This window comes from Terriglobales bacterium (assembly GCA_035624475.1).
GTDB lineage: Bacteria > Acidobacteriota > Terriglobia > Terriglobales > Acidobacteriaceae > DASPRL01.
This window is the reverse complement of record DASPRL010000121.1, coordinates 1-43,623: the sequence shown is the minus strand read 5'-3', so window position 1 is coordinate 43,623 and position 43,623 is coordinate 1. Positions and strand designations below refer to the sequence as shown.

Here is a 43,623-nt window from a genome sequence, read left to right as displayed (position 1 = left end):
CGCTGGGAGCGGTGGTGGAGATCATTCACACGGCGACGCTGGTGCACGACGACATTATTGACGAAGCCCGGACCCGGCGAGGACGTCCGGCAGCCAATACGCAGTGGGGCAACTCGAAGTGCGTGCTGGCGGGCGACTGGCTGTACATGCAGGCCTTCAAGATCGCGGTGGAGGAGCGCAACTTCCGCATCCTGGACGTGCTCATCGAGCTGACCCAGAAGATGGTGGAGGGCGAGCTGCTGCAGGTGGAGAAGCTGGGACAGATCATCACCGCGGAGGAGCATTTCGACCTGATCTTCCGCAAGACCGCCTGCCTGTTCTCGGTGTGCATGCGGCTGGGAGCGATCCTGGGGCGGGCGACGGAAGAGCAGGAGAACCGCCTGGCGCAGTACGGGCGCGACCTGGGCATGGCCTTCCAGATCGTGGACGACGTGCTCGACCTCACCGCCTCCGAGCAGGTGCTGGGCAAGCCCGTGGGCAGCGACCTGCGCGAGGGCAAGGCCACGCTGGCAGTGATCCATGCGCTGGAGCGCAGCACGCCGGAAGAGCGCGAAGCCGTCGAGACGGTGCTCCGCGAGGGCGCCTTCCGCAGCGTCACCCACCCGCAGGTGCTGGAGATCCTGAACCGCTACGAATCGGTGGAGGCGGCGCTGGCGCGCGCCAGCGAGTACGCCGAGGCGGCGCGCCTGGGGCTCTACGGCTTCCCCGAGTCGGAGATCAAGCGGGCGCTGCTGCTGATCCCGGATTACGTGGTGGCCAGGGAGAAGTAGCTCAAGCCGCGCTCTTTCCGAGCGGGCGGAATCGCGCCGGGCACCTCGCCGCAGAGCTGACCCCCGGTATAATCTCGGGCTTGCTGCGACACGTCCTCATCCCGCTGCTGCTGCTGGCCGCGCTCTGCCCTGCCCTGGGACAGACGCAGCAGGACGTCAGCAACGTGCCCACCAAGACCTGGGTGATCCACCGCATCGACAACCCCCACATCAAGGTGGACGGCAAGCTGGACGAGCCGGTGTGGCAGCAGGTCCAGCCTTTCGGCGACCTGGTGCAGACCGATCCCAACCTGGGCGCCCCGGTCAGCGAGAAGACCGAGGTGCGCATCTTCTTCGACGCCAACAACATTTACTTCGGCATCAAGTGCTACGACTCCGGGGCCAAGGGGATCATCCACCGGCTGGGGCCGCACGACGGGCGCACCGGCTCCGACAGCATCGACATCATGCTCGACACCTTCCACGACCGGCGCACCGCTTTCTACTTCAGCATCAACGACCTGGGCGTCCAGTTCGACGGACTGGAAGACGAGAGCCGGGGCGGGAGCGGCTTCGGCATCATCGACCCGAGCTGGGACGGCATCTGGTACAGCGCCGGCAAGGTGGAGGACTGGGGCTGGTCGATCGAGGTGGTCATTCCCTTCAAGTCCATCCGGGTGTCGCACGCGGGCACGCAGGTGTGGGGCTTCAACATCAACCGCACCATCCCGCGCAAGAACGAGAGCGCTTCCTGGCAGCCGGTGAGCCGCTACGACGGCATCATGAAGCCCTCCAAGGCGGGGCTGCTGGTGGGGCTGGAGGACGTGCACGTGGGCCGCAACCTGGAACTGATCCCCTACGGCAGCACCACCTACCGGCGGGTGAACTGGGCGCCACAGCTCAACGGCGTTTCCGGGGCCGGAGGCCTGGACGCGCGCTACGGTCTGGCCGGCAACCTCACCGCCAGCCTCGCCCTCAACCCCGACTTCGCCGAGACCGAGGCCGACGAGTTCACCAGCCAGATCTCCCGCTTCGAGATCTTCTTCCCGGAGAAGCGCAAGTTCTTCACCGAAGGCGCCAACTACTTCCAGACCCCGATGGACCTGTTCTTCTCGCGGCGGGTGGGAGCGCGGCTCCCCGACGGCGAGCCGCAGCGCATCTACGAAGGACTGAAGCTCACCGGACAGGCGCGCGGCTGGACCATCGGGGCGCTGGAGGCGTTGACCCAGCGCACCGAGTTCACCGATCCCAACACGGGCGCGGTCGAGACCGAGCCGGGAGCGTTCTTCGGAGTGCTGCGGCTGCAGCACGGCATCCTGCAAAAGTCGGCCCTCGGGTTCATCTCCGTGAACCGGCTGCAGCAAGACCCCATCGCGCGCGACGCCGCCGGCAACGTGCTCAGCGAGAGCGAGAGCACGCAGGCGGTGGACCTCAGCATCCGGCACGGCCAGCACGTCACCTGGGCCTCGCAGTTCATGATGAACTTCAACGCCCTGAACCCCGGCTTCGACGCCCAGCACCTGGGCTGGCAGTCCACGTTCACCTACGACTCGGAACAGTACTTTTTCCAGAGCGCGGGCAAGTTCCTGGGCAACAAGGTGAACGTCAGCAGCACCGGCTTCGAGCCGGAGGTGGACCGCTGGAGCGGAGAGATGACGGCGGAGTACAAGCCCTTCATCAACCGTTACGGTATCCGCCAGATCTTCGCCACCCTGGACTACGGCGAGGGCAACGGCACCCAGGGAGAGCTGGAGAGCTCCGGGGCCAGCGGCAACCTGGAGGTGCAGTTCAAGAACTTCTGGGACTTCGCGGCCGGCTACAGCTACGACCGCACCCGTTTCTTTTTTTTCACCCCGGACTTTGGGCGGGTGTGCACGGTCAACCTGGCCTGCACCCGGCTGTACCTGGACCCCAATTGGGCGCTGCAGCTCTCCACCAACCGGACGCGGCGGTGGTACCTCCTCTTCCAGTACGCGCACGGCAAGATGACCCAGTTCAACGAGAACTTCCACGGCTTCTTCCACCAGTACACCGCCGGCCTGACGGCGTTGGTGGGCAGCCATCTGAACTGGGACGCCACCGCCATCTACATCAGCGAGTACCAGGACGGCGGCCGGCCCTTCCAGGACCGGCGCTTCCTGATCTCGCGCACCACCTACCAGTTCACCCCCAAGCTGCGGGCGCGGGTGCTGGCCCAGTACGAGAGCGACATCCACGGCCACAACCTGAGCGTGAATTCGCTGGTGGCCTACGACTTCACGGCGCGCAGCGCGCTCTTCCTCGGCTACAACCACCAGCGGCACGTGCCCCTGCAGCCCTCCGACCTGGGAAACGAGGTGTTTGTGAAGCTGTCGTACCTGTTCTCGTTCTAGGGGAGCCGTCGGCCGTCGGCCCTCGGCTGTCGGTCAAGAACAAAGCTCACCCCAAAGGGCACAAAGGGCACACGAAGGACACAGAGCGGGGTCCTGTCGTTGGTCGTTGGCTTTGGCCGTCGGCGGCTAGCGCTGCAGGCGGGAGCGCATCTGCTCGGCGGCCTCGGCGAGGGAGCGCAGTTTAACCTCGAGGGCCGGGGGCAAGGAGGGCGTGGCCAGGGCGAGCTGCGAGGAGAGCAGGATGCCGGTGACCGAGCTGTTGAGTTCGTTGCGCAGCATGGTGGCGGCGGCCTTCATGGCCAGGCGCTGCTCGCGCTCGCGGCGGTAGAGGGCGGCGCGCACGCTGCGCACCACGCGCTCGCGCCCGCTGATGGCCAGGTTCACGATCACCGGGATGGCGGTCCCGGCGCGCTGCAGCAGCAGCTCGCCGCCGGCGGGATCCAGGTCCCAGAAGGACTGGTCCACCACCACGGCCGAGAAATCGCCGGCGCGCAGGGCGGCGGTGGCGCGGCGGAAGTCGGCGGCCACGCGCACGCGCTCCCCGGTGGCGCGCTGCATGGCGGCGGCGCATTCGTTGGCGGACTTGTTGTTGGCGATGAGCAGGATCATGGCCGCCCTCCCGCCTCGCCCGGCTCCTCCCGCGCGGCGTATTCCTTCAGCTTGCGATAGAGCGTGGTTTTGCCGATGCCCAGCAGCCGGGCGGCCAGCAGCTTGTCGCCGTGCACCTGCTCGATGGTCGAGAGGATGGCCTGTTTTTCCAATTCGGCGATGGGAACCACGCGCGGGGTCCCGGGCCCGGCGAGCGGACGCACCCGCGAGTCCTGCAGGTTGGTGGGCAGGTCGGCCAGGTGGATGAGAGGGCCGGAACTCATAGCACTGGCGCGCTCCAGGCAGTTCTCCAATTCGCGCACGTTGCCCGGCCAGTCGTAGTTCATGAACACCTTGAGGGCGTCGTCGCTGAGGGTGCGCTCCACGCCGTCCACCCGCGTCAGCCGCTCCAGGAAGTGCCCCACCAGCAAGGGGATGTCCGGCTTGCGCTCGCGCAGGGGCGGAATGCGCAGAGCCAGCACGTTGAGGCGGAAGTAAAGGTCCTTGCGGAAGGAGCCCTGCTCCACCAGGGTATCGAGTTCGCGGTTGGTGGCGGCCAGGATGCGTACCTGGATGGGGACGCGGCGGGTGCTGCCCACCGGCCGGATCTCCTTCTCCTGGATGGCGCGCAGCAGCTTGGCCTGCAAGTCCACGGGGAGTTCGGCGACCTCGTCCAGGAAGACGGTGCCGCCGTTGGCGATGGCCAGCAGACCTTCCTTGGAGCGGGCGGCGCCGGTGAAGGCGCCACGCACGTAGCCGAAGAGCTCGCTCTCGATCAGGGTGGGGACCAGGGAGCCGCAGTCCACCGGGATGAAAGGGCGGTCGCGGTTGGGTCCGGAGAAGTGGATGGAGCGGGCCACCAGCTCCTTGCCGGTGCCGCTCTCTCCCAGGATGAGCACGGGGTGGGAGCTGGAGGCAGCCTTGGCGATGATGCGGTAGATCTTCTCCATCTCCGGGGAGCGGCCGATGAGGTTGCCGAAGCCCTGCTTGGAGCGCACCTTCTCGCGCAGCAGGCGGTTCTCGCCGGCCAGCTTGATATGGCGGGCGGCGCGCTCCAGCAGGGCGCGCAACTCCTCCACGTTGAAAGGCTTGGTGACGTAGTCGCAGGCGCCGTTCTTCATGGCCGTGACCGCCGACTGCACGGTGGCGAAGCCGGTGATGACGATGACCTCAGCCTGGGGACGGCGGCGGCGCACCTGCTGCAAGACCTCGAGGCCGTGAGCGCCGGGGAGCTTCAGGTCGAGCAGCACCACGTCGATGCTGCGCGCGTCCAGAAGGCGATAGGCGTGGGCGGCGTCCTCGGCGACGCAGGTCTGGAAGCCCAGCGCCTGCCCAACCTCGCGGCAACCTTCGCGGACGGCGCGGTCGTCGTCGACGATCAGCAGGTTCAGCAGATCGGTACGCAAAACCTCGGCGGTGGCGGGCATGGTCGCTACCAATCCCATTGTAGCCCTCCCTTCGGGGGAGTCCACCCCTCAAGCGCTTTTCTTGCCGGGCCGGCGCCGGCCCGCGAGCAGGCGGCGCACCTGGCGCGCCAGGCGGGCCGCGTCGAAGGGCTTGGCGAAGGTGAGCGGGCGCGCCAGCGGGCACCCCGCCACGACCTCGCCGTAGCCGGAGATGTAGAGCACGGGGGTGCCGGCGTGGCTGGAGTCCATCCGCCAGGCCAGCTCCCGCCCGTTCAGGCCGGGCAAGACTACGTCGGTGAGCACCAGGTCGATGGCGCCGGGGTGCTGCGCGGCCAGGCGCAGCGCCTGGGGGCCGTCGGCGGCTTCCAGCACGCGATAGCCGTAGGCCGCCAGGCCGGCCGCCAGGGCGCGCCGCACCACCTCCGCATCCTCCACCAGCAAGATGGTCTCAGAGCCGCCCGCGACCGCGGCCTCTTCCGCTTCCGGCTCCGCCCGGGCGGAGGACGAAGCCGGGGCCACCGGCAGCAGCAGGTAGACGGTGGTTCCCTGCCCGGGCTCGCTCTCCAGCCAGACGCTACCGCGGTTCTGCTGCACCAGGCCGTAGACGGCGGGCAGGCCCAGGCCGCTGCCCCGCCCCGGCGGCTTGGTGGTGAAGTAAGGCTCGAACAGGTGGCGGCGGGCGAGTGCGTCCACCCCCGAACCGGTGTCGGCGACCGCCAGGCGCACGCAGGGACCGGGCTCCAGGCCGGGATGCCGGAGGGCCTGCTCGGCGGCGATTTCGTGGTGCGAGGTGGCCAGGGTCAGGCAGCCGCCCGAGGGCATGGCGTCGCGGGCGTTCAGCACCAGGTTGAGGATGACCTGGCGCAACTGCGCGGGATCGACGCGCACCCGGGCGGGCCGGGAGGCGGGCTGGTGACGCAACCGGATGTGCTCCCCGATCAGGTGCTGCAGCATCTCCGCCAGGCCGGCGATCATCCGGTCCAGGTCCACCACCTGCGGCTGCGCAGGCTGGCGGCGGGAGAGCCGGGAGAGTTGCTCCACCAGCAACGCCCCCTGCTCGGCGGCCAGGCGGATCTCCTGGGCCGAGGGGCGCGCCGGATGTTCGGGGGGAAGCCGCTCCAGGAGCAGCCCGGCATGGATCTGGATGGCGGTCAGCAGGTTGTTGAACTCGTGGGCTACGCCGCCGGCCAGGCGTCCCAAGTCCGCCAGTTGAGACCGGGTGGGACCACCGGGCGGCGCGGCGCGCGCTGGGCTGGGAGCGGGCATGGCCGTGGATGCAACCTCCGCTGTTTCCAGAGCAATCCGGCTTCCGCGCGTGGGAATCCTTCCAACTGCTTCCCGGAGCGGGAGTTGCACAGAACGAGGTTGGGAAAGTTCTGGGCCAGTGTTCCCATAATGGAACGACCGGGGCTCGCAACCAGAGCCGCGGCTGGCGTAATGGGCTGGACGGTCAAGGCGTTAGACGAGATTCCTTGGTTTTCCCAATGTGGGAAGGACCGGGAATGCGGAGGCCAACCCGCAGGAAGCTCTAGCGCGGCTGCGCCATCCGTTGGCGCACGGCGGCGACCAGTTCCTGGGTGGCCGTAGCGGCGAGGCCGTGGGCCTGGGCGCCGCGCAGGATGGGACCCGCGATGGCGTCCAGCTCGGGCGTCCGGCCCGCCTCCACGTCCTTCTGCATGGAAGCGCGCATGCCGGGCGGCAGCCCGGCGATGCCGGCGATCACGGCGGCGGCATCCACCGAGGCGCCCGCGGCGGCGGCCACCGCGCAGGCCTCGCGCACGCTGGCCTCCAGCCGCGCCCGGGCGGCAGGATCGGCCACCACCAGGTCGATGGGAAGGGCGGTCGCGGTGCAGGAGAGGGCGATGGGCGCCAGGAACACGAGCTTGCTCCACAGCAGCGTGCTCTCGCTCTCCACGAACCTGCACTCGAAGCCGAAGCGGCGGAGGTGCTCGAGCGAGGCCTCCAGGCGAGGACGCCCGCTCGCCGCCACGTTCAGGCGCGCGAAGGGAGAGCGGTGGACGATCCTCCCGGGGGCGACGCGCTCGCTCTCGACGGCGATGGTGGCGGGCACGACGCGTTCATCCCCGAAGCGGCGGCGCAGGCGCGCCACGTGCTCCACACCGTTGAGCAGTGGCACCACGGAGCCGATCTGGGCTTGCCCAGGAACGCTCTCCAGGGCGGCCTCGAGCTGGGTCGCCTTCACGGCGATCCACAGAAGATCGAGCGGGCGGGTGACGGCGGCACTTACGGAGACCGGGACGGAGAAATCCCCCCAGCGGCTCTCCAGGGAGAGCACGCGCGGATAGACGTCCACCGCCTGGGGGCGGACGATGAGGGTGACCGAATCGCCGGCCCGGGCCAGCACCGCGGCGATCAGGCCGCCCACGCCGCCCGCGCCCAGAATGCCATGCTGCATGCGCGACAAGGTATCACGGGGCCGCGTGAGGGAGCGAGCCGCGGGGTCGCCAGGCCTTCCCGGACTCCGGCGCCACCCGTGGGCAGCCGCTTACTGCGGCCGGCGGTTGCCGGCGCCGGCAGGGGCAGAGGCGGTGGATTCCGCCTCTCCTCCCAGGGGTTCGGCGACGATGCCGTCGAAGGTGGTGGTGGCGAAGAGGCGCCCGCCGGCCGAGGTCAGACCGCGCAGGGGCAAGCCGGAGGCGGCCAGCCGCCAACTGCGCCCGGCGTCGTTGCTCTCGTAAAGGCCGACACTGGCGGTGGCGAGCAGGCGCTTGCCATCGTCCTGGCTGAAGATCGAGGTGACGTGGCGGGCGGGGAGGCCGTTCATCACGTGCTCCCAGGTCTCACCGTTGTCGCGGCTGACCAGGGCGCCTTCGCGGGTGGCCGCCCACAGCATCCCGCCGGCATCCAGGCTCACGCCATAGACCGCGGTGACGTAGGCGGGCAGGGCGGCGGGAAACCACTGCGTGCCCCCATCCAGGGAGACGACCACGGACTTGGGGGTGGCGGCCGCGACCATCGGCCCGCGGGCGCGCAGGGAGACGAAGTCGAGATTGCCCAGCACGGGGCCGCCGCGCCAGGTGCGCCCGGCGTCGGTGGAAACGAAGACGCCGGCGGAGGTGGCGGCCAGCCAGCGGCCGGGGGTGACCGTCAGTTGGGCCACGCGAGCGCGCAGCTCCGAGGTCTCGGTGACGCGTCGCGGGGGCGCGGGCTTGGCGCCCTTGCGGGTCCAGCGCGCCGGCACCAGCTTCTCCGTGATCAGGGTGTTGGCGGGCCGCCACTGCGGGTCGCGCCGGCCGCGCACGAAGACGCCGTGGTTGGTGCCGGCCAGCAGGGTGCCGTCTTCGGCCTGCTGCAGGCTGAAGACGTCGCTGCCGTCCAGCCCGGCGCTCATCTGCGTCCAGTGCCGCCCGGTGTCGCGGGAGACGAAGACCCCGCCGAACTCCTTGTCGTTGACCAGCCCGGCATAGAGGGTGCTGACATCCTCGCGGTCCACCAGCACCGCGCTCACCTGGCGGTGGGCGAAGCCGCGGTTGGAGGCGGCGAAGCTGAGGCTGGCGTCGTTGGAGACCATCACCCCGCTGCGGTCGGTGGCCACCAGCACATGGTCGGAGTTGCGCGGGTCCACCAGCACGTCGTTCAGGATGATGTTGGGCGGGGTCATGCGCTTCCAGGTCTTGCCCGCGTCGCCCGTCTTCCACAGGCCTTCGGTGGTGCCGGCATAGACGACCTCGGGATGGTTGGGGTCCTGCTTGAGCATGCGGGTGCGGCGGGCGGAGAAGGGCATGCCCTGGATCTTGTGGAAGAGTTCGGCGGCGCTCTCGCTCTTGTAGATGCCGGAGCAGGCGCTCAGGTAGACGACGCTGGGATCGTGCGGATCGACGATGATGGAGAAGACGTCGGAGTCGTCGATGAGGCCCTTCTTGATGCTGTGCCAGGTCTTGCCCGCGTCCTCGGTCTTCCAGGGCAGGTGCCAGGTGCCGGCATAGACGATGTCGGGGTTCCTGGGATCGATGGCCACCGACTCGATGTTCTTGATCTCGGCGTGGTGCTCGGGGGAGATGCGCTCCCAGGTATCGCCGGCGTCGCGGCTGCGGAAGACGCCGTCGAGCGCGCCCGCCACCAGGGTGCGGGGGTCGGAGGCGGCCAGGGCCAGGGCGCGCACCGACTTGCCGTGCAGGCCGGGCAGGGTCTCCCAGGTCTTGCCGCCGTCGCGGCTGCGGAAGACGTCGCCGCCCGCGTTCTCCACGCTCCAGGCGGAGACGTAGAGGGTGCTGGAGTCGGCGGGATCGATCAGGATGTGGTCGAGAACGTAGTCGAAGCGCTCGCCCAGGTGGGTGAAGCGCGACCAGGAGGCGCCGCCGTCGGTGGAGAGGAACATCTGCCCGGCGCTGGTGCCCAGGTAGATGCGGTCGGGGTTCTGAGGGTCGTAGGCGAGACTGCGGACGTCGCCGCCGTCGGGACCCAGCGGGACCCAGGGAGTGGCGGCGTAGAGGGCCGCGGGCAGCAGGAAGAGCAGCACCGCCAGCAGGAGCTTACCGCCGCGGAAGTCGGAGTTCGCCGGAAACGACATAAATCCCCTTCGAGCTCGGCCGGATGCGATCGTGTCGCCACAGAATGCCTGACACCAGGTTCCCGCGGCAAGTTACTGAAGACTCAAAAAGTATAGGCCGGTCGGGCTGGTCCCGACCGGCCAGAGTTTACTTTCTTGACTCCCCAAGGGTTACTGGGTCTTCTTCGGGGCCTTCTTCTTGCCCATGCCGTAGGCGCCGGGGGTGGCCTTCTGGGTCACCACCTCAGTGCCTTCCTGGGTGAAGCTGGCGCCCGCGGGAACGATCCAATTCTCAACCATGCGACCGCTGGCCCCATCCACACGGGTCTCCAGCCGTCCGGGATCGATCCCCTTCTCCTTGACCAGGTACTCCTTGGTGTTGGCAGCGCGCTGGGCGGCCAGGTTGCGCGCCGCCTTCGCGTTCTTGCCTTCCTTCTCGTCGTAAGAGCCCACGATCACTCCCTTGGCCTCGGCGTCGCGCTGCAGGGCCAGAGCGTAGTCGTCGAGCTTGGCCTTGCACTCGTTGTCCACGCGCGCCGGCTTGGCCTTGGGCTTGAACTCGCAGTCATTCACCTTGGAGGCCTGGGGCGGCGCCGGCGCGACCTCGACGTTCACCGTCGCCGAACCCGGCGAGGACAGGCCGCGGTTGTCGGTGCAGGTGGCGCTCACGGTCACCGGTCCTGCTCCCACTCCCGCCGTATCCAGGGTGGCGCTGCCGTCGCTGCCGCTCACGCGGCCTGCGCTGGCGGACCAGTTGCCGATACTGGTGGTGACCGCCGGCTGGTACTCCGGCCCGCTGTCCGGCGTCGAGCACGAGCAGGTGATGGTGGAGGGAGTGCCCGATTGCACCGTCGCCGGATTGGCCGAGCAGGAGATCTCGGGCGGGTGCTTGGGGCGCTCCTTGATGGCGAAGGTGGCGTCGCAATCGGCGGTAGCCTTGGAACTCTTGGGATCGCTGACGTGCACGTGGGTGGTGTAGCTGCCCGGATTCAGGCCCTTGGTGTCCACGTTGGCAGTGGCCCCGGTGCCGCTGATCGCGCCCCCGGTCGAGGTCCAGTTGTAGTTCAGGGTGTGGTTAGGATTGAAGCCGCTGGGGCTGGCGCTGGCCTGCACCGGCTCGCCCGCGTATACCTCGGTGGGCGACACCGAGCAGGAGGCGCTGGTGGGCACTGACGGCCCACCCCCGAAGCGGTAGAAGACGCCGGCGGTGATGGCCACCTGGTGCATGGCCCCGGAGCCGGAGAAGGTGCGGAAGTTGGTGAAGGGGAAGGCCGACAGGGTGGAGACGCCGACCGCGGGGTTATTGCAGTCCTGGATGTCAGGGGTCACGCCAAAAGCGGCGCAAAACCCACCCGCCCCTACCTGCACTTCCGAGCCGTTGGCGTCCAGCAGGGTGCTGATGCTGTTGGGACTGATGTAATCGCGCAGGTCCGCGCGGATGCCCCAGCGCGGCGTCACGTAGTACTTGAGCCCCGCGCCGATGATGCCCACGAAGGAACGATCGTCGACGGTGGTGTGCACCCGCACCAGGTCGATGGCATTGTAGGTCTGGCCGCCGAAGGTGTACTGGTAATCGCCCGCCAGGGTGATGAAGGGAGTGTCTCCCGTGTTCCCTAGCAGGCCCACGCCCACCGTGAAGTAGGGGATCCACTTGCCCGAGGTCAGGGCGTTGATGTTCACGGCCCCGGTCAGCATGTAGTTGTGGCCCACATCGGTGTGAACGCCGACCGTCGAGCTGGACGATTCAGCGGTGCAGCCCGGGCCGCAGATGAGTGGAGAGTTGGCCGCCAGGAAGAAGGTCTGCCAACTGTCGCTGGTGGCCTGGACATTCAACAGGGCTCCGGGGGTGTAGCCCAGCGAACCCAGGCTGTAGTCGAAGGTGCCTTCCAGGTTGACCCGCGGACTGAACTCATAGCTGAGGCGGCCGCCGAAGATGCCGCCATTGCGCCGCTTCACCACCGAGTTGGTGAGCACGGGGTCGAGGGGGGTGACGCCCGTGGTCAGGTTCGGATTACCCAGCGCGGTCACGAACTGGTTGGTGAGCAGCGCGCCATCGCCAAAGTAGAACGAAGGAACCTGACGCGTGTCCGAGAACCCGAGAAAGGTGGTAAAGGTCAGCCCCGGGTTGGGCAGGTTGGAGCTGCCGGAGGTGGGGGTGTTGGCTAACATCCCTCCGCCGTGGAACTCCACCTCCCAGCGCTTGTCCCAGTCAGGACCTTCGTCGGAAGCGCCCGCCGGCGCCGGCTTGGGCTTGGGAGTGGCAAAGGCGGGAGCGGCCGGATGGTAGGGCGGCGGCGCCTGGCTGGACGAAGACGACGTGGCGGCCGTAGCCGAGGGCGCGGCCGGGGGCGTGTCCTGGGCCAGCGCCGGCAGGCTCACCAGCGCCACCAGGACCACCATCACGCTCAAAAAAAAGAACAAGGCTCGGGGACTCAGAGAAGGCTTCATTCTGTCCTCCTGGGATGTGGCGGCCCATTCTCCAGCACGGGCCAAGGGAAGTCCAGAGGCTTTTGCTGCCGAAACCTGCGCACCACGTGACATCCAGCCTCCAGGGCTATCAGTACGGATAAAGGATGTGGAATGCGGGGCCGGGAAAGGCAGCCGGGGGGCTGAAAAGGGCCGCTCCGGCCGACCCGAGATTGTACCCTAAGCCGGCCGGAGCGCAAGGGAATTACTTAGATCTACTGGCTGACCACGCGCAACACCATCTGGGTACCACTGTCGAGGTGGACGTTCTTGCCGCTCGAGGCCACTACCGCCCCCTGGGTGGCACTGGAGGCGGCCGATTGCAGGGTCAGGCCGGGAAGCCCCACGACCCCGCTGCTGGAGGCCAGCAGATGCCCGGAGACGTCGGTGGCCGCCATAGCGCCGGAACGACCGACGTTGCCGGCAACGTTACCCGCGGCGCCCGCGGTGGCGCCCACCGTGGACCCCGCCGCATTGCCCGCCACCCCGGTGGTGGTGCCCACCGTCTGGCCCACGCCGCCCGCGACGCCACCAATGGTCGTGGTGGCGGCGGGGTCGCAGAGTGGCGGTGAAAAAGCACTATGACCGCCTGGCGGGAGACAGATGCAAGGCTGCACCCAGGGGCTTGCGGCAGCACCTAGCTCGCCTGGAAGCGGTTGATTACTAAAGTCTTACGACCATTTCCGTTTGAGCGTAGGTCCTGATTTTGAGGAGACGGGCGCATGCCAAGCATGTAAGAATTGCACAGGTACCTGGGAGGTTTCCTCCCGGGGCAGCGGCAGCGAGGGAGTCATGACACCGGAAAGAGTACTGATCGTGGAGGACGAGGAGAACGAGCGCAGCGGGCTGGCCGAGCTGGTGTCGGCGTGGGGCTATCGCGCCGAAACCGCGAAGGACGGCGTCGAAGGCCTGGAGAAGGTGGCGGGCTGGTCGCCGGGCATCGTGATCACCGATCTGAAGATGCCGCGCATGGACGGGCTGGAGCTGCTGGAACGCATCTCCGCCCAGCCGCAGGCCGTGGCGGTGATCCTGCTCACCGCGCAAGGCACCATCGACGTGGCCGTGGAGGCCATGAAGAGCGGCGCCTATGACTTCATCCAGAAGCCCATCGACCCGACCCGGCTGCGCACCATCTTGAACAATGCGGCGCGCCAGCGCGGCACGGAGCGGGAGCTGGAAGTCACGCGGCGCAAGCTGCGCGACACCGGCGTGCTGGGCTCGCTGGTGGGCTCCTCCAAGAAGATGCAGGAGACCTTCCGGCTGGTGGAGCAGGTGGCGCCTTCCACGGCGTCGGTGCTGATCACGGGCGAGAGCGGCACGGGCAAGGAGCTGGTGGCGCGCACCATCCACGAGATGAGCCCGCGCAAGGGGCGGCCGTTCGTGGCCATCAACTGCTCCGCCATTCCCGAAACCCTGATCGAGAGCGAGATCTTCGGACACGAGAAGGGCGCCTTCACGGGGGCCCTGGAGCGGCGCGCCGGCTGCTTCGAGCTGGCCGAGGAAGGGACGCTGCTGTTGGACGAAATCGGGGAGATGCCGGTGGCCACCCAGGCCAAGCTGCTGCGCGTGCTCGAGGACCACAAGCTGCGGCGCCTGGGCAGCAAGCTGGAGACCCCGGTGGACGTGCGCGTGCTCGCCGCCACCAACAAGGTGGCGGAAGAGGCGGTGGCCCGGGGCGAGCTGCGCCAGGACCTCTACTACCGGCTCAACGTCTTTCACATCGCCATGCCGCCGCTGCGCGAGCACAAAGAGGACCTGGCCGAACTGGTGCCGGCCCTGCTGGCCGAGGTCAACAGCAAGCACGGACGCAAGGTGGGCCTGGTGAGCGACGCGGTGATGTCGCTGTTCCAGGACTACTCCTGGCCGGGGAACGTGCGGGAATTGCGCAACACCCTGGAGCGGGCGGTGATCGTCTGCCAGTCTCCGGAGATCGAGCCCAAGCACCTGCCGCCGGGCTTCGGGCAGGGTCTGCCGCGCCCCGCGGTGGAAGAGCCCAACGCGGTGCGCCTGGGCGTGGGCACCACCGTGGACGAGGCGGAGAGGCTGCTCATCCTGAAGACGCTGGAGTTCACCAACAACAACAAGACCCGGGCCGCCGAGATCCTGGGCATCAGCCTGAAGACGCTGCACAACAAGCTGAAGGAGTACAACGCCAGCGCGGTGGCCGTCGACGCGCCTCAGTAGCCGGTCATGAAGGCCTTCGAAGAGATCGAGCACACGGCCGACCTGGCCTTCTGCGCCTACGGGCGCGATCCCGCCGAACTGTTCGCCAACGCCGCCCGCGGCATGTTCACGCTCCAGGGCGGCGGCCTGCCGCCCCCGCGGCAGGAACGCCGGGTCGAGGTCGAAGGAGTGGATCGCGAGACCCTGCTGGTGAACTGGCTCAACGAGCTTCTCTACCTGCAAGAACGCCATGGGGAGGTGTACAGTGAGTTCGAGATGGAGGAACTCTCCGCAACGCGCCTGAGCGCGCGCGTGCGCGGCGGAACCCAGGCGCAAGTGCGCCGGCGCATCAAGGCGGTCACCTTCCACGACCTGCGGGTGCAACCGGCGGCGGAGGGCTGGCAGGCCACCCTGGTGCTGGACGTGTGATGCAGAAGACCCAGACCATCGCGAGCAAGCATGACTTCCAGCAGGTGGCCCGCAACGTGTGGGAGCTGCCGCGCGAATTCCGCGAGGACATGCGGGTGCCGGCGCGCCTCTACGCCGACGAGTCGCTGCTGGAGGACGCGCTGGCCGACCGCTCCATCGAGCAACTGGTCAACACCGCCACCCTGCCCGGCATCGTCAAGTACGCCATCGCCATGCCCGACATCCACCAGGGCTATGGCTTTCCCATCGGAGGGGTGGTGGCCACCCGCGTCCCCGAGGGCGTGATCTCCCCCGGCGGCGTGGGCTACGACATCAACTGCGGGGTGCGGGTGCTGGCCTCCACGCTCTCCGTCGAAGAGGTGCGGCCGCACCTGGACGGCCTGCTCACCGTGCTCTACCGCAACTGTCCCAGCGGGGTGGGCGTGAGTGGCGGCTTCCGGCTGAGCCACGAAGATCTCGACCAGGTCTTGCGCGAGGGCGCGCGCTGGGCCCTGCGCCAGGGCTATGCACGCCCCCAGGACCTGGAGCGCACCGAGGAGGGTGGGTGCATGGCGGGCGCCGACCCGGAGCAGGTCTCGCCGCGCGCCAAAGAGCGGGGGCGGCCGCAAGTGGGGACCCTGGGTGCGGGCAACCATTTCATCGAGGTGGACCGCATCGCGGCCATCTACGACGGCGAGGCCGCCGAGCGCCTGGGGCTGTTTCCGGAGCAGGTGGTGGTGCAGATCCACTGCGGCTCGCGCGGGCTGGGCCACCAGGTCTGCGAGGATTACGTGAGCCGGCTGCAGGGCACGGTGCGGGAGCACGGCATCGAGCTGCCCGACCGCGAACTGGTGTGCGCGCCCCTGGACTCGCCGGAAGGCGAGCGCTACCTGGCGGCCATGGCCTGCGCCGCCAACTTCGCTTTCGCCAATCGCCAGGTGCTCACATTCCAGATCCGGCGCTCCATGGAAGAGGCGCTGGCCGGGCGGGTGGAGAGCTTCGACCTCCACCAGGTCTACGATATCGCCCACAACATGGCCAAGATGGAAGAGCACCAGGTGGGCGGCCAGAGCATGAAGGTGTGCGTGCACCGCAAGGGAGCGACGCGCGCCTTCGGGCCAGGCTCGCCGGTGCTACCCGACTCCCTGCGCGACCTGGGCCAGCCCGTGTTGGTGCCGGGCTCGATGGGGACGGCCTCCTACATCCTGCTGGGGACGGAGCGCTCGATGGAGCAAACCTTCGGCTCCACCTGCCACGGGGCGGGCCGGGTGATGAGCCGCGCCCGGGCCAAGAAGCAGGTGCGCGGGGAGCGCCTGCGCGAGGAGCTGGAGGCGCGCGGCATCGGGGTGCGGGCCGGCTCCCTGAGCGGGCTGGCGGAAGAGGCTCCCGTCGCCTACAAGGACGTGGCCCGGGTGGTCGAGGTGGTACACCGCGCGGGCATCGGCAAGAAGGTGGCGCGCCTGGAGCCCATCGGAGTCCTCAAAGGCTAGGAGAGGTCCGGATCTCACGCATGCACCCACGACTGCGCCTGAAGACGAAGCTGGTGCTGGCCATCAGCGGGATGGTGGTGGTGCTGGTGGCCGGGCTGGCCTCCGTCTACGTCTCGCAGATCGTGCGTCACGACGTGCACGATACCTACCAGGGCGCGGGCTTCCTGGCCAACGAGGTGCTGGATGCGGCCCAGGAAGCTCTGCAGGCCGATCTGGACAGCACCCGCGTGGACACCCGCGATCCCCAGCAGGTGCGCGCCGCCATCGAGGAAGTACTGCAGACCGACCCCGGGCTGAACACGCTGCTGCAGTCCATCGTCGGCTATTCGCCCACCATCTACGACGTCATGATCACCGACACGCGCGGGCGGGTGCTGCTGCACACCAATCGCGACCAGATCGGCAAGGTGCTGCCGGAGCGCGAGGATTTCGCGGAGGTGGAGCGGGGAAGCCTGCGACGGCAACTGGAGGCGGTCTTCGGCAAGCCCCGTGTCTACGAGCGCCGGCTGCCGGTGAAGCGCAACGGGGAGCCCTTCGGCAGCATCCGCGTGGGCATCTCCACCGTCTTCCTGAGGAGCCAGCTGCAGCCCAAGCTGAAGAGCGCGCTGCTGTTCTCGGGGGTGGCGGTGCTGCTCTCGCTGCTGCTGGCGGCGCTGCTCTCCAACGCGGCGTTGCGGCCGCTGGAGGACATCAGCCGGCGGCTGGATCTGGCCAGCGCCGGGCAGTTGCAGGCGGGCACGCCCGAGCCTGCGCGCGACGACGAAGTGGGCGCGGTCACCACCAAGATCGACCTGCTGGGACGGCAGATCCGCGACGCCCGCGAGGTCTTCTCCACCTTGAAGGAGAACCTCGACCAGATTATGGCCAACCTGCAGGACGGCATCCTGCTGTTCACCCGCGACGCGCGCGCCGTGCTGGTGAGCGCCTCGGTGGAGCGGTTCCTGGGTAAGCCGCGGGCAGAGATGCTGGGGGCGGAGATCTGGGAGATCTTCGCCCAGCACTCGCCGTTGGGCAGCCTGGTGCTCGACGCCTACAGCCTGCGCCAGCCTCTGGTACGCCACGAGGTGCAGGCGGAAGAGGGGCGGCGCCCGCAGGTCTCGCTGGATTTCATCGAGGAGCGCGGGGAGCGCATCGGGACGCTGCTCACCCTGCATGACGCCGAGTCCGTGCAGCGGATCGAGGACGAGATCGAACTCTCGCAGCGGCTCTCAGCCATCGGCCGCCTCACCTCGGGGGTGGCCCACGAGGTCAAGAACCCCATCAACGCCATCGTGCTGCACCTGGAGGTGCTGCGGCAGAAGCTGCAGCAGACCGACCCCGACACCCGCCGCCACATGGAGGTCATCGGCAAGGAGATCCAGCGCCTCGACCGCGTGGTGCAAACGCTGGTGGACTTCACCCGCCCGGTGGAGCTGCGCCTGGCCGAGACCGACCTGCGCCGCCTGGTGGAGGAAGTGGGAGTGCTGGCCGCTCCCGACGCCGAGCGCCAGGGCGTGCGCATCGTGCGCGAGCTGCCCCGCCAGCCCCTGCGCGTCAAGGTGGATGCCGACCTGGTGAAGCAGGCGCTGCTCAACGTGGTGCTCAACGGGGTGCAGGCCATGCCCCAGGGCGGCGCGCTCACCCTGGGCGCCACCCGCGTCGGGCCGGGCCTGGAGATCTACGTCTGCGACCAGGGCCCGGGCATCCCTCCCGACCTGCGCGACAAGGTCTTCAACCTGTACTTCACCACCAAGCCGGCGGGCAGCGGCATCGGCCTGGCCATGACCTACCGGGTGATGCAGTTGCACAACGGCTCGGTGGAGTTCGAGTCTTATTCCCGCCAGGGCACGGTCTTCCGCCTGCGCTTCCCTGCCCTGGAAGCGGAAGGACGGGCGCCGCAGGAGGTGGCGGCGCGCACCGGATGAGCATCCTGAGAGCCAGGCCGCGAGCGGGGATCCTGCTGCTGGCAGGGGTGGGAGTGCTGTGGCTGGCAGGATGCCACAAGAAGAAGGCATCCGCGGTGCCGCCGCAGGCGCAGGCGCCCACCCTCGCCCAGCCGGCGCCGGCGCCGCCCGCAGTCCCCACCAACAGCACTCATCCGGAGATCAAGCCGGCGACTCCACCGCCGACCCCGGCGACCCCGCCGCGGTCCAAGAACCATCATCCGGCACGAAAGCCCGCGGCCCCGGCACCGGCAACTCCTCCAGCGGCCGCGGACGTGCCTGCCAAGACGACGGTGCCGGAGGGCAGCGCTCCCTCCACCAGCAGCCAACTCACGCCCAGCCTCACCCCGGAAGAGGCGGAGCGCACCCGGCAGAGCACGGTGCAGTTGCTGGCGGCCACGGAGGCCAACCTGCAGAACCTGGCGCAGCCCCTCAGCCGCGAGGAGCAGGCCACGGTCGATGAGATCCGCAGCTACCTGGCGCAGGCGCGCGCCGCCTTGGCCGAGGGCGACCTGCTCCGCGCCTACAACCTGGCGGGCAAGGCGCACCTGCTCAGCAACGCTCTCCCTAAGAAGTAGGATTCCGCCCTCCTCCCTCCTGCGGTAACGTTCTCCCTGCCCCGCCCGAGGTGCCTGATGGAAGACGGCTACATCGCACAGCAGATCCGGCGCTGCAACCGCAACTCCCTGGCGTTCTTCGCGGTCACCATGGCGGTCCTGTTGCTGGCGACCGCCGCGAGCTGGCGCTATCTCTACAACTTCTTCCGCGGGCCGTTCCCCACCGATCCTTTCCAGTTGCTCACGGTGAACGATCCCGGCACCCTGAGGCAGTACTTCGTGACCATCCCGGCCGGCGAGCCCATCAACACCGGCGGCTCCGAAGAGGAGGACGGGCAGACGAAAGCCCGGTTTGTGGCGGTGGTGGTTGGGCATCGCTTCCTGCTGGTGAAGGCGCCGCTCAACGAACAGAAGAAGTTCACCGGCGAACTGACCACCATCCCGGAGGAGGTGCGCAGCAAGATCGTGGCGCCCAGCGAGGCCAGCCAGGAGGGCCTGCAAGGATCGTTCCTGCCGGTCATGCTCGATGCCAGCGACAGCTTCCGCACCGCCGGCTTTGTGGGCCTTGGCTTCGGCCTGCTGTTGGCCGTGATCGCGGCCATGATCCTGCGCACCGGCTATTCCTCGGACCCCGCCCGCCACCCCATAGCCCTTCGCCTGCAGACGCTGGGCCCCGGAATGGACCTGGCCGCCAACATCGACCAGGAGATGAACTCGGGACAAGCGCTGAAGTTCGGGTCGTCGGCCGTCCTCACGCCCTCCTGGCTGCTGGGTCCCGGCACCTTCTCGCTGAAGCTGCTGCGCCTGCAGGACCTGGTCTGGTTCTACAAGAAGGTCACGCAGCACCGGGTGAACTTCGTGCCCACCGGCAAGACCTACTCGGTCGTACTCTGGGACCGAAGCAAGACCACCTTCCTGATCGAGATGGGGCGCAACCAGACCGCCGGCGACGCCCTGCTGCAGGAGCTGGTACGGCGGGCGCCCTGGGCCATCGCCGGCTACGGCGCCGACCTGCAAAAGCTCTGGGTGAAGGACTACCGCCAAGTGGTGGCCGCGGTGGAGGAGCGCAAGGCGCGCGCCAAAGGAGTGGGCAGCCCTTCTTAGCTCCGGAGGCGGGGACGCGGTCCTACTTCCCCATCTTCTCCTTCACCTGCTCCAGCAGGACGCGCGCGGGCTGCTGCACCGGACCGGGAATGGCGGCAGCCTTGGTGAGCACGGCGCGCGCCTCGGCGTAGCGCCGCAGCATGGCGTAGGCGTTGCCCAGGCGGTAGAGCACGGGAGCGCAGGCGTCGGGGTTGCTCTCCAGCAGGTCGGCGGCCTTCTTCAGGTCCACGGCCGCCTGGGCGGTCTTGCGCTCCTTCATCAGGGCGTAGCCCATGGCGGAGTAGGCCAGGCCGGCGGAGAGCTTGTGCGGCTGATCGGCGGCGGGATCGTCGGGCTTGGCCAGCGTCACTGCTTTCTGGCCGTACTCCATCACCTTGTCCAGGTGCGCGTTCTTGGGGTCCTCGGAGTAGGCGCTGGCCAGCAGCGCCAGGGTGGTGAAGTTGTCCGGGTCGGAGGCCACCAACTTCTCCCCGAAGTCGTAGAGCTTGTCCCAGTTGCCCTCCTGCTGGAGGGCGTAGAGGGCCAACTGGGAGAGCGCCGGCTTGTAGGCCGACTTGGGGAAGGCGGCGTTGAAGCGCTCGATCTCGTCCAGGCGCAGCTTGGCGTCGCTCTCGGCGGAGATGGCGGCGTAGGCGGAGTTCTCCAGAAAGTCGTAGGAGTTCTTGTTGGCGGCGCGGGCTTCCTCGGAGTGGCGGGCGAAGTCCTCGTCGCTCATGCCCGCGGGTTTGGCCTCCTTGCCGATGCCCAGGTAGGCGGTGCCGCCTTGCACGGCGCTGTCCACCGCCTTGGCGTTCTGCTTGAGCTGCACGGCGGCCTGCACCCGCAGCACCAGCAGATCGAGGTTGTCGGGCTGGGCGGCCACCGCCTGGTCCAGGTAGGTGAGCGCCTGGGCGGCGTCACCGGCCGCCGTCGCCTGTTGCGCCAGCTGGGAACAGGCATAGGCCACGGCGTTGGGATTGGAGGCGAAGTCCTTGGCCATCTGTTGCAGCAGCGCGGTCTTTTTCTGCGCGTCGGCCTCCGCGGTGATGGCCTGGATGGCCTTGTCCTCGGGCGTTCCCGCCGGGATCAGGATGGAGGTGACCTGGGCGTGGAGCAGCGGCTGCAGGACAAGCAGCAGGAACAGCACGCAGCAGCGGATCCTCATAAGTGCCTCCGCAGAATGGGACGACGAGGGCATGCTAGCGCCGATGCGCGGCGGATGCAACGCGGGGAACTACTTGGGAGACGGCGTCGGGGTCGGAGGCGGTTCGGGCGAGACTGCCGTCGCGCGCACGGCGAAGCCGGCGCGTACCAGGATCAGGCGGGGCAGCGAGCCGTCGCGGCGGCGGTAGGGCGCCAGGTCCTCCAGGGTCTCGGCGTGGAGGAAGAGGCGCAGGAAGGCGGCGCCGGGAGCGTCGTCCAGTTCGTAGAGGTCGCCGGGCACGAAGCGCGATTGGGCGGCCAGCAGGAGCTGGCGCTCGCGCCGCAGATCCTCGCGCAGCGCCGGGTCGAGCACGATGGCGTAATAGACGTCCCACTCCCCGCTCTGGCCCTCCGGGGAAAGGGCGTTGACGACGAGGTTGTGGTCGTAGTCTTCCCAGCCCTCGGCGTGGTGCTGGCGGCCGGGGCAGACCAGGTAGAGGTTAAGGCGCTTGTCGCGGGGCTTGGGATCGGAGACACGCTCGCCGAAGTCCCAGGGCCCCACCAACGCAGCACGCCCGAGGTCGGCGGCGGGCGTCACGGTGAGATCGACGCTCTTGCCCTCGAAGGAAGCCGAGGTCACCGGCAGGCGCGGCGAGGCGGGGCCGGGAACGGAGGCGAGACGGGCCGTCGGGTGCGGCCTCTGCCCGGCCGCGGCCAGCGCCAGGAAGACCAGCGCGGCCCAGCCCGCGGTCTGCCCTACGCGTCTCCAAGGAAGGCGCAGCGGGATCACCCCCGGGGGAGCACCTGAGGTGGATTATACGGTCGAAGCTCCCGCGGCGGCCGCCCGGTTTTCCACACCAAAGTGTCTGTCCCACAGGGTAGCGCAATTCCTCTTCCGCAGTTACAGTGGGAGGACTGATGAAAAGCATCCTGCGGCAGCCCGGGCTGCGCTTCATCTTCGGCGCCAACGTGATCTCCATGCTGGGCAGCGGCATGAACTCCGCCGCGGTGACCTGGTACATCCTCCAGGCCACCCACTCGGAAACCGCCCTGGGCCTGCTGGTGGTGCTGCAGACCATCCCCGCCATGTTGATGCTGCCCTTCACCGGCGTGATTATCGACAGGCAGGACCGGCGCTATCTGGTGATGATGCTGGACGCGGCCCGCGCCCTGGTCATCGTGACCGTGGCGGTGCTGGTGCTGCGCCACCAGGCGCAGCTCTGGATGCTCTACCTGATGAACATCCTGGTGGCGGCCGGCTTCTGGATGTTCTGGCCCACCATCACGGCGCTCATCCAGGAACTGACCCCGGAGGCGCAGTTCGTCCACGCCAACACCTTCCTGCTGGCGGGGGTGCAGGGCGGCTGGCTGATGGCAGGCGCGCTGGTGGGCTTCGTCTACAACCATATCGGGCTGGGCGGGGTGCTGCTCATCGACTGCGCCACCTACGTGGTCTCGTTCCTCTGTTACTTCGCCGTGCGCAAGGGCAAGCAAGTAGTCCAGAGGCCGCACGAGATCACCGCCGAATTGAAGGACGCGGAGGGCGCCTTCCAGCGCTACTGGCTGGAACTGCACGAAGGCCTGCGCTACCTGCGCTCCAAGCCCTACGTGGTGCTGCTGGGGACGAGCTGGGCACTCTTCCTGGGCGCCATGCTCACCCAGGGCGTGCTGACCGCGCCGCTGAGCGACCTCGTCTTCCACGGCGGCGCGGTGGGCTACGGCTGGCTCAATGGAGGCTGGGGTGTGGGCGCCTTCCTGAGCGCCTGGTATGCGCCGGCGGTGATCCGCGCGCTGAAGGCGCGCCCAGCTCTGGGCCTCTCCATGGGACTGCTGGCCGCCAGCCTCTTCCTGCTGCCCTACTCGCGCTGGCTGGCACTCGCGGTGGGCGTCTACGGGCTGATGGGGACAGCCCGCGGCATCGCCGGCATCTCCATCTCCACCACCATGATGGAACTCGTGCCCAAGCACTTCATGGGGCGGGTGCAGAATACCTTCTACTTCTTCGGCACCTTCATCCAGGTGGTGATGGGGCTGGTGGTGGGGGTGGCCTCGCAGCACATCGGACTGGGCCTGGGCTTCGCCCTGGTGGGCGGGTTGTACTTCATCGCCTGCCTGACCGCGGTGTGGCCGGTGTCGCATCCGGCGGCGGCAGCGGAGACGGAAGCGGTGGGCTAGCTCTCCCTCGCAAGACAGCCACGCGCACCCCCTGCTATCCTTTCCCGTCTCACAATCCCCAGCCTGAAGGAAGGAACCCGCATGGCAGGCAGCCTGGAAGGCAAGACGGCGGTGGTCTTCGGAGTGGCCAACAAGCGCAGCATCGCCTGGGCCATCGCCCAGCAGATGCAGCAGGCGGGCGCGCGCCTGGCCATCACCTACCAGAACCAGCGGCTGGAGCAGGAGGCCAAGGACCTGATCACCGCCCTGCCCGGGGCCGAGGCCTTCATGTGCGACGTCTCCCGCGACGAGGAGATCGACCGCCTCTTCGCCCAGCTCCAGGAGCGCTACGGCAAGCTGGACGCGCTGGTGCACAGCATCGCCTTCGCGCCCGCGGCCGAGCTCGCGGGCGAGTTCCTGGCTACCAGCCGCGAGGGCTTCCGCGTCGCCCACGACGTCAGCGTGTACTCGCTGGTAGCGCTGGCGCGGGCGGCGGCGCCGCTGATGACCGACGGCGGCTCCATCCTCACCCTGACCTACTACGGCGCGGAGAAGGTGGTGCCACGCTACAACGTGATGGGGGTGGCCAAGGCGGCGCTGGAGGCTTCGGTGCGCTACCTGGCCTTCGACCTGGGCAAGCGCAAGATCCGGGTGAACGCCATCTCCGCCGGGCCCATCAAGACGCTGGCCGCGCGCGGCATCTCCGGTTTCGGCGACATGCTGAAGGGACACGTCGAGCGCGCTCCCCTGCAGCGCAACGTGGAGGTGGACGAGGTGGGCAAGACCGCGGTCTTCCTGGCCTCGGACGCGGCCAGCGGCATCACCGGCGAGGTCGTCTACGTCGACTGCGGCTACAACATCATGGGGTTCTGAACATTGACGATTGACGATTGAGACCTTGACGATTGGAAGGCGGTCGGCAGCCGTTGCGGTTCAATCGTCAATGAATCAATCCCAGCTACCTCTTGCTTCCCAGCGCCGCATTCAGGTACCGGATCTTGTGCAGCAGGAGTTTGCGTTCGCGCAGCAGGCGGTCGATGTCGCCGGGAGCGTGGGCGATGAAGTCGGCGGCGGCCGCGGCCTCGGCGCCGCTCAACCGCCCGCCTTCGGCGGCGAGGGTGCAGACGTCCACGCCCCCGCGCGCGCGGATCACCACGGCCTGGGTGCCGGCCGCCTGGCGCTGCGCGTGCCAGGGAGCGTCGGGAGCGCGCAGCAGCCGCTCCGCGATGGCTTCCAGTTCCTCATCCTCCAGCCGGTCCTTCGATCGCATAGCTCCCTCCCAATCCAAGCGAATGATTTCACCGCAGAGGTCGCAGGGAACGCAGAGAACGAGAGACTCAATGCTTCTTCTGTTTTGATCTTATCGTCTCTGCGTTCCCTGCGTGCTCGGCGGTGAAGACGATCTTTCTTTCGTTCTCGCCGGTGCGCTCCAGGGCGATCTCGACATCGCGCTCGCGGCGGAAGCGCTCGAACTTCTCTCCCCACTCGATGAGCAGGACGGCGTTGTCGGCGAAGAGATCGTCCAGCCCAAGAGTCTCCAGCTCGCGCGGCGTGTCCACGCGGTAGAGATCCACGTGATAGACGTTCACCCGGGGCGAGCGGTACTCGTGCACCAGGGTGAAGGTGGGGCTGGTGACCTGGTCCTGGCGGGCGGCGTCGAAGCCCTCGGCGATGCCCTTGATGAGCGTGGTCTTCCCTGCCCCCAACTCACCGCGCAGCAGGACCAGTCGCGGCGGCTGGAGGTCCGCGGCCAGACGGCGCCCCAGCGCGACCGTCTCCTCGGCGGAGTGCGTGCTGAATTCCTTCTTCATCGCGCGAGCAGGCGGCTGGGTTGGGCGCCGAGCTGGACCCAGGCGAACTTCGACCGCGCCAGCCGGCGCGCGAGCAGGAAGGCATCGGGCAGGAACTTGAGCAGCGAGGAGGCGACCAGCGAGTGCTGGCCCAGGCGCTCCGCCGCCAGGTCGCCGGCCAGGCCGTGCAGGTAGACGCCGGCGAGGGCAGGTAGCGCCGGCGCCGCTTTGCCTCCCTGGGGAACGAGCCCGGCGATCAGGCCGGTCAGGATGTCGCCGGTGCCGCCGGTCGCCATGCCAGGATTGCCGGTGGGATTGATCCAGGCGCGGCCGTCGGGAAAAGCGACGATGGTGCGATGTCCCTTCAGCACGACTATGCAATGGTGCCCTTGCGCGAAGCGGCGGGCCACGCCCAGGCGGTCCCGCTGCACCTGCTCGGTGGAGATACCCGCCAGCCGCGCCATCTCGCCGGGATGGGGAGTGAGCACCAGAGTACGGTTGCGGCCATCCAGCTCCTCGGGGTGCTTCTCAAAGGCGTTGAGACCGTCGGCATCGAGTACCACCGGCAGCTCCGCCTGGGTCACGACGGTGCGCACCAACTGCGCGGTCTCGGGGTGGCGCGAGATGCCGGGGCCGATGGCCAGCACGTCCTTCCCCTGAATGAGCCCGTCCATGCGGCCGTACTCCAGGGCGCGCAGCGAGATCGTACCTGCATCTGTCTCGTCCAGGGGCTCGGTCATGATCTCCGGCGCGAAGCCGGCGACCGTGGGCAGGACGGACTTGGGTGTGGCGACCGTGACCAGGCCGGCGCCCGCGCGCAGCGCCGCCATGCCGGCCATGGCCGCCGCCCCCGCTTTGCCCAGCGAGCCGCCGATCACCAGCACGTGGCCGAAATCGCCCTTGTGGGCCTGGGGAGAGCGCGGAGCGACCGCCCCCGCGATGTCCTGGGGGGTGATGACCTCGAGATCCAGCTCCGACTCGATCGCCTCGGGAGGCGAGCCGATGGGCGAGACCGCGACCGCACTCTCCTCGCCCAGGGAACCGAAGACGTGCGCGGGGCGGGGCGCGGTGAAGCTGACCGTGGCCTCGGCGGGAGCGACCGGCCCCTGCCTGTCCACCGGAGTGCGCAGATCGGCGTCGGCTCCCGAAGGGATGTCCACCGCGACCACGTGCCGGCCGTCGCGCGCGCACTCCCACATCCGCCGGACGGCCTCGGCGTACAGGCCTTTGACCGGCGGCTGGAAGCCGGTGCCCAGCAGGGCATCCACCAGGAGGTCGCAGCCGAAGACGCGCTGCGCGGCCGGAGCCGCCAGGTGCTTCTCCTCGCGTGCCGCCACCGGCTTGATGCCCATCTTCTTGAACATGGCGGCAGCGTCGCCGCGCAGTTCTGCGGGCGCGGCCAGCAGCAGGACTGAGACCTTCTTCCCGGCCGCGCGCAGGCGGCGGGCACAGACGAAGCCGTCGCCGCCGTTGTTGCCTTTGCCGCAGATCACGCCGATGGTCTTCGCACCCGGATACCCCTCGAGGACGAACGCGGCCACGGCGGAGCCGGCGTTCTCCATCAGGGTGAGCGAGGGCACGCCGAAGCGCTCGCTGGTGAGGCGATCGATCGAGCGCATCTCGTCGGCAGTGACGATCTTCATCGCGGGGCGGCGGCCGTCTCTTCCAGCCGGTCCAGGTTGGCGCGCTCGCCCATCACGATGAGGTAGTCGCCCTGCTCGATGGCGTCCTCGGGGGAGGGGTTGAAGCGCATGCTTTCGCCGCGCTTGATGGCGAGCACGATCACGCCCATCTCCTGGCGGATGCGCGAGCCTTCGATGGTCGCGCCGGCGAAGCGCGAGGCCCGCTCCACGAAGACCTCCTCGATCTCCAGGCCGAGCTTGCCCTTGCGGGCGGTGGCGATGTCGAGGAAGTCGAGCACGTTGGGGCGCAGGAAGCTCTGCGCGATGCGGTGGCCGGCGAAGGTGTAGGGGGAGATGACGGAGTCGGCGCCGGCGGTGAGCAGGTGCTTCTCCGCGTCTTCTTCGCTGGCGCGCGCCAGGATGCGCAGCTTGGGATTCAGGGCGCGAGCGGTGAGCACGATGTAAATGTTGGTCGCGTCGGTGGTGGTGGCGGCCACCAGGCCACGCGCGCGCTCGATCTGCGCCTGGCGCAGCACGCTCTCCTGGGTGGCGTCGCCGATCAGGGTGAGCCACTCGCCCGCGCCCACGTGCGCGACCTTGTCCTCGTTCTGCTCGATGATGACGAAGGGGGCGGGGCGGCGGATGAGCTCGCGGGCGGCGCTGCGGCCTACCCGCCCGGCGCCGCAGAGGATGTAGTGGTCGGAGAGCCGGCCGATCTCGCGTTCCATGCGTCTCCTGCCGAAGAAGCTGGTCAGCTCGAATTCTAACAAAGCCTGGGTGAGGGTACCGATGGTGAGGAACAGCAGGCCCACCCCGGCGAAGATCAGGAAGAGGTTGAAGACCCGCCCGGCGTGGCTGAGCGGGTGGACCTCCTGGTAGCCGATGGTGGTGAAGGTGGTGACGGTCATGTAGAGGCCGTCGAACCAGGGCCAGCCTTCGATGTAGTGGAAGCCGGCCATGCCCACCAGGGTGAGCAGCAGCAGCGCCGCCAGGACGAGCTTCAGGTTGCGCAGGGCCTTCACACCAGCGAGTTTCAGGTTTCAAGTTTCAAGTTTCAAGCGGAAAAAGAAAACGGCCCTCCAGCGCAGGCGGAGGGCCGGAAACGCCAGGAGCCGCTAGTCGGCCTGGGCGGGGGCCTGGTCACCGGCGGGCGCGCCCCTCTTCATGGCCTGTACCCGGCTGTGCCGGGCGCCGTAGGTGAAGTAGATGGTCATCCCGATGATCAGCCAGATCAGGAGGCGCAGCCAGGTGATTCCGTTCAGGCCCAGCATCATGGCCAGGGAGATGGCGATGCCCATGATGGGGACGAAGGGCACCCAGGGGGTCTTGAAGGGCCGCTTCAGATCGGGGCGCTTGACGCGCATCACCCACACCCCGGCACAGACGATGACGAAGGCCATCAATGTCCCGATGGAGACCATCTGCCCCAGCGAGCCGATGGGCACCAGCGAACCGATGGTGGCCACGCACACCCCGGTGATGGCGGTGGACTTCCAGGGAGTGCGGAACTTGGGATGGACCTCGCCCGCCCACTTCCACAGCAGGCCGTCGTGGGCCATGGAATAGAAGACGCGCGACTGGCCCAGCAGCATGACCAGCATCACCGTGCTCAGCCCGGCCAGCGCCCCAGCGTTGACCACATAGCTGCCCCACTTGATGCCGGTCTCGCGGATGGCCAGCGATACCGGGGCGCCGATGTTGAGGCGCGTGTAATGCACGGTCGCGGTGAGGATGCCGGATACCAGGAGGTACAGGACGGTGCAGATCAGCAGCGAGCCCAGGATGCCGACGGGCATGTCTTTCTGCGGGTTCTTGGCTTCCTGCGCGGCGGTGGAGACGGCGTCGAAGCCGATATAGGCGAAGAAGACCACTCCCGCAGCGCGCAAGACTCCCGACCAGCCGAAAGCTCCAAAGCGCCCAGCGTTCGCCGGCATGAAAGTGGCCCAGTTGGGATGCGCGACCTCGGGATGCTTGATGACGAAGGCGCCGGCCACCACGATGAAGGTCACCACCGCGATCAGCTTGATGAAGACGACGGTGGTGTTGAAGTTGGCCGATTCGCGGATGCCGACGATGAGCAGGATGGTCACCGCGATGATGGCCAGGAAGGCGACCAGGTTGAAGGTTGTGCTGGCGTGCTGGGTGGCGCGGGCCAGCTGGTCCATGGTGAAGGTGGTGTCCGGCCCCCAGCGGCCGTCCACCATGGACCACTTGGCGCCGGGGACGTCGCAGATCTGCGGCGGCAGGTTGATGCCGTAGTCCTGGAGGAAGGCCACCAGGGTGGAACTCCAGCCGGAGGCCACGGTGGCCGCGCCGAAGGCGTATTCCAGGATCAGGTCCCAGCCGATGATCCAGGCGAAGATCTCGCCCAGGGTGGCGTAGCCGTAGGTGTAGGCGGAGCCGGCGATGGGGATGAGCGAGGCGAACTCGGCATAGCAGAGGCCGGCGAAGGCGCAGCCCAGGCCCGCCAGCACGTAGGAGAGGACGATGGCGGGTCCGGCATACTGCGCCGCGGCCTGGCCGGTGAGCACAAAGATGCCCGCACCGATGATGGCGCCGATGCCCAGGGTGACCAGGTTGATGGGTCCCAGGGCGCGTTTCAGACTGTGTTCGCCCGAGTCCTTGGCCTCGGCCATGAGCATGTCCAACGGTTTGGTTGCCAGCAGGTTAGCCATCCGGTCTCCTCGCAGTGAGTTTCAGTGCAGTGAGTTTCAGTCCGCCGCGGCAGGCGCGCTCCCCTTCCCTGCCCACCGGGTCCAAACAAAATAAACCGGGATGCCGAGCAGCACAATGATCAAGCCCGGCCAAGTGTACTGGGGTTTGAAGCGCAATAATACTAAATCGATGTAGAGGGCCATCAGGATATAAACCCCCGGCAGCAAGGGGTAACCGAAGGCCTTGTACGGGCGCTCGGCCTGCGGATGCGTGCGCCGCAGCACGAACAGGCCGGCGATGGTCAGGATGTAAAAGACCAGCACCGCGAAGATGATGTAGTCGAGCAACTGGCCGTAGCTGCCGGAGAGGCAGAGCACGCAGGTCCACACCATCTGCACCATGAGCGAGACCACCGGGGTGTGGTAGCGGGGATGGACCTTGCCCACCGCGCGCAGGAAGAAAAGGCCGTCCTTGGCCATGGCGTAGTAGACGCGCGCCCCCGCCAGGATCAGCCCGTTGTTGCAGCCGAAGGTGGAGATGAGGATCGCCACCGCCATGAGGGCGCCGCCGGCGGAGCCGAACATCTGCTGCATAGCGGCGGTGCCCACGCGGTCCTCGGCGGCGTACTGGATGCCGCGGGCCAGTACGGTGGCCCCGTTAGGATCGCCCGCCAGGGGCAGAACGTACAGGTACACGACGTTGGTCAGCACATAGAGGGCGATGACGATGCCGGTGCCCAGGGCCAGGGCCAGGGGCAGATTGCGCCTGGGATTGCGCACCTCGGCGGCGGTGAAGGTGACGTTGTTCCAGGCGTCGGCGGAGAACAGCGAGCCCGTCTGCGCCACCGCCACGATGGCGATGGTGCCCACCAGCACGATGGGGCCGCCGCTGCCCACCTGCAGCAGGTGACGGGCGCCCAGGCCGGCGTTGTGCCAGAAGTCGGAGAAGTTGGCGGCCATGGCCTGGGGGTTGCGCCCGATGGCGAAGCCCACCGCCACCAGACCGAGGAGCGCCGCCGCCTTGGCGATGGTGAAGATGTTCTGCACCAGCGCCCCCAGCCTGATCCCGAAGATATTCAACACCGAAAGAAAGACCACCATCAGGATGGCGACCAGGTTCTGGGTATTGAGCCCGACGTCCATGTTGCCCAGCACCATGGGGCCGATGTGGATGGCGGGCGCCTTCCAGAAGTGCAGGATCCAGTTGCTCGAGGAGACGGAGGGAAAGAAGTAACCCAGGAACTTGCCGAAGGCGACCCCCACGGCGGCGATGGTGCCGGTCTGGATGACCAGGAAGAAAGTCCAGCCGTAGAGGAAGCCCCAGAGCGGTCCCAGCGACTCGCGCAGGAAGACGTATTGGCCGCCGGCGCGGGGCATCATGGCGGCCAGCTCACCATAGGCCAGGGCGCCGGTGATGGTCATGAAGCCGGTGACCAGCCAGGCGGCCAGCAGCAGGGCCGGCGAGCTCACCTCGCGGGCGATCTCGGCGGAGACGATGAAGATCCCCGACCCGATCATGGATCCCATGACCAGGGTGGTGGCGCTGGTCAGGCCCAGGCCTTTGACCAGCTCCTGCTCGGGAACGGCGGCGCGCACGGCTTGGACGTCGGTGCTCACGAACCTCCTCCTGCTTCAGATGCAGCCTGCGGCAGGCGCATCACCGCAAGATGCGGAGAAATTCCTCCACCGCCCGGCGGGGCTCCGCCCGCAGGTCGGCGATGACGGCCACCGAATCCGCGCCCGCCTCGATCACAGAGCGGCAGTTGGCGCGGGTGATGCCCCCGATGGCCACCAGCGGCTTGCCGGTGGCGCTGCGGGCGGAGCGCACGCCCTCCAGCCCGATCACCGGGTCGGGCCGCTCCTTGCTGGCGGTGGCGAAAACGGGCCCGACGGCGATATAGTCCACCGGGGTACGGTCCGCCTCTTTCACCTGCTCAACCGAATGCGCGGAAACGCCCACCCAGAGCCGATCTCCGAGGATACGGCGGGCGCCCTCCGCCGACAGGTCGTCCTGGCCGAGATGGACGCCGTCGCACCCCGCCGCCAGGCAGAGGTCGGCGCGGTCGTTGAGGAGGAGGCGGGCCTTGCCTTCGCTGAGGCGGCGCAAGGCGCGGGCGCCGTCCAGCACACGCCGCGCATTCCCGGTCTTGTTGCGATACTGCAGCAGCGTAGCTCCGGCCGCCAGCAATTCCTGGGCGAAGCTGAGAAGGCGGGCCGCTTGCCGGGCTTCATCCTTCTCTTCCGCGAAGGCGGAGGCATCCACGATGGCGTAGAGACGGGGCAGCAGTCCGGTAGCCGCCAGTTGTGTCTCGCGAGGCGAGGGGGCGCTCACCGCGGCACCGCCTCGGGCGCGGGCTGCAGGAAGCGCTCCATGAACTTGGTGTCGAGGCGGCCGGCGCGGAAGTCGGCGTCGGCCATGATGCGCTGATGCAGGGGGATGCTGGTGTAGATGCCCTCCACGATGAACATCCCCAGGGCGCGGGCCATGCGCGAGACCGCTTCCTCGCGGTCCTTGCCGTGGGTGATCAGCTTGGCGATGAGGGAGTCGTAGTAGGGCGGGATGACGCCTTCGGCGTAGGCGGCGGTATCCACCCGCACTCCGGTGCCTCCGGGAACGTGGAAGGCCGAGATCTTACCCGCCGAGGGAGTGAACTTCTCGGGGTGCTCGGCGTTGATGCGGCACTCCAGGGCATGGCCGCGATGCTCGATCTTCCCGGGCAGCACCGCCGCCAGCTTCTCTCCCGCCGCGAGCAGCACCTGCGACTTGACCAGGTCGATGCCGGTGACCATCTCGGTGACGGGATGCTCCACCTGGATGCGGGTGTTCATCTCGATGAAGTGGAGCTTGCGCTCTTCGTCCATGAGGAACTCGACGGTGCCGGCGTTGACGTAGCCGATGCGGGCCAGGGTGGCCTCCAGCTTCTCGCCGATCTCGCGGCGCAATTCCGGGGTGACCGCCACCGAGGGCGACTCCTCCAGCAGCTTCTGGTGGCGGCGCTGGATGGAGCACTCGCGCTCTCCCAGGCTGACCACGTGGCCGTGGGCGTCGGCCAGCACCTGGAATTCGATGTGCCGGGGGCGCTCGATGAACTTCTCCATGTAGAGGTCGCCGTTGCCGAAGGCGGCCGCGGCCTCCGACTGCGCGGCCAGGAAGAGGTTGGTAAGTTCCCCCTGGGAGCGGATGACGCGCATGCCGCGCCCCCCGCCTCCCGCCGAGGCCTTCACGATCACCGGAAAGCCGATCTGCCGGGCCCACTCCAGGGCCTCGCTCTCGTTCTGCAGCACCCCCTCGGAGCCGGGCAGGATGGGCACGCCGCTCTGTTTCATGGCCACGCGCGCCTTCTCCTTCTCGCCCATCAGGCGGGTCACCGACGGAGGCGGGCCGATGAACTTGATGTGGCAGGTCTCGCAGACCTCAGCGAAGTTGGCGTTCTCGCTGAGCAGGCCGTAGCCGGGATGGATGGCCTCCACGTTGGCGATCTCGGCGGCGCTGATGACGGCGGGGATGTTGAGGTAGCTCTCGGCCAGCCGGGGCGGGCCGATGCAGATGGCCTCGTCAGCGAACCGCACGTGCAGGCTGTGGCGGTCGGCCTCGCTGTAGATGGCCACCGTCTTGATGCCCAACTCCTTGCAGGCGCAGATCACGCGCAGGGCGATCTCGCCGCGGTTCGCGATGAGGATCTTCTTGAACATAGGAGGCTGCCGCGCGGACTCCTCAGGCACGCGGCCGGATGGCGAACAGGGGCTGGCCGTACTCCACCGGCTGCCCGTTGCTCACCAGCTTCTTGACGATCTCGCCGGCGATGTCGGACTCGATCTCGTTCATCAGCTTCATGGCTTCGATGATACACAGCACCTGCCCGGCGTCGACCGCGTCCCCGGCCTTGACGAAGGGGGGCGCCCCCGGCGAGGGGGCCTCGTAGAAGGTGCCCACGATGGGGGAGTTGATCATGTGCAGGCCGTCTTCCTCCGCCGCCTTGGCTGCGGCCGGCGCGGGAGCGGCCGCGGAAGTGAGCGCCGCGGCCACGGGATGGAACTCGGGCGCGGGGACGGCGGGCACCGCCGGCAGGTGGACGTAGCGGGGCTCGGGCTGCTCCGCCGCGCCGCGCTTGATGCGCACCTTGACGTCGCCGCGTTCCAGCTCGAACTCGGCGATGTCTTTCTCGATGAGAAACTCGATGAGTTCTTTCAGCTCTTTTTGGTTCATTGTCGGGTATGTGGCGGAAGCCCTGGGTATGACGCGCCTACAGCGTAATCAGTTCCTTGGTGGTCGGGGTCAGCACCCGGCAGCCCTCGGTGGTGACCGCCACCATATCCTCAATGCGAACCCCACCCTCGCCGGGGACATAGACGCCGGGCTCCACCGTGATCACCATGCCGGCCTGGAGCGGCTCTTTCTCGCCCCTCCCCAGGCGCGGCGGCTCGTGGATCTCCAGCCCCACCCCGTGCCCGGTGGAATGGGTGAAGTATCTGCCCCAGCCGGAGCGCTGCAGCACCCGGCGGGCGGCCGCATCCACCTGCCCCGCCAGGACCCCTGGCCGTACCTCTTGCACAGCAGCCTGCTGCGCCTCCCGCACCGCCTCGTACATCCCCAGGGCCCGCGGCGTGGGCTTGCCCAGGTACAGAGTGCGGGTCATATCTGAACAATAGCCGGAAAGTATAACACCGAAGTCGAGGACGACAAATCCCTTGTTTGGAATAGGTTGCGAGGAAGCCCGGCCGTGGGGGAGGGAGGAGCGCGCGCCCGCCGCCAGGATGGTCTCAAAGGACATCCCCTGGGCGCCGGCGCGCCGCGCGGCGTACTCCAGCTCGGCCGCCACCCGGGACTCGGCCACCCCGGGAAGGATGGAGGGGAGCAGGCCCTCGAACAGGCTGGAGGCCAGCACCACCGCCGCCTCGATCTGCTCCACCTCTTCCTCCTCCTTGACCATGCGCAGACGCTCCACGAAGCCGGCGAGCGGCTTGAGGCGCGAGCGCGGGCGCTTGCCGGCGGCCGCCGCCTCGCGCTGGGCGAGGCTCATGTGCTCGGCCTCGACGCCGATGGGACTCACCCCGTCCAGCCACGACATGGCCGCCGCCAGGGCCGAGCCCTTGGCGATGCAGACGCGTACGCCCTGGACCTCTTCGCGGGCTTGCTCGGCGTAGCGGCCATCGGTGAAGAAGGCCAGTTTGCCTCCCCCAGGGGAGTGCTCCCGCTTGCAGGCGAGGACGCCGGCGCTGCCGGTGAAGCCGCACAGGTAGCGAATGTTGGCCAGATGCGTGACCAGCAGCCCCGAGGTACGGCAGAGCTGCATGGCGTGGCGGAGCGCAGCCTGGCGGCGTGGGTAGTCCATGGCCTCCTAGTGTAGACAAGAAAACCCCGCGGGGGTGATTCCCCGCGGGGTGGAGGGGAAGGGCGCGGGCGCCCCGCCTAGGTCTGGATGATCTTCGGGGTGATGAAGAAGATCAGCTCCTGGGTCGAGGTAGTGACCGTGCGCCGCTTGAAGACGTTGCCGAAGACCGGGATGTTGCCCAGCAGCGGCACCTGGCTGATGTTGACCGAGTTCTGGGTCTGAATCACGCCGCCGATCACCACCGTACCACCGTCGGTGATCAGCACCTGCGTGGTCGCCTGCTGGGTCACCAAGGTGGGGTTGCCCGAAATCGTGCGGCTGAAGTCGGGGGTGGTGTTTTCCACGTCCACGTTCAGGAAGATGGTGTTCTCCGCGGTGATCTGCGGGGTCACCGTAAGGCGCAGGAAGGCGTCCACGTAGGTGACGGTGGGCGGCCCGCCCAACTGGGCCGCGGTCACGATGGGCACGCGCACGCCCTGCTTGACCACCGCCTGGATGTTGTTCTGGGTGACCACGCGGGGCCGCGACAGGATCTTCAGCAAGCCGCGCGTCTCCGCCATGGTGAGAATGAAGTCCAGGCGGTAGTTGTTGGTGGCGTTGAGGAAGCTGAGGCCGCTGGTGGCCGGGTTGGTGCCGGTGCCGGCGGGCAGGTTGCTGAACAGCGGGATGGAGGAGCCGCTCGTGCCGCCCGCGCCGGTCGTGATGTAGGAGGGACTCAGCCCGGTCACGGTGATGGGGGAGGAGCCGACTGAACTGGCGCCGCCCACAGCGCTGACCCCGTTGCCCCAGCCGAAGCCCAACTGGGTGCCGATGTCGCGGGCGAAGCTGCGGGTAGCGGCGACCACCCGGGCCTCGATCTCTACCTCCTGGGTCTTGCGGTCCAGCTTGGCCAGCAGGGCATCCACCTGCGGGAAGACCGAGGGGATGTCGGAGATGATGAGGGCGTTGGTGCGCTTGTCGGCCACCAGGTCGCCGCGCTGGGAGAGGAACTTCTTGATGGTGGGCACCACGTCCTCAGCATGGGCGTAGCTGAGGAAGCGGGTGACCGTGACCGTGTCCACGGCCAGGCGCTGGGCCTCGATCTGGGCGCGCTTGGCGTCGGCTTCCCGGCGCAGGGTGTCGACGGTGGCGATGCGCAGAACGTTGCCCTCCAACTGCCGGTCAAGGCCGTTGTTCTGCAGCACGATGTCCAAGGCCTGGTCCCAGGGCACATCGTCGAGCACGATGGTGAGCTGGCCGTGCACCGCAGGATCCAGCACCACGTTGAGCCCACTGATGTCGTGGATCAGGCGGAAGAAGTCCTTGATGTCCACGTCCTTCAGGTTGACGGAGATGGGTTCCCCCGTGTAGCGGGGCTTGGCAGCCGGGGTGGTCCCGCCGGCCGCCGCCTGGGTCTGCTGCTGCAGGGCCAGGTTCATGGCCGGCTGCGGACTCATGCTGGCGTTGGCGCTCAGCGGGATCTCCGGCTGCGGAGTGGCGAACTTGGCGGCAGCGTCCACCGCACGCGCCGGCGGGTCCACCGGAGCGGGCTTGCTGTCGGAGCCTTCCGCCTTGTTCTGGAAGGTGGGTTCGACAAAGAGGAAGTCGCTGGCCTTCTTGTCGGTGGCTGCCGCCGCGGCGGTCGTCGGGGCAGCGGGCCCCGCCGCTTCCGTGGCAGCGGGCGCCGGCGGGCTGGCCGGTGCCGCTTCTGCCGCCGGGGCGCTGGCCGCAGGAACCGCGTCCGCCGCAGTCGCCGGGGCGCTGTTCGCCGGCTCACTGGCAATGCTGCCTGGCGCGTGCAGTTGCACGGTCAGGCGATTGCCTTCCGGCACCAGGGAATAGTCCTGGGCGTGGGCCAGGTCCACCACGATGCGGGTCACCGGCGGCTTGCTCTGGAAGCGCGCCATGCGCACGTCCTTGACCGTGTCGCTATGCACGGGGAGGGTGCGCGCGGCCGCAGGGACGGCGTTGGGGACATCCAGCACCAGGCGGTCGGGCCCGGTCAGCTTGCTGACCCTGGGGGCCAGGGGGCCGGTGGCGGTGATCTCGAGATCCATGCCGCTCTGGCCGCGGACCATCGCCAGCTTGCGGATGGTGATGGTCTTCGCCGCCGCCGAGGCCGAGGCCGGGTCCGCGCTGGGAGCGGAGACTGGAGCCGCCGGGCGCTTGGCGTGGGTGGCGGTCACCGCGGGCACACCCGTAGCGGCAGCCGCCGTGGGCTGCAGGCGCACCGCCAAGCCACCCTCGCTCTCGCTCAGGTGGACTTCGGTGCCGGGAGCCAGGGTGAGCTCCAGCCGCGCCACGTCGGAGCCGGTGGCGCCGCGATAGCCCAGGATGCGGTACGACACCACTCCCGGAGCGTTCAGCGTGCGCGCCTGTCCGTCCAGCTGGTCGGCCGAAACCCCCGCCAGATCCACCAGCAGGAGGTTCTCCGAGGGACGATACTCGGTGTGCGTGAAGGCGCCGGACGCGGAAAGGGTGACGATGGTGGCGCCGTTCTGCTGAACCACGCCCACGTTCGTCAGGTGCGTACCGGCAGCCGCTGCCGCCGAGCCCAGCAGGAGCAGCGGTAAGAGAATCCCCAGCGTATGCTTTAGCCTCATCTGATCTCTCCTCACGCCTCGGCACTCTGTCCGGTGCGTGCGCGGCGGGTTCCATCCCGCCGATGAATTAGCCCCTCGCCTCGCGGCGAAACTGCATCCCAGGTTCGGCCCACGGTCCCAGACGACCTTGCTGCCCTCGCCAGCGGCTACGCCGCGGGTCCGGGCACGAGCTTCTTCTCGATCTGGCGCGTGGAGGTATGCCCCATCGCGTCCAGCACGTTCTGCTTGAAGATGACCGAGTCCCCCGTGATCTTGACCACCGAGCCGTCATACAGCTCGTCGTTGTCGTTCAGGAAGTAGGTCTTCTTGGCGGGGTTCTCGACGATGGCGATCCAGCCCCGCGGCCCTTTCACCACCCCGTGGACCTCCAACTGGTCGATGGCCAGGCAGCGCTTGCCGCCGGCGCAGGGTCCGGGTCCGGGCCCGCGGGCGATCACCGGGCTGACGAAGGGATCGCGCTTGCCGCGCCCCGCCGGCGGCGCCACGTGCGCGGTCTCGGCCGCAGGCGCGGGCTTGGCGGCGTGATGCTTGGGAACCATGGGACTGGTCCGCGCATGCTGGGCCGGCTTGGGCGACGGGGTCTTGGCCGCAGGCGCCGGGGCGGCCGGCTTGGCCGTCTTGCTGCCCGTCTTCTGCTTGGGGGAAGGCTCGGCCAGGGCTACGCTCCCCGCCACCAGAAGCACCACAAGGATTTTCAGCGTCTTCATAAGTTGGTTCCCCTAGCTGCCTTACCTGCGCACCCCTGCCCCGCCCGCCCCGGGCTTGCCGCCCTTGGGGGCGGGCGCAGCCTCGTGACTGTAGAAGGTGGTGGCGACGCAGGTCGCGATCACGCTCTCGTTGGGTCCGTACTCGTAGCCGCTCCGCTTGGCCTTGGCGTCCACCGGCGTCTTGACGGAGGCCATCTGCAGGTTGGAGATGTTGACGATGCGTTCCGACTTGGACATGGCCTCCAGGAAGCTCAGCACCCCGTAGAAGCTGCCGTCGATCTGCAGGTTGAAGGGGACCTCGCTGTAGAAGCCCTTGTCGTTGACCGTCTGCGCTTCCAGGCCGCGCACGTCGATGCCGGCTCCGGAGGCGTTGTCCTGGATGAGGTGCATGAACTGGTCGGCGTCCTTGGTGTCAGGAACGATCTTCTTCTCGATCTCCAGTTGCTGCTGCAGGCCAGCGATCAACTGAGTGAGCTGCGCCAGCTTGGGCTCGTACTGCCGGAGCTGGGCGTTCTCCGCCTGCTTGGCGGCGATGTCGCTCTGCAGCTTGGCGTTGATGTCCATGACCGGCCGATCCAGGAACCAGTACCAGGCCCCCGTCCCAAGCACGGCGATCAGGAGGAAGATCCCAATCTGCGCTCCGGCTGACATTTTCATAGTGACCGTCCCAACCTTAAGATTTCTGCAGCAGCTTGGCGCATTCGGCCTGTTGCTGCTGTCCCTGCTGTCCCGGCTGCGGGGCCGGTGGGGCCTTGTCGCAGTCCAGGGTGAAGACGAAGACCTGCATGTCCTTCACGCTCTCGTCCTGGAAGGCCTCTTTGATCTCGACCCGGGTAAAGGCCCCGGACTTCTGCAGGTCGGCCATGAAGTTGGCGATGGCGTGCACGCTCAGCCCGTTGCCCTTGAGCTCGATGGCGCCGCCCTGGTCCTGCATGGAGCGCAGCCACACGCCGTCGGTCATGTTGACCGTGTCCGCCACCTGGGTGAGCAGGGTGACGGGCCCGGTCTGTGCCGACTTGAGGTCGTTGATGATGCAGACCCGGCGCTGGGCGTTCTCGTACTGGGCCTCTTTCTCCTCCCACTTGGCCTTGACGTCGGCCAGCCGCTGGCCCTCGGCCCGCTCGTGGGCCAACTGCTGGTTGAGCGCGGTGGTCTGCGAGTCCAGACGGTGGTAGTAGTAGTAGTTGCCGGCGGCGAACAGGCCCAGCAGGATCAGCCCCACGAACAGGCCGCCGCGGCCGCCCTCCGCTCCCTCCATGGCCATCGCGGGAGCGCGCTTGCCCTTCTTCGGTTTGGTGACGCCCAAAAGGTTGATGCGGATCATTCTTCAAAGCTCCTAAGGGCTAATCCCACAGCCACCGCGAGTTGTCCCGCGTTTTCCTCGATGAGTTCCGCCGACGGCAGGTTAGGGGCGTAGCTGATGCGCTGGAAGGGATTCAACAGCTCCACCGGCAGGGAAAATTCCTGCCGCAGCGCTTCCGTCAGCCCCGGAACCTTGGAGGAGCCGCCCGCCAGGTAGATGCGTTCGATGTGCTCGCCGCTGGCGGTGGCCCGGAAGAAATCGAAGGTCTTCTGGATCTCCAACACGATGATCTCGGTCACCTGCTGCAGGATGGGCATCTTGGCGTCTTCGCTGACCGTGCCCACCTTCTTGCCCAGCTTGAGGGCCTCGGCATCGTCGAAGCTGAGGTCGAGTTCCTTCTGCAGCGAGTCGGTGTACTGGTTGCCGCCCACGCTGACGTCGCGGGTGAACAAGGGAGTGGAGCCCTTGACGATGTTGATGTTCATCACGCTGGCGCCCAGGTTGAGCAGGGCGGCGGTGGAGCCGGGAGCGGGCTCGTAGTTGTACTCGTAGCAGTTCTGCAGGGCGAAGGCGTCGATGTCCACCACCGCCGGGGCCTTCCCGGCCAGCGACAGGACGTTGGTGTAGTTGAGGATCTTGTCCTTCTTCACCGCCACCAGCAGCACGTCCATCTGGGGGCCGCTCAGGTCCTCGGAAAGGATCTGGTAGTCGATGTTGACGTCGTTGACGTCGAAGGGGATGTGCTGGGCGGCCTCGGTGTTGATGCTCTCGGCCAGTTCGGCCTCGCTCATGGTGGCCACCGGGATCTTCTTGACGATCACGGAGTGGCCGCTGACCGAGGTGGCCACTTGCTTGGCCTTGATGTTGTTCTCATTGAAGATCTTGGTAATGGCGCTGGAGACGCTGCCGCTGTCGACGATCATGGAGTCGACCACGATGTCGCTGGCCAGAGGCTCGATGCCCAGGTGCGCCACCTCGATCCCGCCCTTCGCCTTCTTCAGCTCGACGGCCTTGATGCTGCTGGAGCCGATGTCCAGGCCGACGATCGTTTTTCCACCACCAAACAAGCCCATGTTTGCGCCTCAGTGCGTCGCCATTGCGCGCGCCGCTTTGGGTTTCTTTTTGCCCCGTCCTTCGCCCAGGGTGCTCTTGCGCTCCATCCAGGAGTCCAGGATGGTCTTCTTGAACTTCCAGCGGTTGCCCAGTTTGAAGGCCGGGATCTTCTCCTCGTATACGTACTTGTAGAGCGTGTCCGGACTCACCCCCAGGTACTGCGAAGCCTGGCGGATGTTCATCACCTCACGCGACTCGGCCATAGAAGCGCAGCCCTTTCCACAGATATAACTCCCCGCTCCACGGGCGGGAGATGGCCTTTTTCAGTGGGCGGAGTAGAGAATCCTCCGCTTTCTCGGGGGGCGAACTTTCTAGATGCGAGTTATACCAAGGTTACTCCTTCGAGTGTCAAGCAGGTCTTAGGTCTTTCTTCCGGTTTTTGGGGGGTTTAGGCGGAAATGGGCGTCGGTTTTGGGGCTCTTACGTCAATATTCTGTACTGGGAGCGGTACAAGACCACAACCCATTGTGGTGTTGATGCAAAGGGTTCAAGACTTGGCGACTTCGGTTCCTTTTGGACACGGCCCGAAGGCCGAGGGCGGACCAACAGCATCGTTACCGGGTAGGCAACAAGCTCCCCCAGGGAGGACCGTCAGCGGCAGGCTCGGAGCAAAGCCGCGACCACCCGCTCCACCTCCCGCAGGCCCATCTGGTGGAAGAGCGGCAGGACGATGGCTTGGTCCTGGGCGCGTTCGCTCTCCGCCAGGCGGCGGCAGGAGCCGGGGGGGCAGCCGCACTGCTCCCGGGACAGGCCGCAGGACCAGGGTTCGGTGCGGTAGGCGGGCTCGCGGTGGGCACACATGACGGCGCGGCGGGTGGAGATGCCCTCCTCCAGCATGGCCTGCATGACCTGGCGCTGCTCGCGGCCTGCGGGCAGGCGGACGCAGTAGCTCTGCCAGTTGCTGCGGGCCCAGGCAGGCTGCGCCGGCAGCCCCAGGCCGGGGATGGAGGCCAGCCGCCGGCGGTAGGCGGCGGCCAGCTTGCGCCGGCGGGCCAGGATGGCGGGCAGCCGCTGGAGCTGCTCGCGCCCCACCGCCGCCTGGATGTCGGTCATGCGGTAGTTGTAGCCCAGCTCGGCGTAGTCCTCGAAGATGACCTGGCGGGCGCCGTGGCGGACGGTGTCGGGGACGCTCATGCCGTGCTGCCGCCACAGCCGGAAGCGGCGGTCGAACTCCGGGTTGCGGGTGGTCAGCATGCCCCCGTCCCCGGTGGTGAGGAGCTTGCGCGGGTGGAAGGAGAAGCAGGCGATGTCGCCGCGGGGGCGGCCGATCTTCTCCCACTTTCCCTGCCAGCGGATCTCGCTGCCGGCGGCGCAGGCGGCGTCCTCGACCACCGGCAGCCGGTGGCGGCCGGCGATCTCCAGGATAGCGGCCAGGTCGCAGGGCATGCCGATCTGGTGCACGCACAGGATGGCGCGGGTGCGGGGGGTGATGACGCGCTCGATCAGCTTGGGATCGAGGTTGTAAGTCTCCGGCTGGATGTCCACGAAGACGGGCAGCGCGCCGCAGTAGCGGACGGCGTTGGCGGTGGCGATGAAGGAGTGGCTGGCGGTGATGACCTCACCGCCCGGGCCCACCCCCACCGCTTTCAGCGCCAGGTGCAGCGCGACGGTGCAACTGGCGACGGCGCAGGCGTGGGGCGCGCCCACGTAGGCGGCGAACTCGCGCTCGAAGGCGGCCACCTCCGGCCCCTGCGTCAGCCACCCGGAGAGCAGGGGGCGGCGGACGGCGCGGGCCTCGCGCTCCCCGGTCAGGGGGCGGGCCACCGGCAGCAGCGCCGGAGCTTCAGGCGAGGACGTTCTAGTCTTTTTTTTCGGCACGGCGTTCTTCCTGATACCACGCTACCAGCCGCCGCAGGCCCTCTTCCAGGGGGACCTGAGCGGCGAAGCCGAGGCGCTCGCGCGCGGCGCGGGTGTCGGCCAGGCGGCGGGCCACGGGGCTGACCTTGCGCTCGGCCGCGTATTCCACCTGGAGCGAGGAGCCCATCACCCGCAGCAGGGTGGCGGCCAGCTCCTGCAGGCTGGTCTCCACGCCGCTGGCCACGTTGAACACCTCCCCGTCGACGGCCGATTCCGCGGCCAGCAGGTTGGCCCGGGCGACGTCCTCGATGTAGATGAAGTCCATGGTCTGGCGGCCGTCGCCGAAGATCAGCGGGGGCTGGCCGGCGGCGATGCGCTCCATCCAGCGGATCAGCACCTCGGTGTAGACCCCGTGGAGGTCCATGCGCGGCCCATAGACGTTGAAGTAGCGCAGGGCCACGTAGTCGAGGCCGTACATCTCGTGGAAGGCGCGCAGCAGGCCTTCGTTGAAGCTCTTGGTGGCGCCGTAGAGGGTGCTGTCGTTGTAGGGATGATGGCGCTCGGGGGTGGGGAATTGCTCGGCCAGGCCGTAGACCGAGGCCGAAGAAGCCGCCACCACGCGCTTGACCTGGGCGGCGACGGCGGCCTCCAGCACGTTGTAGGTGCCGTCGGCCATCACCTCCAGGGCGAGGCGGGGCTCGGCGGCGCACTGGGTGATGCGGATGGCGGCCTGGTGGAAGAGGACATCCACGCCAGCCATGACTTCGGCCAGCCGCTTGCGGTCGCGGATGTCGCCCTCGACGATGCGCACCTTCCCCGAGGCCAGGGCCGGGAGCAGGTTCTCGCGGCGGCCGCGCACGAAGTTGTCGAGCACGATGACTTCGCGGGCGCGCCCAGCCACCTGGTCGGCGATGTGCGAGCCCACCAGGCCGGCGCCCCCGGTGATGAGGATGCGGCTGCCCTCCAGCTTCATGGCCGCGCTCCTCCCGCCGGGCCCGAAGCCTGCGCCGCCGGCGCCGGGGAAGCGACGTTCAGCGTGGTCTCCAGGACGTAGCGGGGACGGCCGCGGGCCTCGTCCAGCGTCCGCCACAGGTACTCGCCGATGATGCCCAGCATCATCATGTTCAGGCCCCCCAGGATCAGCACCACCAGCATGAGCGAGGTCCAGCCCTGCACCAGTTGGGCGAAGAAGAGCCGGTCGACCAGCACCACCAGCGCATAGAGGAAGCCCAGCACCGCCACCAGCATGCCCAGGTACGACATGAAGCGCAGGGGCGCGTAGGAGTAGCCCACGAAGAAGTCGGCGAAGGTCTTGAGTTTCTTGCCCAGGGTCCACTTGCTGCGGCCCGCCTGGCGGGCCTGGCGCTCGTAAGGCACCTGCGCCTGGACGACCGCCATGGTGGAGAGCACGCCGTCGAGCATCAGGTTGCGCTCATGGTGCCGGCGCACGATGTTCAGCGCCTGCGGGCCCAGCAGGAACATGCTGGAGCCGGAGGGCGCCAGGTTGCGGCTGACCAGCAGCCGCGCCAGCCCGTAGAACAGGCGCGAGGAGAGGCGCGAGCCCAGCGGGTCCTGGCGGGTGTTGCGCACCGCCCACACGATCTCCACCGGGGGCTGCAGCGCCGCCAGCATGCGCGGGAGGGCGTCAGGCGGGTCCTGCAGGTCGCAGGCCACGAAGCAGGCGGCATCGCCGGTGGCGTAGTCGAAGCCG

At 68.1% G+C, this 43,623-nt stretch carries 38 protein-coding genes; 10 read left to right on the top strand and 28 right to left on the bottom strand.

Going from position 1 to position 43,623, the window contains the following annotated elements; all coding sequences use genetic code 11:
• Positions 1-770: polyprenyl synthetase family protein (locus VEG08_05340; protein ID HXZ27408.1), on the top strand; the 770-nt coding region annotated here is incomplete at its 5' end.
• 80 nt (positions 771-850) lie between these two features.
• Entirely contained in the window at positions 851-3,121 is a 2,271-nt protein-coding gene (locus VEG08_05335) for a DUF5916 domain-containing protein (protein HXZ27407.1), read from the top strand.
• Between the two features lie 126 nt (positions 3,122-3,247).
• Here the strand turns inward: VEG08_05335 and VEG08_05330 are convergent, their stop codons facing one another.
• The 7 genes from VEG08_05330 to VEG08_05300 form a co-directional block, all read right to left on the bottom strand.
• Positions 3,248-3,730, bottom strand: a complete 483-nt coding sequence (locus VEG08_05330) for a hypothetical protein (protein HXZ27406.1) — start codon at positions 3,728-3,730, stop codon at positions 3,248-3,250.
• Entirely contained in the window at positions 3,727-5,154 is a 1,428-nt protein-coding gene (locus VEG08_05325) for a sigma-54 dependent transcriptional regulator (protein HXZ27405.1), read from the bottom strand. Before VEG08_05325 ends, VEG08_05330 begins: the two co-directional genes overlap by 4 nt.
• 30 nt (positions 5,155-5,184) lie before the next feature.
• Positions 5,185-6,381, bottom strand: coding sequence for an ATP-binding protein (locus VEG08_05320; protein ID HXZ27404.1), 1,197 nt, complete (start codon positions 6,379-6,381; stop codon positions 5,185-5,187).
• A gap of 262 nt (positions 6,382-6,643) precedes the next feature.
• A complete protein-coding gene (locus VEG08_05315) occupies positions 6,644-7,531 on the bottom strand; it encodes a 2-dehydropantoate 2-reductase (protein HXZ27403.1) in 888 nt (295 codons plus the stop codon).
• Positions 7,532-7,621: 90 nt separating this feature from the next.
• Positions 7,622-9,646 (bottom strand): transcriptional regulator, encoded by a 2,025-nt coding sequence (locus VEG08_05310; GenBank protein ID HXZ27402.1) that lies wholly within the window; start codon positions 9,644-9,646, stop codon positions 7,622-7,624.
• A 150-nt stretch (positions 9,647-9,796) separates the two neighbouring features.
• Complete coding sequence (locus VEG08_05305; GenBank protein HXZ27401.1) at positions 9,797-12,073, bottom strand: OmpA family protein; 2,277 nt, start codon at positions 12,071-12,073, stop codon at positions 9,797-9,799.
• A gap of 233 nt (positions 12,074-12,306) precedes the next feature.
• Complete coding sequence (locus VEG08_05300; GenBank protein HXZ27400.1) at positions 12,307-12,606, bottom strand: hypothetical protein; 300 nt, start codon at positions 12,604-12,606, stop codon at positions 12,307-12,309.
• 277 nt (positions 12,607-12,883) lie between these two features.
• On the opposite strand from VEG08_05300, the gene VEG08_05295 reads away from it, so the two are divergent.
• Genes VEG08_05295 through VEG08_05270 form a run of 6 tightly spaced genes read left to right on the top strand, consistent with a single transcriptional unit; the run spans position 12,884 to position 19,735 of the window.
• Positions 12,884-14,275, top strand: a complete 1,392-nt coding sequence (locus tag VEG08_05295) for a sigma-54 dependent transcriptional regulator (GenBank protein HXZ27399.1) — start codon at positions 12,884-12,886, stop codon at positions 14,273-14,275.
• A 6-nt stretch (positions 14,276-14,281) separates the two neighbouring features.
• A complete protein-coding gene (locus VEG08_05290; GenBank protein HXZ27398.1) occupies positions 14,282-14,683 on the top strand; it encodes an archease in 402 nt (133 codons plus the stop codon).
• A complete protein-coding gene (locus tag VEG08_05285; protein ID HXZ27397.1) occupies positions 14,683-16,152 on the top strand; it encodes an RtcB family protein in 1,470 nt (489 codons plus the stop codon). Before VEG08_05290 ends, VEG08_05285 begins: the two co-directional genes overlap by 1 nt.
• Positions 16,153-16,172: 20 nt before the next feature.
• The gene (locus VEG08_05280) at positions 16,173-18,056 is read left to right on the top strand and encodes an ATP-binding protein (protein HXZ27396.1); all 1,884 of its coding nucleotides are present in this window, start codon (positions 16,173-16,175) and stop codon (positions 18,054-18,056) included.
• Positions 18,053-18,652, top strand: coding sequence for a hypothetical protein (locus tag VEG08_05275; protein HXZ27395.1), 600 nt, complete (start codon positions 18,053-18,055; stop codon positions 18,650-18,652). Before VEG08_05280 ends, VEG08_05275 begins: the two co-directional genes overlap by 4 nt.
• A 57-nt stretch (positions 18,653-18,709) precedes the next feature.
• On the top strand, positions 18,710-19,735 hold the full coding sequence (locus VEG08_05270; protein HXZ27394.1) for a DUF6709 family protein: 1,026 nt from the start codon (positions 18,710-18,712) through the stop codon (positions 19,733-19,735).
• A gap of 22 nt (positions 19,736-19,757) precedes the next feature.
• Here VEG08_05270 and VEG08_05265 read toward each other — a convergent pair whose 3' ends face one another.
• Together VEG08_05265 and VEG08_05260 are read right to left on the bottom strand one after the other, a co-directional pair.
• A complete protein-coding gene (locus tag VEG08_05265) occupies positions 19,758-20,879 on the bottom strand; it encodes a tetratricopeptide repeat protein (protein ID HXZ27393.1) in 1,122 nt (373 codons plus the stop codon).
• Positions 20,880-20,948: 69 nt separating this feature from the next.
• Complete coding sequence (locus tag VEG08_05260) at positions 20,949-21,647, bottom strand: hypothetical protein (GenBank protein HXZ27392.1); 699 nt, start codon at positions 21,645-21,647, stop codon at positions 20,949-20,951.
• Positions 21,648-21,775: 128 nt separating this feature from the next.
• Between VEG08_05260 and VEG08_05255 the strand changes: the two genes are divergently transcribed.
• Together VEG08_05255 and VEG08_05250 are read left to right on the top strand one after the other, a co-directional pair.
• Positions 21,776-23,032, top strand: a complete 1,257-nt coding sequence (locus tag VEG08_05255; protein HXZ27391.1) for an MFS transporter — start codon at positions 21,776-21,778, stop codon at positions 23,030-23,032.
• Positions 23,033-23,113: 81 nt separating this feature from the next.
• On the top strand, positions 23,114-23,884 hold the full coding sequence (locus VEG08_05250; GenBank protein HXZ27390.1) for an enoyl-ACP reductase: 771 nt from the start codon (positions 23,114-23,116) through the stop codon (positions 23,882-23,884).
• A gap of 85 nt (positions 23,885-23,969) precedes the next feature.
• Here the strand turns inward: VEG08_05250 and VEG08_05245 are convergent, their stop codons facing one another.
• The 19 genes from VEG08_05245 to VEG08_05155 form a co-directional block, all read right to left on the bottom strand.
• On the bottom strand, positions 23,970-24,281 hold the full coding sequence (locus tag VEG08_05245; protein HXZ27389.1) for a hypothetical protein: 312 nt from the start codon (positions 24,279-24,281) through the stop codon (positions 23,970-23,972).
• A 67-nt stretch (positions 24,282-24,348) separates the two neighbouring features.
• Positions 24,349-24,822 carry a tRNA (adenosine(37)-N6)-threonylcarbamoyltransferase complex ATPase subunit type 1 TsaE gene (gene tsaE, locus VEG08_05240; GenBank protein ID HXZ27388.1) on the bottom strand — a complete coding sequence of 158 codons (474 nt, stop codon included), beginning with the start codon at positions 24,820-24,822 and terminating at the stop codon, positions 24,349-24,351.
• The gene (locus VEG08_05235; protein ID HXZ27387.1) at positions 24,819-26,444 is read right to left on the bottom strand and encodes an NAD(P)H-hydrate dehydratase; all 1,626 of its coding nucleotides are present in this window, start codon (positions 26,442-26,444) and stop codon (positions 24,819-24,821) included. The genes tsaE and VEG08_05235 overlap by 4 nt, the downstream gene beginning before the upstream one ends.
• Positions 26,441-27,445, bottom strand: a complete 1,005-nt coding sequence (locus VEG08_05230) for a potassium channel protein (protein ID HXZ27386.1) — start codon at positions 27,443-27,445, stop codon at positions 26,441-26,443. Before VEG08_05230 ends, VEG08_05235 begins: the two co-directional genes overlap by 4 nt.
• Before the next feature lie 93 nt (positions 27,446-27,538).
• Positions 27,539-29,098 carry an amino acid permease gene (locus VEG08_05225; protein HXZ27385.1) on the bottom strand — a complete coding sequence of 520 codons (1,560 nt, stop codon included), beginning with the start codon at positions 29,096-29,098 and terminating at the stop codon, positions 27,539-27,541.
• 36 nt (positions 29,099-29,134) lie between these two features.
• Positions 29,135-30,694 (bottom strand): amino acid permease, encoded by a 1,560-nt coding sequence (locus VEG08_05220; protein HXZ27384.1) that lies wholly within the window; start codon positions 30,692-30,694, stop codon positions 29,135-29,137.
• Between the two features lie 40 nt (positions 30,695-30,734).
• Complete coding sequence (gene thiE, locus VEG08_05215; GenBank protein ID HXZ27383.1) at positions 30,735-31,409, bottom strand: thiamine phosphate synthase; 675 nt, start codon at positions 31,407-31,409, stop codon at positions 30,735-30,737.
• Positions 31,406-32,770 (bottom strand): acetyl-CoA carboxylase biotin carboxylase subunit, encoded by a 1,365-nt coding sequence (accC, locus tag VEG08_05210; GenBank protein HXZ27382.1) that lies wholly within the window; start codon positions 32,768-32,770, stop codon positions 31,406-31,408. Before accC ends, thiE begins: the two co-directional genes overlap by 4 nt.
• A gap of 22 nt (positions 32,771-32,792) precedes the next feature.
• On the bottom strand, positions 32,793-33,284 hold the full coding sequence (accB, locus tag VEG08_05205) for an acetyl-CoA carboxylase biotin carboxyl carrier protein (protein ID HXZ27381.1): 492 nt from the start codon (positions 33,282-33,284) through the stop codon (positions 32,793-32,795).
• A 37-nt stretch (positions 33,285-33,321) separates the two neighbouring features.
• Positions 33,322-34,410 (bottom strand): aminopeptidase P family protein, encoded by a 1,089-nt coding sequence (locus tag VEG08_05200; GenBank protein HXZ27380.1) that lies wholly within the window; start codon positions 34,408-34,410, stop codon positions 33,322-33,324.
• A gap of 77 nt (positions 34,411-34,487) precedes the next feature.
• Positions 34,488-36,992 carry a type IV pilus secretin PilQ gene (gene pilQ, locus VEG08_05195; protein ID HXZ27379.1) on the bottom strand — a complete coding sequence of 835 codons (2,505 nt, stop codon included), beginning with the start codon at positions 36,990-36,992 and terminating at the stop codon, positions 34,488-34,490.
• A gap of 146 nt (positions 36,993-37,138) precedes the next feature.
• Complete coding sequence (locus VEG08_05190) at positions 37,139-37,699, bottom strand: hypothetical protein (protein ID HXZ27378.1); 561 nt, start codon at positions 37,697-37,699, stop codon at positions 37,139-37,141.
• A gap of 21 nt (positions 37,700-37,720) precedes the next feature.
• Positions 37,721-38,356: a type 4a pilus biogenesis protein PilO gene (pilO, locus tag VEG08_05185; GenBank protein ID HXZ27377.1), complete on the bottom strand. Its 636-nt coding sequence runs from the start codon at positions 38,354-38,356 to the stop codon at positions 37,721-37,723.
• A gap of 16 nt (positions 38,357-38,372) precedes the next feature.
• A complete protein-coding gene (locus VEG08_05180; protein ID HXZ27376.1) occupies positions 38,373-39,023 on the bottom strand; it encodes a PilN domain-containing protein in 651 nt (216 codons plus the stop codon).
• Positions 39,020-40,075, bottom strand: a complete 1,056-nt coding sequence (pilM, locus tag VEG08_05175) for a type IV pilus assembly protein PilM (protein ID HXZ27375.1) — start codon at positions 40,073-40,075, stop codon at positions 39,020-39,022. Before pilM ends, VEG08_05180 begins: the two co-directional genes overlap by 4 nt.
• A 9-nt stretch (positions 40,076-40,084) precedes the next feature.
• Complete coding sequence (locus VEG08_05170) at positions 40,085-40,318, bottom strand: helix-turn-helix domain-containing protein (GenBank protein HXZ27374.1); 234 nt, start codon at positions 40,316-40,318, stop codon at positions 40,085-40,087.
• Positions 40,319-40,706: 388 nt separating this feature from the next.
• Positions 40,707-41,933: a DegT/DnrJ/EryC1/StrS family aminotransferase gene (locus VEG08_05165; GenBank protein HXZ27373.1), complete on the bottom strand. Its 1,227-nt coding sequence runs from the start codon at positions 41,931-41,933 to the stop codon at positions 40,707-40,709.
• Complete coding sequence (locus VEG08_05160; GenBank protein HXZ27372.1) at positions 41,914-42,885, bottom strand: NAD-dependent epimerase/dehydratase family protein; 972 nt, start codon at positions 42,883-42,885, stop codon at positions 41,914-41,916. Before VEG08_05160 ends, VEG08_05165 begins: the two co-directional genes overlap by 20 nt.
• Positions 42,882-43,623, bottom strand: a 742-nt coding sequence (locus VEG08_05155; protein HXZ27371.1) for a hypothetical protein, incomplete at its 5' end; no start/stop codon positions are given. The genes VEG08_05155 and VEG08_05160, both read right to left, overlap by 4 nt.

Coding starts and splice junctions, on each gene's coding strand:
- VEG08_05330 (HXZ27406.1), bottom strand. CDS start 3,730: ATGATCCTGCTCATCGCCAACAACAAGTCCGCCAACGAATGCGCCGCC.
- VEG08_05325 (HXZ27405.1), bottom strand. CDS start 5,154: ATGGGATTGGTAGCGACCATGCCCGCCACCGCCGAGGTTTTGCGTACC.
- VEG08_05320 (HXZ27404.1), bottom strand. CDS start 6,381: ATGCCCGCTCCCAGCCCAGCGCGCGCCGCGCCGCCCGGTGGTCCCACC.
- VEG08_05315 (HXZ27403.1), bottom strand. CDS start 7,531: ATGCAGCATGGCATTCTGGGCGCGGGCGGCGTGGGCGGCCTGATCGCC.
- VEG08_05310 (HXZ27402.1), bottom strand. CDS start 9,646: ATGTCGTTTCCGGCGAACTCCGACTTCCGCGGCGGTAAGCTCCTGCTG.
- VEG08_05305 (HXZ27401.1), bottom strand. CDS start 12,073: ATGAAGCCTTCTCTGAGTCCCCGAGCCTTGTTCTTTTTTTTGAGCGTG.
- VEG08_05295 (HXZ27399.1), top strand. CDS start 12,884: ATGACACCGGAAAGAGTACTGATCGTGGAGGACGAGGAGAACGAGCGC.
- VEG08_05290 (HXZ27398.1), top strand. CDS start 14,282: ATGAAGGCCTTCGAAGAGATCGAGCACACGGCCGACCTGGCCTTCTGC.
- VEG08_05285 (HXZ27397.1), top strand. CDS start 14,683: ATGCAGAAGACCCAGACCATCGCGAGCAAGCATGACTTCCAGCAGGTG.
- VEG08_05280 (HXZ27396.1), top strand. CDS start 16,173: ATGCACCCACGACTGCGCCTGAAGACGAAGCTGGTGCTGGCCATCAGC.
- VEG08_05275 (HXZ27395.1), top strand. CDS start 18,053: ATGAGCATCCTGAGAGCCAGGCCGCGAGCGGGGATCCTGCTGCTGGCA.
- VEG08_05270 (HXZ27394.1), top strand. CDS start 18,710: ATGGAAGACGGCTACATCGCACAGCAGATCCGGCGCTGCAACCGCAAC.
- VEG08_05265 (HXZ27393.1), bottom strand. CDS start 20,879: ATGAGGATCCGCTGCTGCGTGCTGTTCCTGCTGCTTGTCCTGCAGCCG.
- VEG08_05255 (HXZ27391.1), top strand. CDS start 21,776: ATGAAAAGCATCCTGCGGCAGCCCGGGCTGCGCTTCATCTTCGGCGCC.
- VEG08_05250 (HXZ27390.1), top strand. CDS start 23,114: ATGGCAGGCAGCCTGGAAGGCAAGACGGCGGTGGTCTTCGGAGTGGCC.
- VEG08_05245 (HXZ27389.1), bottom strand. CDS start 24,281: ATGCGATCGAAGGACCGGCTGGAGGATGAGGAACTGGAAGCCATCGCG.
- tsaE (HXZ27388.1), bottom strand. CDS start 24,822: ATGAAGAAGGAATTCAGCACGCACTCCGCCGAGGAGACGGTCGCGCTG.
- VEG08_05235 (HXZ27387.1), bottom strand. CDS start 26,444: ATGAAGATCGTCACTGCCGACGAGATGCGCTCGATCGATCGCCTCACC.
- VEG08_05225 (HXZ27385.1), bottom strand. CDS start 29,098: ATGGCTAACCTGCTGGCAACCAAACCGTTGGACATGCTCATGGCCGAG.
- accC (HXZ27382.1), bottom strand. CDS start 32,770: ATGTTCAAGAAGATCCTCATCGCGAACCGCGGCGAGATCGCCCTGCGC.
- accB (HXZ27381.1), bottom strand. CDS start 33,284: ATGAACCAAAAAGAGCTGAAAGAACTCATCGAGTTTCTCATCGAGAAA.
- VEG08_05200 (HXZ27380.1), bottom strand. CDS start 34,410: ATGGACTACCCACGCCGCCAGGCTGCGCTCCGCCACGCCATGCAGCTC.
- pilQ (HXZ27379.1), bottom strand. CDS start 36,992: ATGAGGCTAAAGCATACGCTGGGGATTCTCTTACCGCTGCTCCTGCTG.
- VEG08_05190 (HXZ27378.1), bottom strand. CDS start 37,699: ATGAAGACGCTGAAAATCCTTGTGGTGCTTCTGGTGGCGGGGAGCGTA.
- pilO (HXZ27377.1), bottom strand. CDS start 38,356: ATGAAAATGTCAGCCGGAGCGCAGATTGGGATCTTCCTCCTGATCGCC.
- VEG08_05180 (HXZ27376.1), bottom strand. CDS start 39,023: ATGATCCGCATCAACCTTTTGGGCGTCACCAAACCGAAGAAGGGCAAG.
- pilM (HXZ27375.1), bottom strand. CDS start 40,075: ATGGGCTTGTTTGGTGGTGGAAAAACGATCGTCGGCCTGGACATCGGC.
- VEG08_05170 (HXZ27374.1), bottom strand. CDS start 40,318: ATGGCCGAGTCGCGTGAGGTGATGAACATCCGCCAGGCTTCGCAGTAC.
- VEG08_05160 (HXZ27372.1), bottom strand. CDS start 42,885: ATGAAGCTGGAGGGCAGCCGCATCCTCATCACCGGGGGCGCCGGCCTG.